This is a genomic window from Gemmata algarum, assembly GCF_034097035.1.
GTDB lineage: Bacteria > Planctomycetota > Planctomycetia > Gemmatales > Gemmataceae > Gemmata > Gemmata algarum.
In genome coordinates this window covers 1-57,671 of sequence record NZ_JAXBLV010000088.1, presented here as the reverse complement: position 1 = coordinate 57,671, position 57,671 = coordinate 1, and the positions used below count along the sequence as shown (strand labels likewise).

Below are 57,671 nucleotides of genomic sequence, written 5' to 3'. Positions count from 1 at the left end.
GGGCCGGCGCGCTGCCCGACGGGCGCCCGGCGGTGGTGGTGGAGATCGCCGACACGGGCGTCGGCATCCCGGCCGAGCTCAAGGACCGCGTGTTCGAGCCGTTCTTCACCACGAAGGAAGAGGGGAAGGGCACCGGGCTGGGGCTCGCCATCTGCCGGCGCATCGTCCAGCAGCACCACGGCACGCTCGAGGTGGAGAGCGCCCTCGGGGCCGGCACCACCATCCGCATCACGCTCCCCACCCGCCCCGACACGAACGTGGACCGCCTGCGAGACGCACCCTCATGACCGGCGACCAACGGAACCCGCGGGGCAAGCTCCTGATCGTCGACGACGAGGTGGAGCTGATGCGCGCGCTGTGCGAGTCGCTCACCGACGCCGGGTTCGAGGCCCGCGGGCTGTCGGACCCCGCGCTCGCGGCCGACGCGCTCCGCGAGGGCGAGCCCGACGTGCTGCTCTCGGACCTGATGATGCCCGGCACCGACGGCATCCAGCTGCTCCGCCGGTGCCTGGAGACGGACCCGCACCTGGTCGGCATCATCATGACCGGCCAGGGCACCATCCAGACCGCGGTGGAGGCGATGAAGGCCGGGGCGTTCGACTACGTCCTGAAGCCGTTCCGGCTCCAGCAGGTGCTGCCGGTCCTGGACCGGGCGATGGAGGTGCGGCGGCTGCGGCGCGAGAACGCGAACCTGCGCCGGTACGTGCAGCGGCTCGCGTTCGAGTCCGACCGGTACCGGATCGTCGGGTCCGGCCCCGCGGTGCGGAAGGTCGTCCAGCTCATCGAGAAGGTCGCGCCCACCACCGCGACGGTCCTCGTGCGCGGGCCGAGCGGCACCGGTAAGGAGCTGGTGGCGCGGGCCGTTCACGGGAACAGCGCCCGGCGCGACAAGCCGCTGGTGACGGTCAACTGCGCCACCCTGCAAGAGACGCTGCTGGAGAGCGAGCTGTTCGGGCACGAGAAGGGCGCGTTCACCGGGGCCGACCGCGCCAAGCCCGGGCTGTTCGAAGTGGCCGAGGGCGGCACGCTGTTCGTGGACGAGGTCGCGGAGATGGCCCCCGCGCTCCAGGCGAAGCTGCTCCGGGTGCTCGAGGACGGGCACTACCGGCGGGTCGGGAGCACGCAGGAGCGGCGGGCCGACGTGCGCATCATCGCGGCCACCAACAAGCCGCTCGAGGCCGAGCAGAAGGCCGGGCGGTTCCGCGAGGACCTGTTCTTCCGGCTCAGCGTCATCACCGTCGACCTGCCCGCGCTCAAAGACCGGCGGGAGGATGTGCCGGAGCTGATCCAGCACTTCCTCCACACGCGGCAGGTGGGCCGGGGGCTGATGACGGTGGACCCGGCGGCGCGGTCCCTCCTGTGCCGGTACGACTGGCCGGGGAACATCCGCGAACTGGCCAACGTGCTGGAGCGGGCGCAGATCCTGGCCGAGGGGAGCGTCATCACGCCCGACGACCTGCCGGAGAACCTCGCACCGGGGGGCGAGGCCCCCGCCGCGGGCGAGGACCCGACCCCGACGACCGGCCCGGACGACCTGGACCGCGTCGAGCGGCAGCACGTCCGCGACGTGTTGCAGCGGCACGGGGGGAACAAGGTGCAGGCGGCCAAGGCGCTGGGCGTGAGCCGGCGCACCCTGTACCGGCTGATCGACAAGTACAAGCTCAGCGGGGAGTGACGCCGGGGCGCGCTGAAGACCAATCGTTTGTAGCATCTGGGCTTGTTGTCACAGCGGGCCGCGCCCGTTCCGTTCGGCATTCGTCGCTTCCCGACGGCAACGGTGCCCCGTCCGCCATCACACCCCGGCCCGGCGGGCGCACCTCCCGGGGCTATTCGCGCGCCGCGCACCGCGTTATCATGCCCGCATGGCGCCACGCGCGCCGCACCGAGGTCATGCCATGTCCCTCCTGTTCCGCGCCGCGCTTGCGGCGGTCGCTTTCGGCTCGTCGCTGGCGCTCGCGCCGGCCGCCGGGGCGGCACCGGTCCCCGGCGACGCCGGGAAAGCGGTCACGTTCCCGTTCCCGGCGAACGCGCCGGTGGCCGTGCAGGTCACCGGCGTCGGGGCCGCCCGCGAGCGGCTCTCGGCCATGCTCAAGGCCGCCCTCCCGGACGAAGCCAAGGAGCTCGACAAGCAGATCGACGAGGCGCTGAAACAGGTCCTCGCGGACCGCAAGCTGACCGCCGTGCCCAAGGACGGCCGCGTGTTCGTTGTGGTGAACGACATCGCGAGCCTGTTCGAGGGCGAGCCCGCGTTCGCGGTCCTGGTCCCGGTGAGCAGCTACAAGGAGTTCAAGGCCACGTTCCTCACCGCCGACGAGCGCAAGACGCTCGGCGAGGGGAAGGGCGTGGACGAGGTGAAGCTGAGCCTGATGGGGGCCGAGCACACGGTCCACATGGTGGACCTGAAGGAGTACGTCGCGGTCACGCCGGACAAGGGCACCGCGGACCTCTACGCGGGCAAGTTCGCCCGCGCCACCACCGCCGCGATGCCGGCCGAACTGGCCCGCTCGTTCGTGGGCAGCGACCTGGCCGTCTACCTCAACGCCGACGCCATCAACAACAAGTACGCGGAGCAGATCAAGGGCTTCAAGATGCTCATCGACTTCGGCCTCCAGCAGGCCGAGATGGGCGGGATGCTGCCCGGCATCAACAAGAAGCAGCTCGCGGCCGCGAAGGTGATGCTCGGCGGCGCGTTCCAGGCGCTGGAGGACTGCCGCGGGGTGGTGCTCGGGGCGGAGTTCCGGCCCGAGGGGCTGAACCTGCGGCTCCAGGCCCAGTTCGCCGACGACACCGCCAGCGCGGCGGTGCTGAAGGCCGAGCGCCCCGGGGCGCTCGCGGACATCGGCAAACTCCCGGCCGGCCTGGGCCAGTACGCGGGGACGAAGTTCGGCAAGAAGTTCCACGACATGATGAAAGGGCTGAACCCCGAGTTCGCCCCCGCGGACGACGACGAGAACGGCAACGCGGCGCTGGAAAAGCACCTCACGGCCCTCCACGCGGCGGGGCCGCAGGGCGAGGTGAGCGGGTCCGGCGGGGCCGGGGCGAACTTCACCGCCGCGAAGTACACCGACGCGAAGAAGGCCGTGGCGGCGCTGACCGGGTGCTACGAGGCGATGGCCGCCGGCGGGCGCCTCCACAGCGCGGTGCTCAAGGGCGCCCCGAAAATCACCAAGGACGCCCGGAAGCACGGGGCCTTCACCTTCACCGAGGTGCGGGTCGCGTTCGACTTCGAGGCCACCGTGAAGGACCTCCCGGAGGGGCTGAAGGAGAACACCATCGCCCAACTGAAGCGGGCGCTGACCGAGCAGATGACGCTGTGGATCGGCACCGACGGCCAGACCGTGATCCAGGTGACCGCGAAGGACTTCGACGCCGCGGCGGCGGCGGTCGACGCGTTCCTCGACCCGAAGAAGCCCGTGGGCGAGACGGACGGCTTCAAGCTGACCCGCAAGCAGCTCCCGGCCGACGCGAACGCCCTGGTGCTGGCCGAGACCGGGCAACTGGTCACCGTGCTGCTCGACTCGCTGAAGGCGATGCAGGACACGGTCCCCGGGTTCCCGCGGCTCGGGAAGGTGCAGCCGCTGAAGGGGGAGCCGACGTTCATCGGGATCGCGGTCACGCTGAAGGACGCGGCGACTCTGAACGTGTTCATCCCGGGCGAAGCGCTGGCGGCCGGGAAGAAGATCGTCACCCGGCTGCTGACGAACGTCGAGTAGTTCAACAAACGTCCCTCGCACGCGGTCCAGCGCGTGCGGGGGATCGTCGGTACCGCGTTCCATACCGGCGGCGATGAGCGGTTGAGGGTTAGTGCCCGCCGCCCTTCTCCTCGCCGCCCTTCGCTTCCCCGCCGTGCCCGGGTTCGGCCCCGTGTCCGCCGCCGTGCCCTTCCTTCGCGTGCTCCATGTCCTCGCGGCGCTCCAGCACCGCTTTGCGCAGCGGGCGCAGGGCCAGCACGTCCACGACCCGCGGGCCGTCCGCGTTGTACAGCTTCTGAATCGGCTTGCCGGTGGAGGGATCGACCGACGGGGCCAGGAACACGCGCCCGAGGTGCGCCCGGAACCCGCCGAAGTCGGTGCCATATGTGCCGACGCACGGTGCCCCGAGTGCCGAGCCCGGGCCGCGGGCGAGCAGGCTGTTGCCCTTCAGCGAGCCGCCCCCGACGTACCCGCCGTGGTCGAACCGGGTCACGCTCGGGACCGCGTGCGCCTTCACGCTCAGCGGGTAACCGGCGCGTGCCGCGGAGTGCTCCACGGGCGTGTGCAGTTTGGGGGTCCGCTCCGCGATCCGCTGGAGCAGCGGCCGGTCGTCGGCGCGGGCGGGAACGGTAGCGGCTATAACGATCACGCCCGCGAGGGCGGAGAGCTGGCGCATGGGACACCGGGGGTACGCACGAGCCCGCGCGGCGCGGTCGAACGCGCCGCGCCGGGCACGGTCCCCCATTTATCGGCTCGCCCCGCCTTTCGGGTTGCGTGCGAATTTCCGGTCCCGCCCAACTCACCGGGGTGGCGAACCGGTCAATCGGTGAACAGCCCGCCCTCCGGGTTCCGGTTGAACTTCTGGTACGGCAGCCGCACCCCGTTCACGAGGTACTGGTCGGCCCGCGCGCCCACCGGGGCGTTGAACCCGTTCTCCCCGGCCACCGTCACCACGTCGTCCTGGTCCACGCCGTCGCCGCTGACCCCGAACCCGCCCTTCAGCAGCCCCGCCGTGTACAGCGGCGAGCTGCCCGGGAAGAAGATGATGCCGTTCTGGTTCAGCAGGTTGAACGGGCTGTGGAAGTTGGTGCCCGGGTTGAACGCGTCGTGCCCGAGCACGCTCTGATACGCCGACGCGGGCAGCGCCTGCCCCACCAGCCGGCCGTTGAACCGGTTGGTGTTCACCGGGTCGTCGTTGAGCTGGGAGAACGGCCCCGGGGGCGCGGTGTCGATGGCCTCGGGGAACCGCGGCTCGGCCAGGTACCGGAACGTGCGGGCCGTCATCGCCACGCCCGGCGGGAGCCCCTGCACCTGGTCGATCGGCTGCAACTGGAGCGGGTTCGAGTAGTACGACACGTTGCGCGCCTTGGCCACGGCCACGTCGATCGAGAACACGGTCGCGTCCGGCTGCCGGTACAGGCCCACGACGTTGCCCTGGCGGTCCGACACCGCGTACACGAACTTCGCCGGCGAGCTGATCGGCAGCCGGATCGCGCCCCGGGTCTGGCTCGCCTGCTGGAGCCCGTTGGCCACGATCGCGACCACCTCGTCGGCCCGGATGCCGTCCCCGTCGTGCGGCAGGACGAGCCACCCGTCCGGCACCGCTTGGCCGCCGCGGAGCGTGGCCCCGTCCGGGGACACCTGCTGGTTCCGCCCGTCGTTCGGGTCCCCGCGGCCGACCACGGCGGCCGTGAGCTGGAGCTGCTGCGCGCCCTGGAACGCGCCGCCCGGGCCGAACACGTCGAGCTGGATGCCCACGAGGTCCAGGCGCCCGGTGGGCAGCCCGAAGCGGCTCGACAGCGTCACCCCGCCCAGCGCGCCGACCGGGAGCGTCGCGGTGCCGTCCACGCTCGCGGTGGTGCCGCCGACCGCCGCGAACGCGATCCACTCGGCCTCCAGCGTCCGGTCCGGCTTGCGCGAGTCGAACGTGCTGCTGAGCGACGAGTTCTCCTCGGTGGCGTACCCGGTCTTGCCCGGGAAGAACACGCCGATCCCGCCCACCACGTGCCCGTCCTTGTAGATCGGCACGCCGCCCGGCAGGGTCGCGATCCCGCGCGACTGCGCGCCGGGCTTCAGCCCCGACTGGAACCCGTAGGAGTCGGGCACGAACAGCTCCTGGCCGGGGAGCACGAAGCTGCGGTCGGCGTTGAACCGCAGCTCCCGCTGGATGTCGTCGGCGGTGCCCTTGATCCCGTCGGCGCCGACCGCGAACGTGCCGTCGCGGTTGGTGTGCTCGATCCCGAACAGGTCCACCTGCGGGGTGTTCGCGATGCCCGGCGGGAAGTGCCCCTTGCTCCCGACCGCCGCCACGAACCCGGGGCCGCGGACCGTCGAGTTCGGGTCGGTCACGTTGGGGTTCGAGTTCACCTCCCGCTCGGTGATCGTGGACTGGCTGATGAACCCGACCGTGCGCGAGGTGAGCGGCCCCTGGTCGTTGGCGAAGTACGCCGCGGTCAGCGCCTTGGAGTACGCCCCGTCGATCGCGAACACCAGGTTGTCCGCGCTGGAGGTGATGTTCGGGTCCACCCCGCTCTCGACGCGCACGCCGAGGATCCGCCCGTTCCGGTCGGTCACCACGATGATCGCGTCCGAGCTGGCGGACGCCGCCGCGGCCCGCTGGAGCAGCGCGTTCACCTCGTCGGTGGTCAGCTGGCTGACCGGCGCGGCCGGGGCCGCGGCGCCGCGCGGGAGCGCCGCCAGCAGAAAGGTGCCGCCCCCCGGGAGCACCGTGTCGGTCGGTTTCACCTTGAACAGCGCGTTGACCGCGCCGGTGCCGCTGAACGTGTTGGTCCCGTCGCCGCCGAACAGCGCGTTCCGGGTGCCGCCGGCGTTCAGCGTCGTGTTGCCGCCGCCGGCGCTCAACTTGTTCGCCCCCTCGCCGCCGTTGATCACGGCCGGCTGGGTCACGGTCGGATCGACCACCACCGCGTCGTTACCGGCCCCGGTGTTGATGACCAGGTTGGCGACCTGTGTCGCCGGGAACGCGCCGATCGTGGCGGTGCGGTCGAGCACCTTCAGCACGCCCCCTTCGGTGAACACCCGGATGCGATCGTCGCCGTCGGTGCCGGTGATGGTCAGGGAGATCAAAGGCGTGGCCCCGGCGCCCACGTCCGGGCCGACGCCCGTCGCGGACACGGTCGCCAGCAGCGCCCGCTCCTCGAGCGCCTCGCACCAGAGAGTGGTTCGCCGCAGCGCGGCGCGGTCGGTTGCGGTGTGCATGACGCGGCCCGGTGGTCGTATTTCGTCCCCAATCTGTATCGGCCGCCCGCGCAACCCGTCTTGACGGATTACTTTCGCCGGCACGCGCTCCATGCAGAATCAGAAGAATCCTCATGACCGGCAAACCGCCGGCCGATTGAAGGGATGAAGCACCGCGCTGTGCCGTAGTGCGTCCGCGAGCGCGACGTTGGGGGTTACGGACATGCGCCCGATCTGGAAGCTGAGCCGCTGCGTCGCGGGTGTGTTCCTTTGCGCCACGAGCCAGGTGCGAGCGGACTCCCCGACCGGTGCCGCAGCGCCGCCGGCCGTCAGCGCCGTCCCGGCGCTCCCGCCCCTGCCGGCACCGACCGGCGGGTCGTCCCTTCCGCCGCCGCCAGGCGCGCTTGCGGCTCAACCGACGGCCGCCGCGGCGAGCCAGCCGCCGAAGGCCGCCCCGAAGGACACTACCCGCCAGCCCATCGACCGGCTGCTGGAACCGACGGTGCCGGCGCAGCCGGGCGGGCCGCAGGACGCCGCGGTGCAGGCGTCCGCCTACGCGTACTTCCCCACGCTCGGGTTCGCCGGCCAGAGCGGGGTGCTGCCCCGGTCCGGCAGCAACAACGAGTACGACACCGTCGAGGACCGGTGGCGCACCGGGTTCCCGGAGTGGGACCGGTACGGGCTCAACCACCCGCGCGTCTTCGACTACCCGTACCAGCTCGGGCGCTGGTACGACCCGTACCGCCAGAACGTGCTCAAGGGCGACTACCCGGTGTTCGGGCAGCACACGTTCTTCGTGTTCACCGGCACGAACAGCAGCCTGTTCGAGGGCCGCATGATCCCGACGGCCACCACGCCGTTCGAGAGCACCGCGCGGCCGCTCCAGGAGGAGTTCTTCCAGCGCCCGGGGCAGTTCCTGTTCTCGAACCTGACCACGGCGTCGTTCGAGCTGTTCCACGGCGACGCGGCGTTCAAGCCGAAGGACTGGGCCGTCAAGCTCACCCCGGCGTTCAACTACAACGCGCTGTCGGTATCCGAGCTGGGCGTCGTCAGCCCCGACGTGCGCAAGGGGACGGTGCGGCTGCGGTCGTGGGCCACGCTCCAGGAGTGGTTCGGCGAGTACAAGCTCGCGGACCTGAGCGAGCAGTACGACTTCCTCTCGGTGCGGGCCGGGGCGCAGCCGTTCACCAGCGACTTCCGCGGGTTCGTCTACAGCGACGTGAACCGCGGCGTGCGGCTGTTCGGGAACCTGGACGGGAACCGCACGCAGTTCAACCTCGCGTACTTCCGGCAGCTGGAGAAGGACACCAACAGCGGGCTGAACACGTTCAGCGACCGCAACCAGGACGTGGTGATCGCGAACCTGTACCGGCAGGACTTCATCTTCCCGGGGTACACGGCGAGCCTGAGCTACCACTTCAACAACGACGGGCCGTCGCTCAAGTTCGACAAGAACGGGTTCCTGGCGCGCCCGGACCCGGCGGGCACGTTCACCCCGCACCGGGTCGAGGCGCACTACCTGGGCTGGGCCGGCGACGGCCACATCGACCGGTACAACATCTCGCACGCGTTCTACTGGGTGCTGGGGCGCGACAGCCGCAACCCGATCGCGGGGCAGCCGACGAGCATCAGCGCCCAACTGGCCGCGGTGGAGCTGTCCTACGACCGCGACTGGGCGCGGTTCCGCGTGAGCGGCCTGTACCAGTCGGGCGACGGCGACGCCCGCAACGGGCACGCCACGGGCTTCGACTCGATCCTGGACCAGCAGAACTTCGGGGGCGAGTTCAGCTTCTGGCGGCGGAACCGGGTGCCGCTGTTCGGGGTGGGGCTGACGAACGACCAGAGCAACCTGGCGAACCTGCGGTCCAGCCGCATCCAGGGGCAGAGCAACTTCGTGAACCCGGGGCTCTGGCTCATCAACGCCGGCGTCGACTTCGACCTGACCCCGCGGCTGCGGTCGATCAACAACGCTAACGCGCTGTTCTTCGACAAGACCAACCCGCTGGAGGTGTTCACGTTCCAGGGGAACATCGACCGGTTCATCGGCGTGGACCTGAGCACCGGGTTCGAGTACCGGCCGCGGCTGAACAACAACGGGATCATCCTGGCCGGGATCAGCACGCTGATCCCGGGGGGCGGGTTCCGGCAGCTCTACAACGACAAGGGCGGCAAGGTGCAGTCGCTGCTCAACGGGTTCGCGGAAATCATCTTCACGTTCTGATTCCGCGCGGCGGCGGACTGTGGCCTGCAAAAGAAACCGGGCCGCGAGGTTCTCCTCGCGGCCCGGTGCGTTCCCAAGGCGTTCACTTCTCAACCTGTGGCGCGGAGCGCTCACGGCACCGCCGACCGGGTCATGGCCCCGTCGAACGTTGAGCCGCGATACGCGAGGTTGTTCCAGGCAACGTTCGACGGGGCCATGACCCGGTCGGAAGCGGTGCTGGAACAGCGCTCCCCGCGCGGGGTGTGAAGGCAGAAGCTCGGCTGACGCAACATCAGCCTGTCGCAGAGCGACGAGCTGAACGCCAATGGAACTGGAATCAGGGTATGCTCGCCGGTCCCTGACCGCAATGCAAGAGCCGTTCACCGCACGCGGTGGGTTTTCCCGGCGAGCCCATTGCGTTCTGTCGGGAAAGTCCGGCGTAACGTGGCGTTTACGCACCCGAGCGGCGTTCGGGTCAAGCCCCGCGGGCCGGGCGGCCGATAACGGATGTGTGGAATTTCGCACCGCGACATTCGGTCGGCGCGGCCTTCATGCGGCCGTCACGCTCGCACTGCTCGCCGCCTGTGCGGGCTGTGGGAACACGCGGTTCCTGCGCCGCACCTGCCCGACCCCGCCGGACCCGCAGGGGGCGGCCGAGCGCCCCACGCCTTCCGCCGAATACCGGGTCGCGTGCCCCGATGTCGTGGCGGTCACGTTCACCGATCACCCCGATTGGGATGCGGTGGCGGTCGTCGATGTGGACGGGCGGCTCCCGCTCCCGCGCCCCGGCGGCGTGAACGCCGACGGCCGCACCCTCGACGAGATCCGCACCGACCTCGCCGCGCTCGCCGATTGCCCGGCCGAGCGCGTCACCGTTACCCTCGCGGCGGCCCGCAGCGCGCGGGTCGTGGTGTACGGCCCGATCCGCGGTCGGGCACGGGTGGTCCCGTACCAGGGGCCGGAACCGGTGCTCGACTTCCTGAAGCGGGTCGGCGGGCTGCCGCCCGGATCGAAGCTGAACCAGGTGTACGTGATCCGGCCGAACGTGGCCGCGGCGGCGCGCCCGCAGGTGTTCCGGGTGAACGTGGCCGCGGTGCTGGTCGATGGCGATCCGCGAACCAATGTGCTGTTGCAGGCCGACGATCAGATTTACGTCGGCGAAACGCGGCAGTCGGTGTTGTCGCGCGTGCTGCCGGACTGGCTCGGCACCGCGTACCGGCGGCTGGCGGGCCTTCTGCCGGACGACTGGTGGTCGTTCACCAAGTCGCGCCGGACCGCGGACCCGTCTCTTGGCGGCACCACCCACCCCGGCTCACTTTTCCTCGCCCCGGGCCGATCCGCGGATTGACCGCGCCGGGCGAATGCAACTCTGTGCTGATCTGTGCAAGCGTAATCGCGGTCGGTGGGTTCGCTCCGCAGCGTGACTCCACGTACCGCGGTGGCGTTGTGGAGCGTGTGGCATTGTGTGATACCAAATTCGGTTAATGCGTATCCCGGCCGTATTCTGTAGCCGCCCTCTGTAAGACCGGTGGTACACGGTGGGGCGCACGGCCTCACCGAGGCAGGCGACAGGGTGCCGTTACTCGTCAATCGGATTTCAGTCGTTTCCAGTTGGTGTGACGTGCCCCGCGCGGGTCTTTGAGTGTGGTCCGCTCACTCCGTGAGCGGTCGCTCCGGGTATCGGATTCGCGTGGCGCAACGACGGGGTCTGCAAGCCCGGGCTGCGAATCGGACGCGCGGGCCGACCGCTCACGGAGTGAGCGGACCACACTTAATGGCCGGGACCACGCTGCACGAACTGGAAACGACTGGATTCGGTGTGAGATGTCCGGCGGGGCGCGTCTATCGGGCGTGCCGCCGTCCCAGAAGGCGTTTCAGTAGCCCGAGGCGTGCGGCGTCAGATGGGAGAGCGGCCGTGTCGAGATGATATCGGCCGCCAACGCGAGCGAGCCGCGTTCGCCTTTGCGGGGCGAACGCGGCTCGCTCGTTGACCGGATTGGGGCGATCAGCTCCCGCCGGTCATTTTCGGCTCGAGGGCCTTCAGGATCTCTTTGGCCTTGGCCTTGGTGTCGGCCTTCGGCTTTTGGAGGTCCGCGAAGCCTTTTTGCAGGACATCGGCCCGGGCCGCGTCGGTTTCGCGCACCCGCGACACGATGTTGTCGAACGAGGTCACTTCGCTGCCGAGCGCCTGGCCCTTCGCGTAGTTGTTCAGGACCTGCTTGGCCTGCTCCAGCCCGGAGTTCTCTTTAACCTCGATCGTCTCTTCCTTCGTCCGCCCGGGCGGGCCACAGCCCGGGGCCGCGAGCGCCCCCACCAGGAGGGCGAACGCCGCTGTACGCCAGTACTTCGTCACGTGCGACTCCTTCCTTAGAAGTTGGGCACCGGCTGACCGTCCGAGCGGTTGCCGAGCAGTTGGAAGGTGGTCAGGGTGACGCTGTTCGAGATGAACCGCACCGAGCCGTCGCCGAGCACCCCGTTGACGCCGCCGGTGTGCATGCTGCGCGGCGGAACGAGGCCGAAGCCCCAGTCGTGCGCGCCGCCCGGGCAGCAGTCGCCGCCGGCCGTCGGGTACGCCCAGTTCGGCGGCACCGCCGTGTTGAGCGTGGACTGACCGGCCGAGTACCACGCCCACATGGTGCCGTTGTTGGACCGCATCCCGCTCGGCGAGGTTTTGGCGGCCTGACCGATCGCGTCCACTTCCGCCTGGGTCGGGAAGTTCTTGTTCACGACCGAGTTGAACAGGCCGTTGTTCGTGTAGAAGAAGTCGTACGGGTACTTGCCGGCGCTGCCGCTGGCGTTCGAGCCGGACAGCAGTTCGGACGCGAGCAGCGTGTTCGACAGCCCGTCGGTCACGTCGCCCATCTTGGTATCGTTCTGGTACGAGACGATGCCGTTGAACCGGGTGCCGCCCCAAACGGTTTCGACCGAGCTGCCGGTGGACCAGCCGTAGTTGCTGCCCGGGCCGTCCCAGCCGCTCGGGTTGCTGCCGCGGGCCGGCGCGGCCGGCGACGACGGGCACAGGAACACCGACAGCTTGGTGTTCATCCCGGTGTTGTAGGTCCAGCTCCAGTTGGTGCGGTTCGCGTCGAACAGCTTGAACAGCGGGTCCTGTTCGACGAACGGGAGGAGCTCGACGTTGGCGCTGGTGGCCTCCCAGGCGTTACCGCCGACCTGGCGGTAGTTGCGCGGGAACTTCTGTCCCACGTCGTGGTAGCTGTGCATCGCCAGCCCGAGCTGCTTCAGGTTGTTCGAGCACTTCATGCGCGAGGCGGCCTCACGCACCTTCTGAACGGCAGGCAGGAGGAGCCCGATCAGGATCGCAATAATCGCGATCACGACCAACAATTCAATGAGCGTGAAACCCCGCACGCGGCGGGACTTCGGGGGAGAGAGGGAGAGCATCACCGACCTCAAAACACAGATGATAAGGTGCTCACCCCGTGATGGGGTGGAGAGCAAAAAATGTGTGGCGGGAGCTGGCGTGTCTGTGCGAGCGGGCCGACTCACGTCACGCATTCTTCTTGGACTCTACCCGCCCTGTGCGCCCGTTGCAAGTAGCAATTCGGTTCGCGCACAATTATTTGGTCCGGTTTGCCGCGCCGAACGCGGACTCTATCGCTTCGGCGCCGGTCAGTGGGGCGCGGCACGCGAAGTTCTCGCACACGTAAACCGTGACCGCGCCGCCCCGCGCCTCCTTGCCCTCGAACAGCGCCGCAAGTTCCGCCGGCGGCGGCCCGGACGCCGGGTCGTGGAGCGCGACCACGCGGCGCGGCCCGAACGCCGCCCGGACCGCTTCGGTTGCGCGCCGCGTTTCCTTGTCGTGTGTCGGGCCGACGATCGCCACCTGCTGAACCGGGCCGAGGTGGAAGTCGAGCGCGATGAGCATCTGCCCGCTCGCGGCCGGGTGCTCCGCCATCGTCTCGCGGTACCCGCGGAGGGTGCGCTCGGCCGGTTCGGCGAGGTCCCGCCGGCCGGTCAGCGCGGCCAAACGCAGCAGGACCGTTACGGCCACCGCGTTGCCGCTCGGGGTCGAGCCGTCGTGCAGGTCCTTGGTGCGGGCGATCAGCTCCTCGTGGTCGTCCGCGGTGAAGAAGAAGCCGGGGCCGTTCGGGTCCGCGAAGTGCTTGAGCATCGACTCGGCCAGTTCGAGAGCGGCGCGGAGCCACTTCACCTCGAACGTCGCCTCGTACAGCGTCACGAGCGCGTCCGCGAGGATCGCGTAATCCTCCAGGTACCCGCGCAGCTTCGGTGGCTGCCCCACCCCGGCGGTGCGGTACAACCGCCCGCCCGCGGTGCGCATGGTTCGGAGGATGTGGTCGGCCGCGACTGCTGCGCGTGTGGCGTCCTCGCCGCCGGTCGCCATCCCGAACTGCGCGAACGCGGCGATCATGAGGCCGTTCCACGCGGTCAGGATCTTCTCGTCGCGCCCGGGCCACACGCGCTTCGCGCGCGCCGCGTAGAGCGTGTCTTTGACCGCCCGGAGCCGCCCCCGGAACGCCTCCTCGCTCGTGCCGTGCGCCTTGGCCTCGTCGGCGTCGGAAAGGGTGCGGAACAGGATGTTGTGCCCCTCGAAGTTGCCGCCCCGGGTGGCCCCCCACACCTTGCACGCGAACTCCGCGTCCTCGTCGCCCAGCACCGCGCGCAGCTCGTCCAGCGACCAGACGTAGAACTTGCCCTCTTCGCCCTCGCTGTCGGCGTCCTGGGTGGAGAAGAAGGCGCCGCCCTCCGCCCACATTTCCCGCACAACGTAGTCGAGCGTTTCGCGGCCGATCTGCCGGAAGAACGGGTCTCCCGTCCGCTGGTACGCCTCCGCCAGCGCCGAGGCGAGCAGGGCGTTGTCGTAGAGCATCTTCTCGAAGTGCGGGACCAGCCACTTCGCGTCCACGCTGTAGCGCGCGAACCCGCCGCCGAGCTGGTCGTAAATGCCGCCGCGGGCCATCGTGGTGAGCGTGTGCTTCACCATGTCGAGGGCCACCGGGTCGTTGAACCGGTCTGAGAGGCGCAGCAGGAGCTTCAGCTCGAGCGCGTGCGGGAACTTGGGCTGCGACCCGAACCCGCCGAACCGCGGGTCGTAGCTGCGGCGCAGCGCGGCCAGCGCGCCGGCCAGCAGTTCCGGCGCCACGGGGCCGTCGGCGTCGCCGAGGGCGCCCATGCGCTGGAGGTCGCCGACGACGCTGGCTCCGATCTCGTGAACGCGGTCGCGCTGGGTCTGCCAGGCGTTGTGGATGCCGAGGAGCAGCTTCTTGAAGCCGGGCCGGCCCTGGGCGGCGTACCGGTCGTCGGGCGGGTAGTAGGTGCCCGCGAAGAACGGCTTCAGGTCCGGGGCCAGGAACACGGACAGGGGCCACCCGCCGCCCTCGCGGGTCATCACCTGGAGGGCGGTCATGTAGATGGTGTCCAGGTCCGGGCGCTCCTCGCGGTCCACCTTGACGCACACGAAGTGCTCGTTCAGGAGCGCGGCGGTGGCCTCGTCCTCGAAGCTCTCGTGTTCCATGACGTGGCACCAGTGGCACGCGCTGTACCCGACGCTCAGGAAGATGGGGCGGTCGAGCTCCTTCGCGCGGGCGAGCGCCTCCGGCCCCCACGGGTACCAGTCCACCGGGTTGTTGGCGTGCTGCCGCAGGTACAGGCTGGTCTCGGTCGCGAGGCGGTTCTGCTGGCGCGCGGCGGTCATGGCGGGTTCCGTGATGCGATGGGCAATAGGATTCTACGGACGCCCGTTCCCGATCCCCTCCGCGGCGAGTTTCCCATGTTGCTCGGTCTCGCGTGCCTCGCGCTCACCGCTCCCGTTCCCGTTTCCCCGGCCCGCGCCGACCCGGCCGTGGTGCCGCTCGCGCGGGCGCACGCGCACAACGACTACGAGCACACGCGCCCGCTGCAGGACGCGCTGGGCCACGGGTTCTGTAGCGTCGAGGCGGACATCTGGCTTGTGAAGGGCGAGCTGCTCGTCGGGCACACGCCGTTCTCGCTGAAGCCCGCGCGCACGCTCGAGAAGCTCTACCTCGCCCCGCTCCGGGAGCGGATCAAGGCGCAGGGCGGCGCGGTGTACCGGAACGGCCCGCCGTTCTACCTGATGATCGACATCAAGACGGACGCCAAGGAGACCTACCTCGCGCTGGCGAAGGTGCTGGAAGCGTACTCGGACATCCTCACGGCCACGAAGGACGGGACGGCCGAACCGAAGGCGGTGACGGTGGTGGTCAGCGGCAACCGGGACGTGAAGACGATCGCCGCGGCGAAGGTGCGGCACGCGGCGATCGACGGGCGCCCGGCCGACCTCGCCGGCGACGCACCGGCGCACCTGGTGCCGTGGGTCAGCGAGTCGTGGAAGACGCTGTTCAAGTGGGACGGCACCGGCGCGATGCCGGACGCCGAGCGCGCGAAGCTCCGCGAGCTGGTCGCGAAGGCGCACAAGCAGGGGCGCAAGGTGCGGTTTTGGGCCGCGCCGGAAACGTCCGAGGCGTGGAAGGAGCTGCTCGCCGCCGGGGCCGATTTCATCAACACCGACAAGCTCGCCGAACTGGCGACGTTCCTGCGCGAGGCCGAAACGAAGAAGTAGCCCCGTGCCGGCGCGGCGATGGTATCGGGACAGAGGCACAGGCAGTTTTTGACAGGGTCGACAGGATTAAACACGATCAAGCAGAGGTGCATTGGCCCTGTATCATTGCGATTGGCTGTGAATAATCGTTGATCGCATAATAAATTGATGCGTGTTTAGCTGGATCGATAGGACTAAAGAAGGCTGTTTTTATCCTGTTTAATCCTGTCGATCCTGTCAAAAACTGCCTGTGCCTTGCGCTGGGTTTACGGTTCGGTCACGGGCATCCGTTTTTGGTCTGTGCCACAAAGCAGACACAACCAGCCGGATCGTGAATGAGCGGGACGCAGCGCCCGGCCCAAGCGCGCGACCGGCGCTCAGTGCTTGTCGCGCTTGGGCCGGGCCTTGATGTCGAACAGCCCGAAGATCTCGTCCTCGCTCAGCCCCAGCGCGGTCGGCTTGTCGGCCTGGGCGATGAGGTCGTTGAACACCTTGCGCTTGGCCTCCAGGATGTCCGCGATGCGGCCCTCGATGGTGCCGCCGCTGAGGAACCGGGTGACGGTGACCGGGTGCTTCTGCCCCAGCCGGTGCGCCCGGTTGATGGCCTGGTCCTCGATCGCCGGGTTCCACCAGCGGTCGAACAGGAACACGTAGTTCGTGAACTGGAGGTTCAGCCCCACGCTCCCGGTCCCGTAGCTCATCAGGAGTACGTGGGCGCTCGGGTCGGCCTTGAACCGGTCGAGGATGGGGGTGCGCTGGGGCTGCGGGATCTTGCCGTGGTACTGGAGCGGCCCGTACTTCGCGAGCGCCTTCGCGAGCACCTCCAGCGGCTCCACCCACTGCGAGAAGATGATCGCCTTCCGCCCGCTCTCCGCGACCTCCTCCATGTCGGAGAGGAGCTGCACGAGCTTCGCGCTCTCGCCGGTCAGCGGGTCGAAGTTGCAGATCTGCTTCAGCCGCATCACGAGCTGGAACACGTGCTGCACGGTGATCGTGTCGCCGAGCGCGTTCAGCTGGATGACGCCGTCGTTCTCGGCCCGCGCGTAGGCGGCCCGCTGCGCCGCGGTGAGCTCCACCTCCAGGTCGCGGATCACCTTCGGCGGCATGTCGGTGAGCACGTCGTCCTTGGTGCGCCGCAGGATCGAGTCCGAGGTGTACTGCGGGATGCGCCGGGTCGGCGTCTCGGGCGGGATGAGGCCGGGGTCGACGAAGCTGAAGATGTTCACCAGGTCGTCGGGGTGGTTCTCGATGGGGGTGCCGGTGAGCGCCCAGCTCCGCGCGCGGCTGAGCCCGCGCACCACCTGCGCGGTCTTCGAGTCCTTGTTCTTGATCCGCTGCGCCTCGTCCAGCACCACCACGTCGAAGTGGACGCGCGGGTCGGTCGCGAGGTCGCAGTCGCGGGTGAGCGTCTCGTAGTTGACGAGCTTGAGCGGGCAGTTCGACACGAGCCACGTGCTGCGGCGCTGCTCCGGGTCGCCCTCGAACGCCTCGAACGGCACGTCGGGCGCCCACATCTTGAGCTCGCGCGCCCAGTTGTGCATGAGCGGCTTCGGGCACACCACGAGGCCGCGCTTGATCTCGCCCGAGTGGAACAGCAGCCGCAGCGACAGGATGGCCTGGGCGGTTTTGCCCAGCCCCATCTCGTCGGCGATGAGCGCGTGGTGCCGCGGCATCAGGAACGCGATGCCCTCGAGCTGGTACGGGTACGGCTCGAACGGCACCTCGAGCTGCCGGCCGTCGAAGAGGCTGTCGAGCGGCGGCTGGAGCAGGTACAGCAGCCGGTCCTTGAAGAGGACGGTGTCCGCGGTGGGCTTCGGGCGGATGCGCGGCTTCGCCGGCTCCTGCTGGTCGGGCAGGGCGGGCTGCGGGATCGACTGCCGGCCCTCCTTCGGCGCCGCGGCGGGGCGCGGGGCGGAATCGAACCCCGCCGGCGGGGCCGGGAACTTCCACCCCTCGGTGGTGACGCTCAGCTCGAGGCGCCCCAGCGCGCGCACCCACGGCGCGTCCGTCAGGAGCTTCGCCTCGCGGACGTTCGGTTCGAGCGGGTGGTCGAGTTTCGGCAGGCCGAACGTCTCGATGACGAGGCCGATGTCCGGCCCGCCGCCTTCCAAGGCGGGCGGCGCGGGGCACAACCCGCCCGCCACCTCCCGCACTTCGGGGTGCGAGAGGTCGGGCGTCGCGTCGAGCGCGAAGAACTCGTTCGGGTCCCCGCCCGAAAGTGAGGAGAGCGGAACCGGAAGTGTGATGGGTTCGGTTCCCCACTCCCGTTGGGGTGAGGGGGGCCGGGTGAGCGGTTCCACCGCCGCGAACAACTCCTGCCCCAGAGCCAGCGCCGTCGGGACCACTTCTTCGCCTTCCAAGCCGTCAGGCCGCAGCACGGTTCGTCACCCCCATCTTGCGGGCCTCGGCCACCGCCTCACGGACCCGCGCGAACGGCTCGGACAGGTCCACCGCCGAGTCCACCCGGGCCAGCAACTCCTCGACCGCCTCGCGGTCGCCCGCGAAGCGGGCCGGCAGGATCAGCCCCCCCGGCGTGCGGGCGTGCGGCATCGTCACGGCGTTCGGCGGCGGCGTACCCGCCGGGCCAACCGCCACCACCGGCACCTCGATGCGCGAGCGCAGCGCGAGCACCGAGAGGCAGTCCGTCACGACGAGGTCCGGCTTGGTGCCCGTCTTCTCCACCAGCGTCTTCCCGATCACGTCGGCATGCAGGTACTCCGTCAAGGTTGGGCCGTAAAGGGCAGTTTGGACGCGGTTCGGCTGCACGGCGGTGGTGAGGCGGAACTCGAGCGGTCGGCCCCAGCCGTTGGTCACCAGATACCCGCCGAGCCAGCCGGTCTGGTCCTGGAGCACGGCGAGGAACCCGAGGGCCAGCGGTCCCGACGGTTTCGACGAAGCGGCCTGCGTTGTCACGATGAATGATCCCCGAACCCCGAATGTAGGGTCTATCGTGTTGCACATCCCCCATCGGCGCAAGACGAGTTGGTAATTCAGGCAGCTTTGACTGGAGTTCGCAGTCCGGGCTGCTCCGGCAGGATCATGCGGTACGGATTACGCAGCTTCTCGCGGGCCGGGAGCAAAAGTTCCCTTTTGCCTTCAGTTCCGCGTGGAGGGTGAGATCTGTCACTTCGTGGATGAGCATTTGCCGCAAACTCGGCCTTCCGAAATCACGGTAAAGGTGTAGAACAACAGAATAGGGAGCTGTTTTCGGCAGGATGAACCGGGTTCACCGCACCGCACGAGTCACTTTGTTTGGTTCGGTTCCGCCCGCCATCCGGTCGAATAACTTCTTGTCCCCCCGTATGCCCGCGCACACCCCGTAAGGTTCTGAGATGTCCGACGAAACCGCGCCGAAGCTCTCCCCCGTCGAAGGCCACAAGTCGGAAGGGCGGTACCTTCGCGGTACGCTGGCGGAAGAGATCGCCGACGCCTCGATCGATCACCTGAGCGACGCCAACAAGAGCCTGATCAAGTTCCACGGGAGCTACGAGCAGGAGGACCGCGACGCGCGCAAGGCGCGGGCGAAGGCCGGGGTGGGCAAGGCGTACATGTTCATGATCCGGCTGAAGATGCCGGGCGGGAAGCTGACCGCCGACCAGTGGCTGGCGCTCGACGACATCGCGGACCAGTACGCGAACGGGGCGCTGCGGCTCACCACGCGCCAGAGCATCCAGTTCCACGGCGTGCTGAAGGGCAACCTGAAGGCGACGATGGCCGGCATCAACGCGAGCCTCGTCACCACGCTCGGCGGGTGCGGGGACGTGAACCGCAACGTGCTGTCGTGCCCGGCCCCGCTGCCCGACCCCACCCGCGCGCAGATGCAGCGGGACTGCGACGCGGTGGCCGAGCACCTGGCGCCGAAGGCCGGCAAGCAGTCGTATCACGAGATCTGGCTGAACGGCGAGCCGGCCACGTTCACCGACAACCCGGAGATCGACGAGCCGCTCTACGGCAAGACGTACCTGCCGCGGAAGTTCAAGGTGGCGTTCAGCCTGCCGCACGACAACTGTACGGACCTCCTGGCACAGTGCCTCGGGTTCCTCGCGATCAGCGAGGGCGGCCAGCCGGTGGGTTACAACCTGTTCGCCGGCGGCGGGCAGGGGCAGACGAACAGCAACCCCGACACGTACCCGCTCCTGGCGCAGCCCGTCGGCTTCATCGGGCTCGACGAAGTGCTGATGGCGGCGGAGGGCGTATGCAAGCTGTTCCGCGACCACGGCAACCGCAGCAACCGCAAGCGGGCGCGGCTCAAGTACGTGATGAAGGATTGGGGGCTGGAGAAGTTCCGCGAGGTCTTCTACCGCGACTATTTCAAGGGGCCGCGCCGCGACCCGCGACCGGTGGAGATCACCGGGCTGGACCTGCACCACGGCTGGCAGGGGATGGGGGGCGGGAAATATTTCCTGGGGCTGTCGGTCGAGAACGGCCGGGTGCGGGACGACGGCGCGATGCGGCTCCGGAGCGGGCTCCGCGCCATCGTTGCGAAGTACAAGCCGGACATCCGGGTGACCGCGCAGCAGGACATCATGCTGTGCGGGCTGACGATGGATGACCGCGCGGGCGTCGATTCGATGCTGAGCGAGTACGGCATCCCGCGGCCGGAAACGCTGTCGCAGGTGCAGCGGTGGAGCATGGCGTGCCCGGCGATCCCGACGTGCCCGCTGGCGATCACCGAGAGCGAGCGGGCGCTGCCCGGCGTGGTCGATCAACTTGAGGTGGCGCTGAAGGACGCCGGGCTGGCCGGGGAGCCGATCAGCGTGCGGATGACGGGCTGCCCGAACGGGTGCGCGCGGCCGTACCAGAGCGAGGTCGGCATCGTGGGCCGCGGCGGCACGAAGTACACGCTGTACATCGGCGGCGACAGCTACGGCCGCCGGCTGAACACCGAGATCCAGGACGGCGTGCCCATCGAGCAGATCGTGCCGAAGCTGTCGAAGGTGTTCGCGGCGTTCGCGGCGGAGCGATCGAATGGCGAGCTGTTCGGCGACTACTGCACCCGCGTCGGGCTGCCGAAGCTGAAGGAGCTGATCGGCGCGCCGGCGTAACTGGTTTCTTCCCTGGGACCGCGGCCGTCCCGGCCGCTGCTTCGCGTGTGGTGTCGCTTCAACGGGAAGTGTGGAGCAACAGCGTGGGGATACGAGCGGCCGGGACGGCCGCGGTCCCAGGGGAAGGCGCCGCAACGGTGTGCGCCGAACGGAGGGTTCGCCCGTGGCCGAAGCGAAACCGTGGGACGCGGTGTTCAGCCAGATTCGTGTCATCCACAAACTGGATGATCTTTGCCCCGTCGTCACGGAAGCCGAACTGGCTGCCGCTGAGGCCGCTCTTGGCGTACCGCTGCCGGCGTCGTACCGCGCGTTCGCGATGCGTTTTGGGGCGTTCGGCGGTTTCGACTGGATGCTGCGCCTTCTTCCAATCACACCGGGACGAAACGCGTGGGGCTGCGCGACGATTCTCCGGGCCACAAACGCGGTGCGGAGGCACACGAACTCCCGCGCCAACCGTTATCCGCCCGCTCAGCGAGAACGGCTCCGCCGGTTCATTTTCTTTGGCGACAACATGAACAAACCCAACTTCGTGTGGAAGCCTGAAGAGGACGATTCCGACGGCTCGGAAGGGGCGTTCGCCTGGGACCCCGCCGAGCCGACGACGACAGATCCGCTGGAGTATCCTGTCTACTGGTGTTCACTCGACAGCCGTCAAGTGGAACGGCGAAGCAACTCGTTCACCGAGTTCGTGACCTGGGTTAAAGTCTACACGCGCTCGATCGCTGGCAACGAGGTTTCAGAAGACTACACCGACTGGATTCCGTGCCGCGCGAGAAAGAAGAGATCGCCCCCGAAGCGGGACGTGAAGCGTTGGCTCGCGTTCAACAACCACACCGCGCGAGACATCGCGCGCTCCATTCGCGATACGGATCGGGTGGACGCGCTCCCGATCCTTGCCGACGCGCTGCAAGACGCGGGCTGTGCCCACGCCGATTTGCTGAACGCGTGCCGCACCGGGAGCCGCATCGACGGCCAGTGGGCGCTTGAGGTCCTGTTGACTGATCGGCCGTCACCGCCACTCGGCACGCGGTGGAGCGCGAGCTTTCCGGGCAAAGGCGGGGCGGGTGGGTGAGCCGGCAACCGATATCCGTTCGGAGCCGGGTCGCGCCGGTGAGTGAGGGCTGGCGCACGAACGTTCCCCGAGGGCCTTTACCGGCGGACCACGCGCAGGTTGGGCATGTCGTCGGCGAACTTCTCGGCCGCGTCCGCGGTCACCTTGGTGCCGCCGACGTACAGGCTCCGCAGCCCTTCCAGGCCCTTCAGTTCCGCCAGCCCTTTGTCGGTGAGACCGGTCTTCGCGAGGTACAGCCCCCGGAGCCGTTCAAAGGTCTTCACGGTGGCCATGCCCTTGTCGGTCACCTGCGGGTTTTCCGAGAGGTCGAGCTGTTCGAGCCGGGTGAGCGCCTTCAGGGGCGCGAGTTCGGGGTCGCTGAGCCCGGCACTGGGCAACCGCAGGTCGCGAAGCTCCTTGCACTTCGCGATCGCGTTCACCCGCGCGAGCGTCAGGTCGGATTTGCCGAGCGCCAGCCGCCGCAACTCGGGCAGGTCCTTGAGCACGACCAGGCCCTTTTCGGTGCAGCGGGTGGCGTCCAACACCTCCACGGCCCCGACCTGCGGGCGCTTCTTCAGCGCCGCGAGCGCGGCGTCGGTGCCGGCCTCGAACTTGGCCACGACGCGGGCGGTTGGGGCGAGCTTCGGGTCGATCTCGCCCTTGCCACCGGCCTTCGCAATGGCGTCGATCGCGGCTTTTTCTTCGGCCGTGGCGTCGGCCGGTTGGGCGCCGGCGAGTGAGAACAGGGCCAGCGGCAGGGCGGCGGCGAGCGAAAATCGCACGGCGGAACTCCGTGGAGCGGGGCGGCGGGATTCGTATTTTATACTGCACCTGAGCCCCGGAATCTTCAACCGAGAGTCGACGGGTCGGGGCGCGGGGCCTCATTTTTCTTTCGCGCGCCGGCGGGTAATATGCCAGGGCCGGCTTCCCCGGGTCGGTCGCGGTGTGGCGCCCCGTTACGTTTGTCAACCGAAGTGGCGGTCGCACTGGAACGCCGCGGAGCCGACGATGCCGGACACCCAGCCGCAACCCGCGTCGCCGCCGCAACCGGACCTGACCGGCCGCACGCTCGGCGACTTCCACGTGCTCCGCAAGATCGGGGCCGGGGGCATGGGGCAGGTGTACCTCGCCCGCCAAACCTCCCTCAAGCGCGAGGTGGCGCTCAAGCTCCTCAAGAACGAGCTGAACGCGAACCCCACGGCGCTCGCCCGGTTCCAGGCCGAGGCCCAGGCGGTCGCCAAGCTGAACCACCCCAACATCGTCCACATCCACCAGATCGGCGAGGCCGACGGGCTCCGGTACATGGTGCTGGAGTTCGTCGAGGGGCGGAACCTGCGCGACTACATGGCCCGCAAGGGGCCGCCGGACCTGCCCGTCACGCTCAGCATCGTGCGGCAGGTGGCGCTGGCGCTCCAGAAGGCCCACGACCAGGGGATCGTCCACCGGGACATCAAGCCCGAGAACATCCTGGTGACGCGCAAGGTGGAGGTGAAGGTTACGGACTTCGGGCTCAGCCGGTTCTTCACCGGCGAGGAGCAGCCCACCCACCTGACGCAGAGCGGGGTGACGCTCGGGACGCCGCTGTACATGTCCCCCGAGCAGGTGCAGGGGCAGCCGGTGGACCACCGCAGCGACATCTACTCGTTCGGCGTGACGTGCTTTCACCTGCTGGCGGGCGAGCCGCCGTTCCGGGGCGCGTCCGCGTTCGAGGTGGCGCTGAAGCACGTCCAGGAGCCGGCGCCGCGGCTCTCCGACCTGCGCCCGGACCTGCCGGCCGACCTGTGCGGCATGGTTCACAAGATGATGGCGAAGAGGCCGGCCGACCGGTACCAGTCGGCGCGCGACGTGGTTCGCGATCTCGTCAAAGTGCGCGACGGGCTCTCGACCGGGGCGGCGGCGCTCGCGCTCACGCAGTACGAGAGCGGGCCGGTCGCGGCGGGTTCGAGCGCGGGGCTCTCGTCGAGCCGGCCGGCCGCGGCGGTTCCGGCCGGGGCGCGCGGCCGGTGGTGGGTCGGGCTCGCGGGCGCGCTGGCCGCGTTCGGCGGGGGGCTGGTGGCGCTCCTGGTTCCGCCGCGCGCCGGGCCGGCGGCCCCCGCGCCGCCCCCGGCCGGGCCGGGGCTGCCCGACGTGCGGCCCGTCGAGAAGCTCGTCACCACGCGCGAGCGCGAGCTGCTGGCCGCGCTCAACAGCGACCGCACGGACGTCGACGACCTGCTCCGGGCGTCCGTCGAGCTGGGGCTGCTGTACGCGAAGGAGCGGCGGTTCGCGGAGGCCAACGACCGGTTCGAGCGGCTGAAGGCCCGGGCCAAAGAGTGGCGCGAGCCCGCGGCGCGGACCGCCAGCATCGCCGGGCGGCTCGGGCTGGCGGTGGTGCTGGCCCTGAAGAACGAAGCCGAGCCGTCGAACCGGCTCTTTTTGGAGGTGCTGGCCGAGCCGGTGCCGAAGTTCGGCCCGCCCGGCGGCCCGAAGGCGGACGGCCCCCGGTTCGACCGGGCGGGAGTCACCGTGAGCGGGGTGCTGATCCGGTTCCCGGACCTGGGCCACGCGGTCGCCGACGCCGTGAACCGTAACGCGACGAACCTGGGCAAAACGAAGCTCGAACCGGCCGTGCTGGAGCAGCTCCGCTCCCCGCGCATCGGGAAGCGGGGGTGACCCCGCTTCCCCATCCCGCTCGCGCGTCGGTATCATGTTTTCATGGGCGACTACTTCTTCTCGTCGCGACCCGCGTACCCGTGGTCGACGTACCCGCTCGGGCTGCCGGCGCTCGCGGCCGTCGCGGTGCTCCTCGTCGTCTTCACCGTCTGGACCTATCTCGGGCACCCGCGGGCCAGCCGCCGGCGCGTGTTCCTCATCCTCGTGTTGCGCGTCCTCGCGCTGCTGGTCGCGCTGGTCACCGCGGTGCGGCCGAGCGTCGGCGTGAACGAGAACCCGAAGCAGCCGTCCACGCTGATCCTCGGCATCGACGTGTCCGAGAGCCTGACCGTGAAGGACGAGCTCGGCGGCCAGTCGCGCGCCGACGCGGTCCGCAAGGCCCTGGAGAAGTGCCAGCCCCTGTTCGACGAGTTGCTCGCCGAGCAGGGGATCAGCGTGGCCCTGTACAAGTTCGGTGCGGCGGACTTTAACGAGGCCACCGGCCGGTACGACCCCGCGACCGCGTTCGACGCGAAGCGGTCCGACTACGGCGCGTTCCTGAATCGCACTTACGACCGGTGGCAGGCCGAGCGGGTCCGCGGGCTGGTCGTCGTCGGCGACGGGGCCAACAACGGCGAGGCGTACGCGCCCGATGCGGAGGCCGGGCGCTGGGGCCGCCGCGGGGTGCCGGTCCACACGGCCGTGGTGGGCAAGGACACGTCGTCCGACGCGAAGGACGTGGCGGTGACCGGGGTGGAGTGCAACCCGTCGCCGGCGTTCATCAAGGCGGAGTTCACCGCCACCGCCAAGGTGAACGCGTACAACTTCGTCGGCTCGCGGGTCACCGCGCGGCTGTTCATCAACGACCGCCCGGTGGAGAGCAAGGAGTTCACGCTCGACCGCGAGAAGGGCAACGAGCTGAAACTGACCACCAAGGCGCCCGAGACGAAGGGCGAGTACAAGATCAAGGTCGAAGTCGGCACGCCGCGGGGCGACAAGCTCGAGGCGCTCCCGGGCGAACTGTCGGCGCTGAACAACCACTCCGAAACGTACCTGACCGTTCAGAAGGAGGGCGTCCGCGTCCTCATCGTGGACCAGCTCCGGTGGGAAGAGACGTTCATCCGCGACGCGCTCCGGAACGAGAAGCGGTTCGACGTGTACGAGGTGATCCGGCAGACCGACGCCACCGTCACGGACGGCGAGCGGAAGCTGCTGAGCCTCGACGCGCAGGCCTACGACGTGGTCATCATCGGGAACGTGAACGCCGGGCACCTCAGGAGGGCCGCCCCGAACTTCCTCGACGAGCTGACCCGGCTCAGCGCCACGAAGGGGCTGGGCGTGATGTTCCTGGGCGGCGAGTACGCGTTCGACGGCATCCCGACCGACCTGCTCCCGGCGACCGGCGGGCGGGTGGTGGACGCGCTGAGCCCCACGGGCGACCCGCTGGTGTCCTTCCCCGCGGTGCCGAACCCGAACGGGCTGAGCAAGATGTTCAAGTTCGCCCCGGCCCCCGGCACGCCCGCGCCGAAAGTCTTTCCGGCGAAGGACGCCTGGAACCGGATGAACAACTTCCGCACCGGGGAGCTGCTCAACGGGCACAACCGGATCACCCTGCGGCCCGGCGGGCTCGACACCGTGTTCGCGTGGACCGCCCGGTTCGACAAGGAAGCGTTCGACCGCGACCGGAGGGTCCTCATCACGCCCAACGACCCGAACGCGCTCGGCGCCGGCACCGAGTTCGACCCCGCGGTCCACGAGCCGCTCCTGGTGGGCTCGCAGCGCGGCGACGCGAGCAAGGGCCGGTGGCTCGCGTTCGGGGCGTTCGACACCTACCTCTGGCGCGGCCTCGGGCTGCCGAAAGAGCGGCTCGGCATCGAGCTGCACGAGCGGTTCTGGCGGCAGTGCGTGCTGTGGCTCGCCCACCAGGACGAAGAGGAGAGCCAGGCGTACGCGCGGCCCCAGTTCCGGCAGATGAAGGTGACCGGCGAGCAGACGGTTCGCGTGGGGCTGAAGAAGGCGGACGGCACCGACGACCCGAACGCGCCGGTGGCGGTGCGCGTCCTGCCGCTCGCGCCGGGGCAGTTGGAGCCGAAGCCCGAGGACGAAAAGCGGGCCGCGCCGCTGACGGTGCTGGCCGACCGGGACGGCCGCAAGGTGCTGTTCCGCCCGCCCGTGCCGGGCGAGTACTTCGTGTCCGTGACCAGCCCGGTCACGACCCCCGACGGCAAGGTCGAGAAGAACCCGGACGGGACCGACAAGTTGCACCGCGGCACCGCGAAGTTCATCGCGGTCCCCGATGTCTCGGACGAGATGCTGCGCGTCAGTGCGGACCCGGAGTTCATGCGGCGGCTGGCGGAGCCGAACGGCGGGCGGGCGCTGCGGGTCGAGGAGCTGCCCGGGTTCCTCAAGGAACTGAAAGTCGAAGCGCCGCCGGACCTGGGCAAGAAGCCGCGGTACTACCCGGACTGGAACCGGAACCGGTCGCGCGGGTTCCTGCCGTTCTGGCTGGTGGTGTTCGTGGCGCTGCTGGGCGCCGAATGGGGCCTGCGCCGGCTCTGGGGAATGGTGTGAGAAGCAGAAGAGGATTGGCCACAAAAAAGCACAAAGGGCACAAAAGAGAACCGAAGACCAAGACTGAAGGAAGTGTTTTTAAACTCGCTCTTCAGTCTTGGTCTTCGGTTCTCTTTTGTGCCCTTTGTGCTTTTTTGTGGCCAACCCTCTTCTGACTTCGCGGCCCAGCACCGGGCCGCGGCATTAAGCGGGCGGCGGCTGGGTTACTTGCTGTTTGAGGAGGTCGCGGATCTCGGTCAGCAGCTTTTCGGTGGGGGGGGGCTCGACGACCGGCGCCCCCTCGTCGTCCTTGAGCACGTACTTGTGCAGCGCGTTCATGCCCTTCACGACGAGGAACATACAGAACCCGACGATGACGAACGTGATGACCGTCTGCGCGAACGAGCCCCAGGCGAGTTTGGCGTCTTTGTAAAGTGTGACCGACTGCGCCGACACGTCGAACCCGCCGGTGAGCAGCCCGACTATCGGCATGAAGATGTCGCGCACCAGCGAATCGACGATCTTGCCGAACGCGGTGCCGATCACGACGCCGACCGCCAGATCGACCACGTTGCCGCGCAGGATGAACTTCTTGAACTCCTCGAAGAACGACCGCATGGAACTCGCCCGGGGTTAGGGAAGGGAGCCGTTGCCGCGTCGAGAAGCGAAAACCGTTCCGAAGGAGACATCCTGCGGCGCAACGTGGTGTCGGTTACCCGGGCGCCGAACCGAACTACTTCTTCGGGTCGATCGTTTGCAGCGGGAAGTTCGGGTTCGGCGTGTGCTCGTCTTTCATCCGCTTTTCGAGCCGGGCGAGGACCGCGGGATTCTTGGCCGCCACGTCTTCCTTTTCCGACGGGTCTTTGACGAGGTTGTACAACTCCGTTTTCGCTACCCCCTTTCCGAGCGCCTGGCGGACCGCCTTCCATTCGCCCTCGATGACCGCCTGCTGGCCGCCGTACCCCGAGAACTCCCAATACAGGAAGTCGTGCGTTGGCTGCTTCTCACCCCTCAGCAGCGGCAGGAAGCTGATGCCGTCGATCGCTTCCGGGGCCTTTGTGCCGGCGAACGCACACAGCGTCGGCAGGACATCGGGGAAGTAGAGCGGCGTGTCGGACTCGGTCCCCGCTTTAATTGTGCCGGGGTGGTACGCGATGAACGGCACGCGGATGCCGCCTTCGTACACGCTCCCCTTCAGCCCGCGCAGCTTGTCCGCCGAGTTGAAGAAGTCCGAGTCCGCCCCGCCGACGTTGTGTGTCGGCCCGTTGTCGCTGGTGAACAGCACCAGCGTGTTCTTCTCCAGGCCCAGCGCGTTCAGTTTCTCCACGATCCGGCCGACGCTGCGGTCCATGCGGGTGACCATCGCGGCGTAGCCGGCGTGCGGGGCCGGGTGGGGCTGGTACCCCTTCTTGCCGTCGTAGGCCGGGTCGTCGCCCAGCTTCCCCTTGTACTCGTCGAGCGAGTCCCCCGGCACCTGCACCGCGACGTGCGGCACCGTGAACGGCAGGTACAGGAAGAACGGTTTCGCCTTGTTCGCTTCAATGAACCCCAGCGCTTCTTCTTCGAAAAGGTCCTGTGTGTACTGCTTTCCGGTTTTGCCGTCGTTCTCCTTCAGCTCGACGCGCTTGTCGTTGCGGTAGATGTAGGTCGGGTAGTGGCTGTGGGCGTGGCGCTGGCAGTTGTACCCGAAGAACAGGTCGAAGCCGTGCTTCAGGGGACTACCGGCGGTGTCGAACATGCCGAGCCCCCACTTGCCCATCGCGCCGGTCGCGTACCCGCGCGCTTTGAGGACATCGGCGATCGTCACGTCCTCGGCGCGGATCGGGAACTGTCCTTCCGGCTTCGCCTCGAAGTTGTTGCGGACGGTGGCGTGGCCCGAGTGCCTGCCGGTCATGAGCACGCACCGCGACGGCGCGCACACCGGGCTCCCCGAGTAGAACCGCGTGAGCTTCGCGCCCCCTTGCGCCAGCTTGTCGATGTGGGGCGTCTTGATCTTGGTCTGGCCGTAACAACCCAGTTCAAAGCACCCGAGGTCGTCGGCGACGATGAGCACGATGTTCGGCTTGGCAGCGTCAGCGGCTCGCCCCGACGGGGCTAAAAGTGCGACGGCGAGGAGCGCGGCAGCGGTACGGAACACGAACGGCACCTCTGGTTAGGGGTGCCGTCAGTGTCGGGTTCGCGCGAACCGTGTCAACCGAAAAGGCCGGCGGAGCGCGGCCCTACTGGTCCTCACCGAGCCGGCTCGCGATCCAGGCGACGAGCACGACCGCACCGACCAACCCCGCGACAATGAGCCACCCGTCGGAGTCGTCATCGGACTCTGTAGGGTCGGTCCGCGCCGCGGTGGTCGGCGCGGCCGTTTCGGTCGCGAGCGCGTGCCGCGCGGGGGCGAGGAGCGCGACCAGCAGCAGTAATGCGCGAACAGACGCGCGAAAGAACGCAACCATCGGATGCCTCCCCTGGCGTTAAACGGGGATCGTGCCGCGAACCGACACCCGAATTCATTCTGTTGTTCGCCCGCGCCGGGCCAGAATTGAAGCGAATCGGTGCGGATTACCGGTTGTGTTCCCAACGAAGTTGTCGTTGGACCGGTGTTTCCCTGGGACCGCGGACGTCCCGTCCGCTGCTCCGGGTTGTGATGGCGCTCAACGTGTGCCCGTGCCGCCGCTCGAGACGCGAACCGGCGGACGGGATGTTCGCGGTCGCAGGGAGGGGCCGCGCGGCATCAGGGGCCGCACGTGAACTGGTTGAGGACGAAGTGCGTTAACCGGTTACGACTTCCACCGCGTCACCGACCGCCACCTCGCCCCCAGTCACGACGGTTGCGAGCACACCGAGCCGGCCTTTGACGCGGCCGCGCGGCTGGCCCTGGATCATCTCGAACCGCGCGCACCCGGTGCGCAGAATGCCGACCTCGACCACCGCACCGCCGAGCCTGAGTTGCGTACCTTCCGCGAGCGCCGCCGGGTCGAGGCCGGTGAGCACGATCTGCTCGCCCATTTCCCCCGGGGCGACCCTGAAGCCCTCTTCGCCCAGCTCGGCGAGCGTTTCGGCGAGCATGATGTTGAGCTGGCGCTTCGTGGAACCGCCTTTCTGGTCGCCGACGATGCCTTTGAACGGGGCGAGTTGCACGCGCTCGGCCGGAACGCGCTCGTAGCGGTCTTGAGGACGGCCGGTCTTTTTCGGACGGTAAACGATGCTGGTGACGTGCGCCATACCTCCATCACCTCTCAAGTCAGACGGGCGTGGACGCGCCCGGAAGATCGCAGGCCGTAACATTTTGGCCTACCAGGCCAGTCACAGCGAGAGCGCTTCGGTTTGAGACAATTGTCACGGTGCGAAGAATTTTTCGACAGGATTAACAAGATATGACAGGATCGAAGAGGAAGGTCAGATCAAATAGATGGCTGTTTTTGAAATCCTGTCTATCCTGTTGATCCTGTCAAACAGTTTTCATCGCACGAATCGGAGGGCCAGTTCGCTACGCGGACTTCGGGCGAAGCGTGACCGCGGTGCCGTAGGCGAGCACTTCGGTCACGTTCGGGGCGAACTCGGTCGCGTCGTAGGCCATGCCGATGATCGCGTCGGCGCCGATCTCACGCGCCTGTTGAGCCATCCGCTTGAACGCGTCCGAGCGAGCCCGTTCGCACACCTCTTCGTAGGCGGTGATGTTCCCACCGAAGAAGCTGCTGAACGCGCCGCGGATGCCCTGAGTGATGGTCGCGGCGCGGACCACGATGCCGCGCACCACGCCCAGGTGCTCGGCCACCTCGAACCCGTCCACGCCCATCGCGGTCGTCACGATCAAACGCGGTTCGTTGCTCGCCATAATCAACCCTACCAGGAGTGAGGAGCGTCATCTACTTCTGGTTCGCCGGCCACGGGTTCCTCTTTACGGGCTGCCGACCGGGCTCCCCGTGGTCACGACCCGCTCGGCCGCCGGGACCGCGCTCGACGGGACCGTCACCGCCGGGGCGACGCGCCAGCGGAGCCGCGGCTCCTTCGCGGCCTTCACCTCGTCGGGCCGGCTCACGATGTGCGTGTGCGGCGCGGTCTTGAGCGTCTCCGGGTCCTCGTCCTTGATCTTCAGAAGCGCGTCGGCGAAGGCGTCGAGCGTCTCCTTGCTCTCGGTCTCGGTGGGCTCCATCATGAGCGCCTCGGCCACCACCATCGGGAAGTACACGGTGGGCGCGTGGTACCCGAAGTCGAGGAGCCGCTTGCACAGGTCGATAGCCCGGATCTTCTTCTCGCGAAGCAGGTTCCGGCCGCTGGCGACGAACTCGTGCATGCACGGGCCGGCGTGCGGGATCTCGAAGCCCTCGCTGATCCGCTTGCGCAGGTAGTTCGCGTTGAGCACCGCCTGCTGGCTGGCCTGCTTCAACCCGTCCGGCCCGAGCGTGCGGATGTAGCAGTACCCGCGGAACAGGATGCCGACGTTGCCGAAGAAGCTCCGCACGCGGCCGATGCTCTTGGCCATGTCGAAGTTCAGCTTGAACTTGTCGCCGTCCTTCACCACCACCGGCGCGGGCAGGTACGGGGCAAGGAAGTCGCGCACCGCGATCGGCCCGGACCCGGGGCCGCCGCCGCCGTGCGGGCCGGTGAACGTCTTGTGGACGTTGTAGTGCTGCATGTCCGCGCCGAAGTCGCCCGGGCGGGTCATGCCCATGATGGCGTTCATGTTGGCGCCGTCGAGGTACACCAGCGCGCCCTTGCTGTGCAGCAGGTCGGTGATCGTTTTGATCTGCGTCTCGAACAGCCCGAGCGTGTTCGGGTTGGTGATCATGAACACGGCGGTGTCGTCGCCGAGCTTCGCCTTGAGGTCGTTGAGGTCGACGAGCCCGTTGGCCCCGCTCTTGACGGTGACGGTGTCGAACCCGGCGAGCGCGGCGCTGGCGGGGTTGGTGCCGTGGGCGGAGTCGGGGACGAGCACCTTCTTGCGGTGCGTCTCGCCCCTATCCCGGAAGTACGCGGCGGCGACGAACAGCGCCGCGAGTTCGCCGTGCGCCCCGGCGGCGGGCTGCAGCGACACCGCCGGCAGCCCGCTGATCTCCGCCAGGAACTGCTGCATCTCGAAGAGGATCTCGAGCATCCCCTGCGTGGTGTCGTCGTCCTGGAGCGGGTGCAGGTTCGCGTACTGGGGCAGGGCGGCGAGCCGCTCGTGCCGCTTCGGGTTGTACTTCATGGTACACGACCCGAGCGGGTAGAAGTTGGTGTCGATGCTCATGTTGCGAGCCGACAGGTTCGTGTAGTGGCGGATCAGGTCGATCTCGCCCACTTCGGGCAGCGGCGGCGGGCTGCTGGCGAGGTGATCTTGCGGGATCAGCTCCGCGAGCGGCTTCGACGCCGGCACGTCGCACGCGGGCAGCCGGTGGCACCGGCGCCCGGGCTTCGAGAGCTCGAAAATCACTTCGGTCGATTGCGTGTTGTTCATTGCTTTCAGCTATCCTTGTGGATTTTCTGGTATGATTTAAGACTGAGGATTGAGAGGAACTCCCCGATGGATGCGGCGACGCGGGCAACTCCGGCTCTTGGGTTTGCGTACATCTTCTCCTCATCCATCAGATACACCGAGCCGCGATCCCGCCCTCGGCACGAGACCACGATTGCGTCGTCGTAGCCGTTGTTCCCCGCCAAGAACACAAACCGCTCGTTTAAGTTGAACTCGTCGCGCAAATGCCACGTGCGGTCGATCAACTCGCAATTGACCCAGCCGTCAATGCTGTCTGGATCGATGTAGCAGACGAGATCGTCGAGTGCGCGCTCGGCGCGGTCGCCCGACGCGGGCAGTACGAGGTAGCCGCCGAGCCTCCCGAGCACACTCCCGAGACTGTAATTCAGGAGCAGGGCGCGCAGTTGCTCTGGGAGGGCGGCGCCTAACGATTCGGCAGCCCCGTCCAGTTCGTCCGGTGTTACCGGGGGTTCGGCTGACGGTTTGGCGAAGCGGTCGTAGCACACGCCGAGCGGCGGCCGGCTGACGCGCGCCACCCACAGCGAGTCGAGGGGCTTCGCGAGCTTCTTCGCGGCTCGCAGGGCTTTTGGTGACGGCTCGCGGGCAAACGCTTGCTCGGCGCGGAGGTACGGGCCGCGGGGGTCGGCGCGGTCGTCGAGCCAGTCGGCGTACACCAGCCGCGGGGTGTCGTCCCCGGGGCCGTCCACGATCGCACGGATGAACGCCTCGTCCTCGCTCACGGCAGCAACCCCTTCGCGCGGAGGACGCTCTCGGCCCACGCCTGCGGCTCGGGCGCCAGCGGCGGATCGCACGGTTCGCGGTAGTCCGCCAGAGCCGCGTACTTGCCGCTGTCGTAACAGCGGTCGAGGAGCGGTTGGAGGTCCACTGTAACGGGCGCAACGCCGCGGTCGAGTGGGATCGCGAACGCGGGGAGCCGGTCACTCAGTTTGAAACCCACCGCGAAGTGCGACGGCACGGCTCCACCGACCACGACACTGACGTGGTAGTCGAACGCCCCGAGCCGCTTCTGAAGTTCGCGAAGCGGCGTCGCAGTCACATGCGGGCCGCGACGGAGCAGGTCGATCTCGACTAGGTGTACGCCGGAGAGAGCGTACTCGTGCTGCTTGTCCTGGTACGTCTTCCGCCCTTGTTCACCGGCTTTCTTGTTCGTCAGGCTGATCACCTCGACCGCAGTGACGAGCCGCCGGCCTTTTGCGGACACGATTTCCAGATACGGTTCCTCGAACGGCTCCGGGGAAAGGCGCTGGCCGATCGCAACCAATCCCTCCAGGGCGACCGCGGTTCCACCGTTGCCGTTCGGACCGTGGTCGCGGCCGAACAGGGCCACGTCCGGCTCGCGGCGTAATTCGTCGTCCACCCACACACGGTTTTTGCTCGTCGCCACGTACCCCGGCGGCAGGACCGCGTTAACGGCTTCCTTCAGGAGAAATACCAAGCTGTCGTGGAGGTCCGGGAACACCTCCTCGCCTTCCAGCCACGGGTCCATTCCCGGAAACGGCGACGGCATTGGCCTATCTCCTCACGCCTTTACTCGCATACTCAGAACGGCCCCGTCCCACGCCCCACTCACTCGATGACGACTCCTACGATCGCCCGGATGAATGCCTCGCCCTCGTTCACGGCAGCAGCCCCTTCGCGCGGAGGAGGTCTTCCGCCCACGCCTGCTGCTCGCGTGTCAACGACGGCTCCGGTTGCTGCTTGGCGTACTTCACGCGGCGCACGAACCCGCCCTCGTCATAGCACCGATCGAACACCGCTTGCAAATCGATGGTGACCGGTTCCACTCCGGGGTCGAGCGGAATCGGTACGTGCGGCAGCCGGTCTGCCAGCTTAATCGGCGCGACGAAGTAGTGCCGCGGCGAGCCGGCTACCATCACGCTGATGTGGTAATCGCAGTTGGGGGCCACCGCCCGCAACCGGGCGAGCGGAACCGCCGTCGTGTGTGGGCCGCCCCGCAGCAGGTCGATCTCCACCAAATTCACCTGCGACCGCCGGAACTCGTCCTGCTTCTGCTGGTACGAAGCGCGCCCGTTTTCGCCGGCTCGCTTGTTCGCCGGGCTCACCACTTCGACCGCGGTCACAAGCCGTTCGTCATCGACGGTACGGATCTCCAGGTAGAACTCCTCGACCGGGTCTATCACAACCTCGGTCGCGGCTTCGAGCAGTCCGGCCCGCGTGAGTGTCGCAACAGCTACGGCCGAAGCGTCCGGCGCCCGGCCCGGTCCGAACACGCCCACATCGGGAACCCGGTGCAGTTCGGGATCGACGTACACCCGGCTGTCATTAGCTGCGACGTAGCCGGGCGGGAGTGCGGCATTGACCGCTGCTTGGATGTAAATGATCAGAGCGTTATGGAGCGTTGGGAACACCGGAGGGCGTTCCAGCCACGGATCCATGCCCGGGAACGGCGACGGCATTACGGCTCCTCCTCACGGCTTCAGGCCAGCGCGATCGGAACGGCACCTCATCGCACAGACGGGTACTCGATCTACCGCGGGTCGCCACGCCCGCGAAGCGTCGCGCCTGTTCCGCCGAGCATGTGGAACAGGATGCCCACGATCGCGTCGGGCTGCGTCGTGAGGTAGTACTCCTTCTGGTCGATGCGCAGTTCGCTGCCAGTTAATTGCAGAAACCGCCACACGTTGCCGCTCGTCACACATCCGAACACCGATTCGGCGGGGCGGCCGCTCCGCTCGTTGAACAACTGTGCGGCCACCATTTCGGCCCCGCACTGCCCCAGCCCGCCCTTGATGTTCTCGTTCTTCGCTTCCACCACCACCGCCACCGGCGACGTTATGAACTCCTGCTGCGGCGACCCGCACAGGATGTAGTCGCACACGCCGTTCAGCCCCTTGGCCCGGTCCACGACGAAGTCCCAACCGGAGAACAGGCTGACGCGGCGGCCGAGCTGCTCGCGCGTGTCCGCGAGCACCGGGGCGATCAGCAGCTCCGAACGCGCCTTCTCGGTGCCGTTGGCGATGGCGAGCGGGAAGTACAGCGGCAACAGCCCCTGAACCGTGGGGCTCAGGGGTACGCCCGGCACCCCGGCGAACAGGTCCGGGGCGTCGGTCACCGTCACGCCGAGCTTGGCCGCAACGTCGGCCAGGTCGAACTCGCTGTACGCCATGACGCCCTCACACCGCGGCCTTCAGCGCCTCCGCGAGCCCGTCGATTTCGGCCCTCGTCCGCTTCTCGGTCACGGCCACGGAGACGCAGTCGGCCAACCCAGGATACCACCGGCCCAGCGGCAACCCAGCGTGGTAGCCGGCGGCGCGGAGCTTTGCCAGGAGGGCGACCGGGTCGCCCGGCACCTTCAGCGTGAACTCTTTCACGAACGGCGTCTGGAAGCGGAGCGACACGCCCGGGACCTTCGTCAGTTGCTCCGCGGCGTAGTGCGCCTTCCGCACGCACAGCTCGGCGGTCTCTTTCAGTCCCTGCGGTCCGACTGCGCTCAGGTACACCGCCGCCCGCAGCGCCAGGAGCCCCTGGTTGCTGCAAATGTTGCTCGTCGCCTTCTCACGCGCGATGTGCTGCTCGCGCGGCTGTAGCGTCAGCACCCAGGAGCGCTTCCCGTTGCGGTCGGTGGTCTCGCCGACGATGCGCCCGGGGATCTTCCGCCGGTACGCCATCTCGTCGTGGCACGCGAGGATGCCCAGGTACGGCCCGCCGTACTGGAGCGGCACGCCCAGCCCCTGTCCTTCGGCCACCGCGATGTCGGCGCCGTACTCCGCCGGCTTCTTCAGCAAGCCCTGCGAAACCGGATCGAAGCTCGCGACGAACAGCGCGCCCGTCTTGTGCGCGGCGGCGCCGATCGCCTTCATGTCTTCGATGTGCCCGAAGAAGTTCGGCGACTGAGCGATCACGCACGCGGTCTTGTCGCTCACCGCGGCCAGCACGTCGGCGGGGTTCAGCACCCCGTCCGGGCACGGGAGCGTGCGAACGGTGCAGTTGAGCGTGGCGGCGTAGGTCGCCAGCGTCTGCCGGTACTCGGGGTGGACGCTGTCCGCGATCAGGATCTCGGTGCGCTTGGTGATCCCGAGCGCCATCAGCGCCGCTTCCACGACGCTCGACCCGCCCTCGTAAAGGCTCGCGTTGGCGAGCCCGAGGCCGGTGAGTTCGCACATCAGCGACTGGTACTCGAAGACCGCCTGGAGGGTGCCCTGGCTGGCTTCGGCCTGGTACGGCGTGTACGCGGTGTAGAACTCACTCCGCCCCGCGACCACATCGACGACGGACGGGATGAAGTGGTCGTACGCGCCGCCGCCGAGGAAGCACACCAGATCGCCCGCGGCCTTGTTCTTCGCCAGGACCCGCGACAGGTGGGCCTGGAGTTCCATCTCCGACATCGCGGCCGGGACGTTCAGCTCGCGCGGGAAGCGCAGCTCCGGCGGGATGTTGGCGAACAGCTCCTCGACCGACGAAACCCCGATCGCGGCCAGCATCGCCTTCTGATCGTCCGGGGTGTTCAGCACGTAAGACACGAAGTTCTCCTGCGACCGGTAGTCATAACGGGAGTCACACGTCGCCCGGTCGCAAAGCCGCCCCGTCTGAACTGACTTTGCGACCTCACGACCTGCGGCCCGAACGGTTAGTGGCCTTCGGTCGCGAGCTGCTGGTCGTACTGCTCGGCGCTCAGCAGGTGGTCGAGCGTCGCGCCCGGGGACAGCTTGATCTTCAGCATCCACCCGGCGCCGAAGGCGTCGTCGTACACCGGCTTCGGGTCGCCCGTCAGCGGGTCGTTCCGCTCCACCACGGTCCCCGCGACCGGCGAGTACAGGTCCGAGGTGGACTTGTACGACTCGATCACGCCGAACTTCCCGCCCGGGGCCAGCGCCGTGCCCACCGCGGGCAGCTCCAGGTAGGTCGGCTCGGTCAGTTGCTCAACCGCGAACGCGGTGATGCCCACAACCACCGTGTCGCCGTCCAGTTTGGCCCACTCGTGCGTGGTCGCGTACTTCAGGTTCGACGGGTTCGCCATGATGAGCTAGCTCCTTGAATGACGCGGGCGCGGCGCGCCCTCACTTCTTCCGTTTGTAGAACGGCAGCTGAACGACGGTCGCGGGCAATTTGGCGCCGCGCAGGTCCACTTCGAGTTTGGTGCCCACCGCGGCGGCTGCCGGTTCGACGTAGCCCATCGCGAGCGACTTGTCCAGCCACGGGCACAGGCTGCCGCTGGTGACGCCGCCGACCGGTCGCCCCCCGGCGAGCACCGGGCAACCCTCGCGGGCGGCGCGCTTGCCCTCAATTTCCAACCCCACCCGCACCGGTTCGGTCGCGGTTGCGGCGGCCTTCTGGATCGCGTCGCGGCCGAGGAAGTCGCCCTTGTCGAGTTTAACCGCCCACGCCAGCCCGGCCTGGATCGGGTTCACGCCCTCGTTCAGCTCGTGGCCGTACAGCGGCATGGCGGCTTCGAGCCGGAGCGTGTCCCGCGCCCCCAGCCCGCACGGCACGGCGCCCTTCGCAACGAACTCGTTCCACAGCGGCTCGCCGAGGGCGTTCGGCACGATCACCTCGAACCCGTCCTCGCCGGTGTACCCGGTGCGGCTCACCACGCACGGGCTGCCGAGGTAGTGGGTGGGCGTTGCGAAGTAGTACTTCAGCGCGCTCACGTCGTCCGCGAACACCCCCGCGACCAGCTCCACCGCCTTCGGTCCTTGCACCGCGATCATCGTCGTGGCGAGGGTGCGGTCGTCCACCTCGACCGCCAGCCCGGTGCGCTGCTGCGCGAACCACGCGAGGATCTTCTCGCGGTTGCTGGCGTTGACGACCGCCGCGAAGCTGCCCGGCAGGCGGTACACGAGGATGTCGTCGAGGATGCCGCCGTCCTCCTTGCACACCAGCCCGTAACGGACCTGCCCCGCCTTCATGGTGGCAACGGAGTTGGTGAACACCCGCTCCAGAAACGCGAGCACGTCGGGGCCGTCAAAGTTCACCCGGGCCATGTGCGAGATGTCGAACAGCCCCGCCCCGGACCGCACCGCTTTGTGCTCGGGCGCGATCCCGGCGTACTGCACCGGCATCTCCCAGCCGCCGAACGGCACCATCCGCGCTTTGTGATCGACGTGCCACTGGTACAGCGGCGTGCGCAGGTTCGACATGGTGAGCCCGATAAAAAACGACGCGGGGCGGCCCCGACGTGGAACCGCCCCGCTCTGAGTATCGTAGCCCGATCCGAACCGATTTCTAGATACCCCTGTCAAGCTCAATGTGGACTTTTTGCCTGTGGATTCCCACGTAGTGACGTAAGCAACACACCGGTGCCGAGCAGCGCGCTGAGCGCCGAGCCGAGGAGGATGCCGATTTTCGCCTCCGCGAGCAGCGGCGCGTGCCCCGCGAACGCCAGCCCCGCGACGAACAGCGACATCGTGAACCCGATGCCCGCGAGGAACCCGCCGCCGAGCAGCACCGGCCATGTCACCCCCTGCGGCAGGCGCGCGACGCCGAGCCGGACCGCGATGAAGCTGAACAACACCACGCCGATCGGCTTGCCCAGCAGTAACCCCAGCGCGACCGCCACCGCGACCGGCTCCGTGACCGCGCTCGGCTCGATGTGAACCCCGGCGTTGGCCAGCGCGAACAGCGGCATGATGGCGAACCCGACCCACGGGTGCAGCTTGTGCTCGAGCCGCTCCAGCGGCGACACGCTCTCCTGCGCCGCGAACGCCATCACCGCGAGTTCGTGCGCGTCCGGGTCGTCGTTCTCGTCCTCGACGCGGCCAAGCACGTCCCGCAGTGAGAGCCGCAACGCATCCCGGCCGATCCACACCTCCGACGGCGTGAGCAGCCCGAGCAGCACGCCCGCGACCGTCGGATGCACCCCGGACTTGTACACCGCGAGCCAGATGCCGGCCCCGATGATCGTGTACACCGGAACCGAACGCACGCCGGTCGCGTTCATGATCCGCACCGCCGCGAACCCGCCTGCCGCGAGCAGGAGCATGAGCCAGTCCAGCCCGGTGCTGTAGAACGCCGCGATCACGACCACCGCGCCGATGTCGTCGGCGATGGCGAGCGACAGCAGCATGATCTTCAGCCCGAGCGGCACGCGCTTCCCGAGCACCGCCATCACGCCGACCACGAACGCGATGTCGGTAGCCATCGGCACGCCCCAGCCGCGGAACTCCGGCTGGCCGAGCGCGTTCGCCTGGAGCACCATGTAAATGCCGGCGGGCACCAGCATCCCGCCCAGCGCCGCGGCCACCGGCAGCGCCGCCTTCCGCGCGTCCCGCAACTCGCCCGCGACCAGCTCGCGCTTGATCTCCAGACCGACGACGAAGAAGAACACCGTCATCAGCACGTCGTTCACGAAGAAGTGGCCCAGTTCCCCGCCGAGGTTGAACGTGCCGACTTCGAGTTGGACGTGTGTGTGCCAGAGGCGGTGGTACGCGTCCGCGGCGGTGCTGTTCGCGAGCGCCAGGGCGATCACGGTACAGAGCAGCAGGACGATCCCGCTGGCGGACTCGATCCGGAGGAACCGGGCGAGCGGGCGGGCCACCCGGGCGATCGGCGGCACCGGCAGGTGCGGGTTCGTGCGTGCGGAATGAGCCATCAACAAATTCCCCGGGCAGAAAGACCGAACGCGGCCACAAAAAAGCACAACGGGCACAAGAGGAAGCAAAAGACCAAAGCAGACGAGTGAATCCCAAACGCTTCTGTTGTCTTCGCCTTCTTCCTTTTGTGCCCGTTGTGCTTTTGTGTGGCCACTTTTTCTGTCCTGGCCTGCTTTCACTCATGCCCTGTTAACGCCCCAACCACTTGGGCGCCGGCTGAAATGTTGACCCGTTGAGACCGGCGGGCGGCTCATAATGGTGGCACTCTGCCGCCGGAGTAAGCTCATGTCCGCAAGCGTTGTGATCCGATCGCTGGCACGCACGGCCCGTCCGGGCCTCGACGAGCGCGCCCTCATGACCGCCGTCCTGAACGGCGACGATGCCGCCTTTGCCGAGTTGGTTCGCCGGTACGGCCCGATGGTGCTGAGCGTCTGCCGCCGGGTGCTCGGATCTGGCGCTGACGTCGACGACGCCTTCCAGCTCACGTTCCTCGCCCTGGTCGAGCACGCCCGCAGCCTCCGCGCACCCGCCGCGCTGCCCGGCTGGTTGCACCGCACCGCGTTTCGCGCCGCGGTCAAACTCAAAGCCCGGCGCCCTCCAGTCGTGGTGGCCACGGAACCGGTTGTTGACCCGGAGCCGCTCACCGACCTGTCGTGGAACGAGGTGCTGGCGATGCTCGACGAAGAGCTGAACGCGCTGCCCGAACGCCTCCGCGCGCCGCTCGTGCTGTGCTTCCTGTCTGGGCGGACGCGTGACGACGCGGCGGCGGCACTCGGGGTATCGCTCAGCACGCTCAAGCGGCGTGTGGCCGATGGGCTGGACCGGTTGAACCGGCGGCTCGTCCGCCGCGGTGTGGTTGGTGCGGGTTTGGTCGCGGCTGCACTTGGCGGGGACGCCGGGTGGGGGCTGAGCGCCGCGGTGCCAGCGGCCCTTGCCCAGCGCGGGGCCGCTGTGTTCGGAGCACGGCGGATGGGGGCGGTTGTTACTTTTCCTTTCGTGTCGTGGAAATCGGTGATACCGGTCGTGGTGCTGATGGGTGGGCTGGTCGCAGCCGGGGCCTCGCTGATCGGCTCCGAGACCTTAACGGTGGCGCCCCCGCTGAAAGAGGGAAACGCCGAGCCGCCCGCCCAAGTGAGAACGCGGGCGGACGCGTTCGGCGACCCGCTCCCCGCCGGCGCGCTCATGCGACTGGGAACGCTGCGAGGTGCGGCCACAGTTACGAGCTTCGGCATCGTCGCGGACGGGGCCGTGCTGACCGTGGGCGAGGAAGGCGATTTGCGGCTCTGGCAGCCCGAATCGGACACACCGGAACCCGCCGTGCGACTACCGGTCCGGGTATCGGACGAATGGTACGGGCGCTTCCGGTCGTACATTTCTTCCGACGCCAAGCGCGTCGCCTGTTGCGCCCCTGAATCCGTGATCGTGTACGAGCGCCGTGGAGAAAACGTTCCGGCCGAGATCGGGAAGTTCAAGTTCCCCCGGGTCGAATCAGGTGCCTTTGCTTCCGACGGTAAGAAACTTGTTGTCGTCACGACAGAAAGCAAAAAGGACGAATACGCGGTCCATGTGTGTGACGTCCAGACGGGGCAGTCGCGCGCCCTCGTGACCGATCTTCGCCACATCCGAGAAGTTCGCTTCTCGGCGGACAGCCGGCGCGTGGCGGTTAACACGGTCCACGAGCTATTGGTGTTCGATTTTGGCACCGGCAAGCAACTGGCCCGGTGGTCGGTCGACGGGCTCAAGCTGAGTCACGTCGCCCTGAACACCACGGGCGATGTCGTCGCAGCACGCGTTTACAAGGTGGCTACGGAAGAATACCTCGATGTCCGGTTCTTTGAAGCGGTCACCGGAAAGGCGCAGAAGGGAGCAACTGGTACGGACGGCGGTGACTGGGTAACGTTCGCACCGGACGGGAAGACGGTTCTGATCGGCGACGCCCGCGGCGTCCGCTGGTGGGACCCGATCGCGGGGCGGCTGCTCCGCCAGTTCGACGGAGCCACCGGTGAGCTTTCGTACGGTGCGACGCCGGTCGCGCGGTTCACTCCGGACGGGAAGGTGCTCGTCGCGACGACCGGCCGGGTCTTGTTCCGGTGGGACGCGGCGACCGGGAAACCGCTGTTCCCCGAGGTTCACGCCGGCTCACACTTCGGAAAGGTCCGCGCGCTGGGCGTATCGGCTGACGGGACGCGCTACGCGACCAGCGCCGGCTCACGAATCCGGGTCTGGGATGCCGCGACCGGGAAACCCGTCGCGACCGTGCCCAGCGACAACCAGTGGCCGCACAACCTGGAGTTCTCCCGCAACGGCAAAACGCTGTTCGCGCCGGTCGGTGGTGAAATCGTGCAGTGGGACGCGGCCACGGGAACGGAACTCCGGCGGTTCGCTGTGGACCCGAAGGAGCCGCGCCAGATGATGGTGATCGGGCTGCGGTTGTCGGACGACGACACGACGCTGACCGGCGTCACACTCGGGCGGGTGAAGGGCACGCGCACTTCGGTGTTCACGACCTGGGATGCGCAGAGCGGTCGGCGGCAGTTCACGAAGAAGTTGGACCCGTTCGACTGGAACGCCCGCCGCTATTGCATCAATTTCTCACCCAACGCCCTCTACGCGTCGCTCCACGGCGACGTCTTCCTCACCGCGGACGGGCCGACGAAGGGGTTGCTCCCGCCGCGCACGCTCGGGCCGGGCTTCGACGCCGGCGCGTTCTCGGCGGACGGCGGCCGGATCGCCTTTACGTACATCGACGAGAGCGGCCCGCGGCGCGTCATGCGCGGGGTCGTTTACGGCGTGGCCACCGGGGCCAAGTTGTGCGACCTGCCGGCCGGGTCCAGCGGGCGCGTGGCGCTGAACTCGGACGGCAGCGTTCTCGCGGCGGCCGGTCTCACCGATCTCACGTTTTGGGACACAAGCACCGGAAAGCTGCTCGCGCGGCACCGGTCGCCGCCCGCCGAGAAGGGCGACACCATTTACTCGTTCGCGGAGGTCATGCGTTTCACGGCCGACGGCACCAAGCTCATCACCGGTCACGCGGACACGACCGCGCTGGTGTGGTCTGTCCCGAAGGTTCCGAAGTGACCTCTGAGGTGCCGCGTCCCGCGTCAGCCCACGCGGGCCGGCCCATTCGCGGTCCGGAATTGAACCGTCCGCGAACGAACGTGGCACGCTCGGCGAGTACCCGCGTTACTTCTTTCCGATCGCGTAGAGGTGCGTTTTGGTTCGCAGGAACAGCTCGTCCCCGGCGATCGCGGGCGACGCCATGAACCCGCCGTCGAGTCGGTTTTCCGCCAGTAGCTCGTATGAGGCGGCGGCCTTCACCACGAACGTTTTGCCGATCTGGTTGCAGAAGTACACGTTGCCGTTCGCGTACACCGGGGACGCCGAGAACTCGCCGTCCAGCCGCTCGGTCCAGTGCAGCTTCCCGCTTGTGGCGTCGAGGCAGGTCGCGACGCCGTTGTCCGCGGCCATGAACAGCAGGTTGCCCACCACGATCGGCGACGGCCGCACCGACACCCCCTTCGCGGCCTGCCACACGACCGCGTCTTTCGGCACCTCGCCCTTGAGCATGTCGGGCTTGAGCGCGAACAGCTTGCCGCTGCTCCCGCTGGTGGCGTACAGGAGCCCGTTCGCCAGCACCGGGCGGAGCGAGCCGTTCATCCCGCCGTGCGCGAACCGCCACTGCTCCGCGCCGCTGTTCGGGTCGTAGGCGATCGTGCATTCCGCGGACGGGCACACCAGCGAGTCCTGGTTGCCAACCTTCAGCAGCGCGGGCGTGGCGTATGCCTTCTTGTGGTCGCCGTCGGCCGGGCCGGGGCCGTACTTGATCTTCCGGTCGGCCTTCCATTTGGTTTCCCCGGTCTTCTTGTCGAGCGCGACCACGTACTGAAGGTCGGCACCGTCGAAGATCAGGTACACGAGATCACCGTACACCGCGACCGACGAGCCGGGGCCGCGGAAGTGGTCGCATTTGAAGTCGAGCCGCTCCCAGAGCGTCTTTCCGGTGTGGGTGTCGATGCAGAACGTGCCGAGGCTGCCGAAGTGGGCGTACAGCCGGCCCTCTTCGAGGAACGGCGTGCCGGACGCGTAGGTGTTGAACGGGTGGCAGTACTGCGGGTTCAGAACGCGGCCTAGCTTCAGGTCGTGGAGCACCTTGCCGGTCTTGCGGTCCAGCCCGATCGCGAACAGGCTCACCTCTTTCACCGGGTTGGCCGGCGGCCCGCCCTTCTTCTTCGGCGGCGCGGGATCGAGCACCTCGTCGGAGGTGGTCACCCACACCTGATCGCCGAGCACCACCGGCGACGACCACCCTTTACCGTGGATCTCGGTCTTCCAGGCGAGGTTCTCCTTCTCGCTCCACTTGGTGGGCGGGTTCTTGCTCGGGGAGTGTCCGTCGGCGGTCGGCCCGCGGAACCCCGGCCACGAGTCCGCGGCGAACGAAAGCGAGGCGAAAGCGAGCGCGAGGGTCGCGAGGGAGAGGCGGGTGCGCATGCGACAGGTTCCGGTTAGGCGGGACAGCCGGGTTAAGCGTACCGGGAAGAACTGGCGGTTACAACGGACAAGCCGGCCGTAGCGAGCTAAACTGCTTTGCGAACCCCTCGGCGCCCGCCCGCGAAGGCGGCGCGGCCGCGCGCACCGTGCGGGTTCGCTCGAACTACCCCCGCCCTCGCGGGCGGGGTTCGCATGGGGCCTCTCTACATGCCCGCGTCGAATCCCGAACTCGATCGGATGAACGACCTCGCCGAGCTGCCGTCGTGGCGGCGGTGGGGGCCGTACCTGTCGGACCGGCAGTGGAGCACCGTCCGCGAGGACTACTCCGGCACCGGCGACCCGTGGGCGTACTTCCCGTTCTGGCACGCGCACCGCCGCGCGTACCGGTGGGGCGAGGATGGCCTCGCGGGACTCAGCGACGACCAGCAGTACCTGTGCCTCGGTCTGGCCCTGTGGAACGGTCAGGACCCCATCCTCAAGGAGCGGCTGTTCGGGCTCCCCAACGAGGACGGGAACCACGGCGAGGACGTGAAAGAGCTGTACTACCACCTCGACGCCACGCCGACGCACAGCTACCTGAAGTTCCTCTACAAGTACCCGCAGCGCGCGTTCCCGTATGAGCCCCTCCAGCAGGAGAACAAGCGCCGCAGCCGGTACGAGCCCGAGTACGAGCTGCTCGACACCGGCGCGTTCGACGACAACCGCTACTTCGACGTGTTCGTGGAGTACGCGAAGGTCGGGCCGCGCGACATCCTGATGCGCGTCACCGCGCACAACCGCGGCCCGGACGCGGCCGAACTGCACGTCCTCCCGCAACTGTGGTTCCGCAACACGTGGGCCTGGAAGCCGGACCAGCCGCGCCCGGCAATCATGCACTCGTCGCACGGCGGTCTAAAACTGTTCCACCCCGAGTGGGACGCGTACCGGTTCTGGGCCGGCGGGGCGACCCGCTCGAACGACACGTTCCACGAGGGCGTGCCGTCGCTCACGCGCCTCGGGTACCTCTTCACCGACAACGAGACCAACTCGCCGGCGCTGTTCAACTCCCCCGCGGAGGGCTACTTCAAGGACGCCTTCCACGAGTACGTGATCCGCCAGAACAAGGGAGCGGTGAGCCCGGAGGGCACGGGGACGAAGGCGGCGGCGCATTACCAGTTCAGCGTCCCCGCGGGCGAGTCGGTCACCGTGCGGTGCCGGCTCCGGCACGCGTCGGACGGCCCGGACGACCCGTTCGTCAACTTCGACCAGATCTTCGCCGACCGCATCGCCGAGGCCGACACCTACTTCGCGGCGTTCCAGAAGGACATCCCGGACGAGGACGCCCGCCGGGTGCAGCGCCAGGCGGTCGCGGGGCTGATCTGGACCAAGCAGTTCTACCAGTACGACACGTACCGCTGGCTCAAGGGCGACGCCGCGACGATCACCCCGCCGGAGCAGCGGTGGTACGCGCGGAACAGCGACTGGCAGCACTTCAAGGCGTCCGACATCCTGTCGATGCCGGACAAGTGGGAGTACCCGTGGTTCGCCGGGTGGGACTCGGCGTTCCACGCGGTCGCGTTCGCGCCGTTCGACCCGGAGTTCGCCAAGGACCAACTGCTGCTGCTGTGCCGCGAGTGGTACATGCACCCGAACGGCCAGTTGCCGGCCTACGAGTGGAACTTCTCGGACGCGAACCCGCCGGTCCACGCCTGGGCCGCGTGGCGGGTGTTCCAGATCGACCGCAAGTACCGCCACATGGCCCGCACCGGGGGCCACGTCCAGCACGGGGACCACGAAGAGGACGCATGCGACGCGGACTGGGACTTCCTGGAGCGGGTGTTCCACAAGCTGATGATCAACTTCACCTGGTGGGTGAACCGCAAGGACGCGCAGGGCCGGAACGTGTTCCAGGGCGGGTTCCTGGGGCTCGACAACATCGGCGTGTTCGACCGCAGCCACCCGCTGCCGACCGGCGGCTTCATCAACCAGGCCGACGGCACCGCGTGGATGGCGATGTACGCACTCAACCTGATGCGCATCGCTCTGGAGCTGGCGACGCGCAACCCGGTGTACGAGGACATCGCGATCAAGTTCTTCGAGCACTTCCTCGGGATCGCGAAGGCCATGACCGACATGGCCGGGAAGGGCGTCGGGCTGTGGGACGAGGAGGACGGGTTCTACTACGACGAGCTGACCCTGCCGGACGGCCGCGTGGAGCGCCTGAAGGTGCGCTCGATGGTGGGCCTGATCCCGCTGTACGCGGTGGAGGTGCTGGAGCCCGAACTGCTGGCGAGGATGCCGAACTTCGCGAACCGGATGCGGTGGGTGCTGGACAACCGCGCGGACCTCGCGGGCCTGGTGTCGCGGTGGTTCGAGCCCGGGCGCGGCGAGCGGCGTTTGCTCTCGCTGCTGCGCGGGCACCGGATGAAGAAGCTGCTGGCGCGGGTGCTGGACGAGAACGAGTTCCTCAGCCCGTTCGGCGTGCGCGGGCTGTCCCGGTACCACCACGACCAGCCGTACACGTTCCGCATGAGCGGGCACAGCGTGACGGTCGGTTACGTCCCGGGCGATTCGGACACAGGGATGTTCGGCGGCAACTCGAACTGGCGCGGGCCGGTCTGGTTCCCGGTGAACTTCCTCATCATCGAGAGCCTTCAGAAGTTCCATCACTACTACGGCACCGACTTCAAGATCGAGTTCCCGGTGGGCAGCGGGAAGGAGATCACCGTTCAGGAAGCGGGGGTCGAGATCACCCGGCGCCTGACGCGGCTGTTCCTCCGGGACGTGAACGGGCACCGGCCGTGCTTCGGGAAGTACGACAAGCTCCAGGACGACCCGCACTTCCGGGACTACCTGCTGTTCCACGAGTTCTTCCACGGCGACCACGGCGCCGGGCTGGGCGCGAACCACCAGACCGGCTGGACCGCACTGGTGGCGAAGTTGCTGGTGCCGCGCCGCGGGGAGAAACTGTACGACGAGTTGCTGGCCGCGGAGCCGGCCCCGATCCAGGGGCAACCGGCGGGTGTGTCGGTGGGAACGTCCGCACGCACCGGACAGCACTAACTGGATCGAGTCGCCTGGCGAGCGGAGGGCGTGAGCCCTCCGAGGCGACACCACCGAACTGGCGCAAGCGAAGTGGCAAGTGCGCACCGCCGTGCGTAATGGTTCTCCAAGCGAACTGGCGAGCGGAGGGCGTGAGCCCTCCGAGGCGATACCACCGAACTGGCGCAAGCGAAGTGGCAAGTGCGCACCGCCGTGCGTAATGGTTCTCCAAGCGAACTGGCGAGCGGAGGGCGTGAGCCCTCCGAGGCGACACCACCGGACCGGCGCAAGCGAAGTGGCAAGTGCGCACTGCCGTGTGCGTGTGATTTCTGCTCGGGCGCTCGCGGTAACCGATTTCGCCCGGCTCCCCGGGTAATGTCGGCTCGGAGGGCTCACGCCCTCCGCTCGCCAAGCTCACTCGGGGTAAGGTCGCACCGTCGTGCGCGCGCAGTGTCTACTCGGAGTGCTAGGCTCGCCCGGCGACTTATCGCTTGGCGGTTTGTTCTTCCACCACGAACTCGTGCCGGCCGCCGCGCACCGTGACGCGGAAGATCGTTTCCTCAATGTGCTCCGCCCGGCGGCCCTTGAACCCGGTTTCGAGCCGCGCGAGCTGCTCCTCAAGCTCTTTCGGGAAGAACGCGAAGAACGTTTTCGGCGTCACGTCCAGCCCCAGCGCGCCTACCACCCCCACGACCGCGTCCCGGCGGGTATCGCCGAACTGAATCTTGCGCGCGAGCCGCCGGAAGTCGTCGTCGGTCGCGGTCCGCTTCTGCGAAGGCTTGTTCAGGTCCGGGAACAGGATGCTCTCCTTATCGTTCGGCGGGAGCGGGACCAGGATCTCGGCCCCCATCGCGCGGAGCTGTTCGAGGTAGTCGCGCCCGTTGGCCACCTGGAACCGGAGCACCCACCGCAGCCCGCGTGCGCGGGTCGAGTCGGCACCCGTTCCCCCCGGTCCGGCGCCCGGATCGCCGCTGTCTCCGCGACCCGCACCAGGGCCGCTCCCTTTTTGCGAGCCGTTGCCGAGCAACTTCTTCCGAAGCTCGTCGTCGAGCTGGCTGTACTTCCCCAGGTTCTGCGGCGAAATCGGGATGTTTTCGCTCGGGTCATCCAGAACGATCTTCTGAATCTTCTCTTTCGCTTCCGCGATCGCCTGCGGCGTCGGTAACACGTCTCGGAGCGCCTGCTCCGGAGTTACGTCCTTGATGATGTTCGGGTCCGGGTTCCCGCCCGATCCCATTGAGCCCAGCCCCGACTCATCCAGGCCACGCACGTCGACCATTTCCAGTTTCGGGTCCGGGGTCTGCGTACCCGACATGAGCGAGAGCAGCCCGAACACGAGCACCACGAAGACGATCACGTGCAGCAGAACCGCTGCAACCGCTGCGAGCGGGAACTCCAGGCGGCGGTTGTACCGCTCCCAGAACTCCTCCTCGGGCAGCGTCCCGATCGCGAACGGTACGGGCTCTTCTGGGGCCTGAGCGTCTTTCGGGTTCGGCGACTGCATGGCGAAGCTCCGTGGCGGGCGTCACATGTACTAACTTACCCGCGCCGCAGCCGTTTGCGAAGAAACGGCCCGCGGTTCGCGCGGGCGAGGCGCGATCCGCGGGCCGTTTCTTCGCAAACGCTCGCGCTTACTTCTTCACTTCGTACTCGGCGTCGATCACGTCGTCCGGGCCGTCCTTCGTGCCCGGGGGCGGGGTGCCGGCGCCCGGGGTGGCGCCGCCGGTCTTGGAGTACATGTGCGACGCCATCGCCTGCGACGACTGCTGGAGCTCGGCGGTCGCGGCCTTCACCGCCGCGAGGTCGTTGCGGCCGATCGCCTCCTTCAGCTTGGCGATGCCCGCGTTGATCGGGGCCTTGTCCGCGTCGGTCAGCTTGTCGCCGGCGTCTGCGAACATCTTCTCCAACTGGTGGATGAGCCCCTCGCCGGCGTTCTTGGCGTCGGCGAACTCGCGCTTCTGCTTGTCCCCCTCCGCGTGCGCCTCCGCGTCGCGCTTCATCTTCTCGACCTCGTCCTTGGTCATCCCGGACGAGCCCTCGATGCGGATCTGCTGCGACTTCCCGGTGCCCAGGTCCTTCGCGCTGACCGACAGCACCCCGTTGGCGTCCAGCTCGAACGTCACCTCGATCTGCGGCGTCTGCCGCGGCGCCGGCGGGATGCCGTCCAGGTGGAACTTGCCGATCAGCTTGTTGTCCTGGGCCATCGGGCGCTCGCCCTGGAACACCTGGATCTCGACCGACGGCTGGTTGTCCGCCGCGGTGGTGAACTTCTCGCTCGCCTTCGTCGGGATCGTCTTGTTCCGCGGGATCATCACCGTCATCACGCCGCCGAGCGTTTCCAGCCCGAGCGACAGCGGGGTCACGTCCTGGAGCAGGATGTCCGCGGCGGCCCCGAGGAGCAGTTGCGCGCCCTGGATCGCGGCGCCCACGGCCACCACCTCGTCCGGGTTCACCCCGCGGTGCCCCTCCTTGCCGAAGATCTCCTTCACCAGTTGCTGCACCCGCGGCATGCGGGTCATGCCGCCCACCATCACCACCTCGTCGATGTTCTGCGGCGTGTACTTGGCGTCCTTGAGGGCCGCCAGCACCGGCTTCTTGCACCGCTCGATCAGGTGCTCGGCCAGCCGCTCGAACTGCACGCGGCTGATGCTCGTCACCAAGTGCAGTGGGTTGCGGTTCTCGTCCGCCGTGATGAACGGCAGGTTGATGTCCACGTTCGTCTGGCTGCTCAGGTCCTTCTTGGCCTGCTCGGCGGCCACCTTCAGGCGCTGGAGCGCCATCTGGTCCTTGCGGAGGTCGATGCCGTTCTGCTTCTTGAACTCGTCGGCGATGTGGTCCATCAGCACCTGGTCGAAGTCGTCGCCGCCCAGGTGCGTGTCGCCGTTGGTGCTCTTCACCTGGAACACGCCGTCCTCGCCGACGTCCAGGACCGAGATGTCGAAGGTCCCGCCGCCGAGGTCGAACACGGCGATCTTCTGGTCCTTCTTCTTGTCCAGCGCGTAGGCCAGCGCCGCCGCGGTCGGCTCGTTGATGATCCGCATGCGTTGCTTGACGACCTTGCCGTCCTTGTCGCGCATCTCGTATTCGGTGTCGAACCCGGCAATGGCCGCGGCGTCGATGGTGGCCTGCCGCTGGGCGTCGTTGAAGTACGCCGGGACCGTGATGACCGCTTTACGAACGGTGTGCCCGAGGTACGCCTCCGCCGCTTCCTTCAGCTTGCGGAGCACCATCGCCGAGATTTCCGGCGGGGTGAAGTTCTTCCCGTCGATGTCCACCTTCACGAGGTCGTTGGCGCCGCCGACGATCTTGTACGGGACGAGCTTCTCTTCGCTCTCCACCTCGTTGTGCCGGCGGCCCATGAACCGCTTGATCGAGTAGATCGTGCGGCGCGGGTTCGTCACCGCCTGGCGCTTGGCCTGGTCGCCGACGAGCCGGTCGCCCTTGTCCGTGAACGCGACGACCGACGGCGTGGTGGCGTTGCCGTCCTGGTTCGGGATCACCTTGACCGTGGTGCCGTCCATGACGGCGACGACGGAGTTGGTGGTCCCGAGGTCGATGCCGATAATTTTCTCTTCCGCCATAGTGTGTTCCCTTTCAGGTAGTGGTACGCGCCGGAGCGCCGAGTGTGCTGCGTTTCTCGCGGACGGGGCCGGCCCGAACGCCGGTGCTGCTGGTTCCCGTTCGCTCGACTGCTACTTGGATTGAGAAAGTTCCTTCGCGATTCAAGGTTTTCGCCGCTAATATGCAAGCACCATGCCGTCGGGCCAATTGGCCGTATATCGGGGCCGCAAGATACAACCGGCTTTGAACTTGCGGCATTCGCTGGGCAGTTTGAGCTTGCTCCCGGTGCCGACCGGCTGACATTTCAGCAGCCTTGTTGCAACGTCGCGTCAGTGATGGGATTGCGACGCCGGCAAATGTCGCCCTGGGGTCACATCTGGCGCATCCGGTGCCACGCGAATCGGAACGGACTTTGCCGGGTTCGTTGACGGATCCGCACCGCGCCGGTAGATTCACCGCAATTCTAACGACCTCCCGCACGCGGGTCCGGACCATCATGGCACGCAGTAAAAGCGAACCCAGCTCGAATTCTGCGCCCGATAAGGGCGCCGCGAACCTCGCCGCGCTCCGCGCCCAGATCGACAAGTTCGACACCAGCATCCTCGAGCTGCTCAACAAGCGGGCGGCGGTCGCGGCGCAAATCGGGAAGGTGAAAGCGGATCAGGGCGAGGTGGTGTTTTCCGCCGCCCGCGAGGAGGAGGTCATCGCCAACGTCCTGGCGGCGCACAAGGGGCCGCTCGCGCCGGTCACCGTGAAGGCGATTTTCCGCGAGCTGATGAGCGGGTCGCGGGCGATCCAGCGGCAGCAGAAGATCGCGTACCTCGGGCCGGAGTACAGCTACAGCCACCTGGCGGCGATCCAGCGGTTCGGCGAAGCCTCCGTGTACAACCGCACCGCCAACATCGCGGCGGTGTTCGAGGAGGTGGTTCGCAAGCACGCCGATTTCGGGGTCGTGCCGCTCGAGAACTCGACCGACGGCCGCGTGGTCGACACGCTCGAAATGTTCATGCGGTTCCCGGACCAGGTCCAGATCTGTTCCGAAATCCGGCTGCGGGTGCGGCACCACCTGCTGGCGAACTGCGCCCAGTCGGAGGTGCGGCGGGTCTACTCGAAGGAGCAGGCCCTCAGCCAGTGCCGCAACTGGCTGGCGAAGAACCTGCCGCAGGCGTCGATCCACCCGGTGTCGAGCACCGCGGACGCCGCCCGCCTGGTCCAGACCGAGGACCACGTCGCCGCGGTGGCCAGCCGCGAGGCGGCGGTGCGGTACGGGCTCGGGGTGGTCGCGCAGAACATCGCCGACTCGCCGTTCAACGAGACCCGGTTCGCGGTGATCGGGGCCACGGACTCCGCCAAAACGGGCGCCGACAAGACCGCGCTCATGTTCCAGATCAACCACACCCCGGGCGCGCTGGCCGACGTGCTGACGGTGTTCAAGTCGAACAAGATCAACCTGACGTGGATCGAGTCGTTCCCGTTCCGCGAGGCGAAGGGCGAGTACGTGTTCTTCGTGGACTTCGACGGGCACCGCGACGAGCCCAAGGTGAAGCGCACGCTCGCCTCGCTGGAAGAGCTGTGCGACACGCTGACCGTGCTCGGCTCGTTCCCGCAGGCCCGCGCGGAAGACGAGTGACCGCCCGCCGCGTGCGCCGGGCGGTCCCGGCGCGGCGGCTCCCCTGTCACGGCCCGGCACATCCTGTAGCATGAACAGGGTCGGTGGAATCTCCTGACAGATCGTTGAGAACCGACCACCGACCACCGACGACTGACCACCACCCTCCCATGATCCTCGTCATCCGGCCGGACGCCACCCTGGAACAGATCGATCACGTGATCGAGCGGGTCCGCGAGCTCGGGTTCACCGCGCACGTGAGCCGCGGTGAGGCCCGCACCATCGTCGGCGTGATCGGGGACGAAACCAAGCCCGGGTCGGAGAACTTTTCGGCCATCACGGGTGTGGAGCAAGTGCTGCCGATCATGAAGCCGTTCAAACTGGCGAGCCGCGAGTTCCACAAGTCCGACAGCGCCGTCTACGTCGGCAAGGTGAAGATCGGCGGGGGCAGCCTCGCGATGATCGCCGGCCCGTGCGCGATCGAGGGGTACGAGGTCCTCGACGCCATCGCCAAGTACGTGAAGGCCGGCGGGGCCAACATCCTCCGCGGCGGCGCCTTCAAGCCGCGCACCAGCCCCTACGCGTTCCAGGGGATGGGCGAGGACGGGCTCAAGATCCTGCGCGACGTGGGCGACAAGTACGACATGCCGGTGGTCACCGAGGTGATGGACCCGCGGCAGGTCGAGCTCGTGTGCCGGTACACCGACATGTTGCAGATCGGCGCCCGCAACATGCAGAACTTCGACCTGCTCAAGGAGTGCGGGAAGGCGATGAAGCCCGTGCTCCTGAAGCGCGGGATGAGCGCCACGGTCAAAGACCTGCTGATGTCCGCCGAGTACGTGCTCTCCGAGGGCAACAAAGATGTCGTGCTGTGCGAGCGCGGCGTGCGGAGCTTCGAGGACAGCACGCGCAACATGCTCGACATGAGCGCGATCCCGAACGTGAAGGGCCAGAGCCACCTGCCGATCATCGTGGACCCGTCGCACGCGACCGGGCGCCCGGACCTGATCCCGGCGATGTGCCGGGCGAGCGTCGCCGCCGGGGCGGACGGGGTCCACGTCGAGGTGCACAACTGCCCGGAGAAGGCCCTCTCCGACGGCCCGCAGGCGCTGCTCCCGCACCAGTTCCTCGACCTGATGGGCGACCTGCGGAAGCTCGCCGGCGCGCTCGGCCGCGAGTTCTGGGCGCCGGCGGAGAAGTAAGCGGCGGGCGGGCCGACCGATCGAGTTGTGAGCGCGGGTCCGATGGAGGCGGTCGTATGCGAACGCGCCGGCGGCTCTTGGCCCTTCTCGTCGTGCTGTCCTTGCTCGCGGCGGTCGGTACTGTTGTGGCGACTTCGATCCGGCGGCCGGAACCAGTGGCCCCTCCGGAGCGCCCGTTCGTTCCGTTGGAGGCCATCGCCGCGTCGCATCTTGGGTGGGAGGTCGTCGCACCACCTCAACTGCCGGGACCGTATCGCTTGTCCCCCTGGGGTGGTTCACTTCTGGGCGCCGGCAACGGCGGTTCGATGACCAGCCGGGTGCGGAACGACTCCGGCGCAGTGACTGAGGAAGTCCTATTGAAGTGTGACCCGGCCTTCGACCAACTCGTCGTGTTCCTGGACACCGCCGCCGGCGACCGTACTCTTGTCGTGATGCGCCGCGCGAAGTGAGTGAGCCGGTCCGGCGCCGTCTCAAAATAATGCAGATGGGGATTTGATCGATCGTGCCGCGAGGTGCGATTACTGGCTCGTTCTTCGCTGTCAGGCCACCGCCGCCACAACGTTGCGGCCGGGGCGCCGGGAGATGCTATGCCGACTCGCAAGAAGTTCGTCGCCGGGAACTGGAAGATGAACACCACCCTCGCCGAGGCCAAGGCGCTCGGCGCGGCGGTGGCGAAGGGCGTGACCGACGACCGCGTTACGGTCGCGGTGTTCCCGCCGTACCCGTGGCTCACCGCCGTCGGCGAGGTTCTCAAGGGCTCGCCCGTCGCGCTCGGCGCCCAGGACGTGAGTTCCGAGAAGAAGGGCGCGTTCACGGGCGAGGTGAGCCCGGCGATGCTGCTCGAAACCGGGTGCAAGTACGCCCTCATCGGCCACAGCGAGCGGCGGCACATCATCGGCGAGAGCGAAACGTTCATCAACCACAAGGTCCACACGGCGCTCGAAGAGGGGCTGAGTGTCGTCCTCTGTATGGGGGAGACGCTGGCCGAACGTGAGCGCGGGCTTCAAGAGCGGGTGTTCCAGCGCCAGGTGTACGCCGCCTGCGCCGGGCTCACCGACGAGCAGTTCGGCCGGATCGTTATCGCCTACGAGCCCGTCTGGGCCATCGGCACCGGCAAGGTCGCTACACCCGAACAGGCGCAAGAGGCGCACGCCTTCGTGCGGTCGAAACTTCGGCAACTCTACGGCGATAAAATCGCCGATTCGACTCCCATCGTGTACGGCGGTTCGGTTACCCCCGACAACACCGTGGGTTTGATGAGCCAGCCCGATGTCGATGGTGCGCTCGTCGGCGGGGCCAGCCTCAAAGCCGACTCGTTCCTCGCCATCGTGAAGGCCGCCGGCTAACCCGTGATTCACAAAGCGGTTACGAGTTGTTGATTCCGCGACTGTGCGGAGACGGGTCGGAACCTGTCGCCGTGCAGCCGCCGTTCGTTCCGGTCGGGCCGATGCGTGGAACTCGGGCTTCCCGTACCGTGGCGAATTCGTACAGTAGCAGTTCAGCCGAATTTAAGGCCCGCAGAAGAGTGGAGGTCGGCCGTGTCTCTCATCGCCGCGTGGTGGCCGTCGCACGTGCTCAACGCCATCGTCCTGGGCATCGGGTTCCTGCTGATGCTGCTGGTGCTGATCCAGCGCGGCAAGGGCGGCGGGCTCGCGGGGGCGTTCGGTGGCGCCGGCGGGTCGAGCCCGTTCGGGTCGCGCGCCGCCGACCAGTTCGTCAAAATCACCCTCTGGCTCGCGGGCGTGTGGGTGCTGATTATCATGATCCACGTTAAAGTGGTGAAGTACGACGTGGAAGCCGACAAGAACAAGTCGCAAATCACGAGCACGAGCTGATGTGTGTTCTGGTTCGTCGGCCTCTTTGGGGCCGACGAACCGCGTTTCCGCGAACCCGCCCGCCCGCGGAAGGGTCACTCTTACCCTTTCCCCATCCTTTGCAGACGAGGCGCACCGGCGTGTTGCTGAGCATGACCGGGTTCGGCGCGGCCCGTATCGACGCCGACGGTTTCGGCGTTGCGGTCGAAGTTCGGGCGGTCAACAACCGGCACCTGAAACTGACCGTGCGCGGGTCCGATCCGTACCCGCTTCTGGAAAGTGAACTGGAGAAGGTCGTTCGCCGGCACGTCCGCCGCGGTACGCTTCACGTTCACATCCGGGTGGAGCGACAGGGCGCCGCCGCAGCGCCGGTGCTCAACACCGCCGTTCTGGGCGACTACCTCAAGCAACTCCGGGCAGCGTGCCTCGCCGCCGGCACGCCGGAACTGCTCGCCTCGCTCGCCGCCGGCGCGCTGAGCTTGCCCGGGGTCGCTCCGGAAACGCGCAACGGGGCCGCCCCGCCCGACGACGAGTGGCCGGTGGTGGAGAAGGCCCTTGAGGCCGCGCTGGTGAAGCTCACCGAAATGCGCCGGGAAGAGGGCAAAGCGCTCGCCACGGAACTGCTCGGCCACCGCCAGACCATTGCGGACCAACTGGACGCGATCAAGACGCTGCTGCCCGGCGTGGTGACCGAGTACCGGCACCGCATTCTGGAGCGCGTCAAAACGGCCGTGGCCGACGCCGGGCTGGTGCTGAACGCCGAGACCGTCGTGCGCGAGGTCGCGCTGTTCGCCGACCGCACCGACGTGTCGGAAGAGGTGATGCGGCTGAGCAGCCACCTCGATCAGTTCGCGGCCCTGCTCTGGAAGGGCGAGGAGGCCGGCCGCAAGCTGGAGTTCGTCATTCAGGAAATGGGCCGCGAGACCAACACCATCGGCTCCAAGGCCGGCGACGTGGTCATCAGCCGCCACGTGGTCGAGATGAAATCGACGTTGGAGAAATTGCGGGAACAGGTGCAGAACGTCGAGTAGAATGGGTAATTGGCGGTTTGATATTTGTGATCGCCGGTTGAAACGCGGCGAGGCCCCGGCGAGTTCCTTCGATCGACATCCGCAACCCGCACCAACCGGCAATGTTCCCACCTTCACCGGCGCCGCTGATCGTCGTTTCCGGGCCGAGCGGCGTCGGGAAAACGACCCTCGTGGACCGGCTGCTCGCGGGCGCGGGCCACAAGCTCCGGCGGGCGGTCACCGCGACCACCCGCGGCCAGCGCGCGGGCGAGCAGGGCGGGGTGGATTACCACTTTTGGACGCAGGACGAGTTCCGCCGGGCGATCGCCGAAGACCGAATGCTGGAGTGGGCCGAGGTGTTCGGCACGGACCTGTACGGCACCCCGCGTCTGGAAGTGGACCCGTACCGGGTGGGCGGGACCGGGGTGATCCTGGTGATCGACGTTCAGGGCGCCGGTCGCGTCCGCGCGCTGATGCCCGACGACCATCTGTCGGTGTTCATCGCCCCGCCGAGCATGGAAGAGCTGGAGGCCCGGCTCCGCGGGCGGAACGACACGAGTGAGGAGCGCATCCGGCGCCGGCTCGAAACGGCCCGGATGGAACTCGCCCAGGCGGACCAGTTTCATCACCGAATCGTGAACCGAGACCTCGACGCCGCGGTTCGCGAGTTGGACCACGTGATTCGCGAAAAATTCCACTGCTGAGGGTGCGACCATGCTCGACGAGCTGAAAGAAGAAGGCATCGTGAACAAGGTGGGCGGGCGGTTCAAGCTGTCCACGCTGATCCAGAAGCGCATGGTCGCGCTGAACAACAAGGCCACCCCGCTGGTGGACACCCGCGGCCTGCCGGACCGCATGGCGGTCGTGATCCAGGAGATCCTCCAGGACAAGATCTACCTGGACGCGTCCGGCGAGGTGCAGTCGAAGAACCAAACGGTGATGGCGAACCTGCCCGGCGCGTACCCGGGTATGCCCGGCGCCACCCCGCCGGCCCCCGGCTCGACGGCCAAGCAGTCGGACGAGTGATTTCGGCCTCGAACG

At 67.9% G+C, this 57,671-nt stretch carries 45 protein-coding genes (1 of these 45 running past the window's edge); 20 read left to right on the top strand and 25 right to left on the bottom strand.

Annotation, left to right across the window (positions count from 1 at the left end; genetic code table 11):
• From R5W23_RS08445 to R5W23_RS08435, 3 genes are all read left to right on the top strand, one after another.
• Positions 1-287 carry the final stretch of an ATP-binding protein gene (locus R5W23_RS08445; RefSeq protein WP_320685955.1) on the top strand. The gene continues 1,069 nt to the left of window position 1, outside the view, so the window shows 287 of its 1,356 coding nt (coding positions 1,070-1,356); the start codon falls outside the window, past its left edge; its stop codon occupies positions 285-287.
• Positions 284-1,675, top strand: a complete 1,392-nt coding sequence (locus tag R5W23_RS08440) for a sigma-54-dependent transcriptional regulator (protein WP_320685954.1) — start codon at positions 284-286, stop codon at positions 1,673-1,675. The genes R5W23_RS08445 and R5W23_RS08440 overlap by 4 nt, the downstream gene beginning before the upstream one ends.
• 220 nt (positions 1,676-1,895) lie before the next feature.
• A complete protein-coding gene (locus R5W23_RS08435) occupies positions 1,896-3,713 on the top strand; it encodes a hypothetical protein (RefSeq protein WP_320685953.1) in 1,818 nt (605 codons plus the stop codon).
• A gap of 88 nt (positions 3,714-3,801) precedes the next feature.
• Here the strand turns inward: R5W23_RS08435 and R5W23_RS08430 are convergent, their stop codons facing one another.
• Both R5W23_RS08430 and R5W23_RS08425 read right to left on the bottom strand, forming a co-directional pair.
• A complete protein-coding gene (locus R5W23_RS08430) occupies positions 3,802-4,368 on the bottom strand; it encodes a hypothetical protein (protein ID WP_320685952.1) in 567 nt (188 codons plus the stop codon).
• A gap of 143 nt (positions 4,369-4,511) precedes the next feature.
• The gene (locus tag R5W23_RS08425) at positions 4,512-6,911 is read right to left on the bottom strand and encodes a heme-binding protein (RefSeq protein WP_320685951.1); all 2,400 of its coding nucleotides are present in this window, start codon (positions 6,909-6,911) and stop codon (positions 4,512-4,514) included.
• Positions 6,912-7,113: 202 nt separating this feature from the next.
• Between R5W23_RS08425 and R5W23_RS08420 the strand changes: the two genes are divergently transcribed.
• Positions 7,114-9,111, top strand: a complete 1,998-nt coding sequence (locus tag R5W23_RS08420; RefSeq protein ID WP_320685950.1) for a hypothetical protein — start codon at positions 7,114-7,116, stop codon at positions 9,109-9,111.
• Between the two features lie 490 nt (positions 9,112-9,601).
• Positions 9,602-10,438, top strand: a complete 837-nt coding sequence (locus R5W23_RS08415) for a polysaccharide biosynthesis/export family protein (protein WP_320685949.1) — start codon at positions 9,602-9,604, stop codon at positions 10,436-10,438.
• A 657-nt stretch (positions 10,439-11,095) separates the two neighbouring features.
• Here the strand turns inward: R5W23_RS08415 and R5W23_RS08410 are convergent.
• The 3 genes from R5W23_RS08410 to R5W23_RS08400 all read right to left on the bottom strand — a co-directional run bounded on the left by R5W23_RS08410 (position 11,096) and on the right by R5W23_RS08400 (position 14,764).
• Entirely contained in the window at positions 11,096-11,443 is a 348-nt protein-coding gene (locus R5W23_RS08410) for a hypothetical protein (RefSeq protein WP_261186280.1), read from the bottom strand.
• A gap of 14 nt (positions 11,444-11,457) precedes the next feature.
• Positions 11,458-12,492 carry a DUF1559 domain-containing protein gene (locus R5W23_RS08405; RefSeq protein ID WP_320685948.1) on the bottom strand — a complete coding sequence of 345 codons (1,035 nt, stop codon included), beginning with the start codon at positions 12,490-12,492 and terminating at the stop codon, positions 11,458-11,460.
• 175 nt (positions 12,493-12,667) lie between these two features.
• The gene (locus R5W23_RS08400; protein WP_320685947.1) at positions 12,668-14,764 is read right to left on the bottom strand and encodes a thioredoxin domain-containing protein; all 2,097 of its coding nucleotides are present in this window, start codon (positions 14,762-14,764) and stop codon (positions 12,668-12,670) included.
• Between the two features lie 75 nt (positions 14,765-14,839).
• Here R5W23_RS08400 and R5W23_RS08395 point away from each other — a divergent pair, with 75 nt between their 5' ends.
• A complete protein-coding gene (locus tag R5W23_RS08395) occupies positions 14,840-15,649 on the top strand; it encodes a phosphatidylinositol-specific phospholipase C/glycerophosphodiester phosphodiesterase family protein (protein ID WP_320685946.1) in 810 nt (269 codons plus the stop codon).
• Positions 15,650-16,005: 356 nt separating this feature from the next.
• On the opposite strand, the gene R5W23_RS08390 is transcribed toward R5W23_RS08395, so the two are convergent.
• Together R5W23_RS08390 and R5W23_RS08385 are read right to left on the bottom strand one after the other, a co-directional pair.
• A complete protein-coding gene (locus R5W23_RS08390) occupies positions 16,006-18,006 on the bottom strand; it encodes a DEAD/DEAH box helicase (RefSeq protein WP_320685945.1) in 2,001 nt (666 codons plus the stop codon).
• Positions 17,993-18,541, bottom strand: coding sequence for a hypothetical protein (locus R5W23_RS08385; protein ID WP_261186285.1), 549 nt, complete (start codon positions 18,539-18,541; stop codon positions 17,993-17,995). Before R5W23_RS08385 ends, R5W23_RS08390 begins: the two co-directional genes overlap by 14 nt.
• Before the next feature lie 419 nt (positions 18,542-18,960).
• On the opposite strand from R5W23_RS08385, the gene R5W23_RS08380 reads away from it, so the two are divergent.
• Together R5W23_RS08380 and R5W23_RS08375 are read left to right on the top strand one after the other, a co-directional pair.
• On the top strand, positions 18,961-20,673 hold the full coding sequence (locus R5W23_RS08380) for an NADPH-dependent assimilatory sulfite reductase hemoprotein subunit (protein WP_320685944.1): 1,713 nt from the start codon (positions 18,961-18,963) through the stop codon (positions 20,671-20,673).
• A 163-nt stretch (positions 20,674-20,836) separates the two neighbouring features.
• Complete coding sequence (locus R5W23_RS08375; RefSeq protein WP_320685943.1) at positions 20,837-21,745, top strand: SMI1/KNR4 family protein; 909 nt, start codon at positions 20,837-20,839, stop codon at positions 21,743-21,745.
• A 77-nt stretch (positions 21,746-21,822) separates the two neighbouring features.
• Here the strand turns inward: R5W23_RS08375 and R5W23_RS08370 are convergent, their stop codons facing one another.
• The gene (locus R5W23_RS08370; protein WP_320685942.1) at positions 21,823-22,506 is read right to left on the bottom strand and encodes a leucine-rich repeat domain-containing protein; all 684 of its coding nucleotides are present in this window, start codon (positions 22,504-22,506) and stop codon (positions 21,823-21,825) included.
• A 226-nt stretch (positions 22,507-22,732) separates the two neighbouring features.
• Between R5W23_RS08370 and R5W23_RS08365 the strand changes: the two genes are divergently transcribed.
• Together R5W23_RS08365 and R5W23_RS08360 are read left to right on the top strand one after the other, a co-directional pair.
• Complete coding sequence (locus R5W23_RS08365) at positions 22,733-24,376, top strand: serine/threonine-protein kinase (RefSeq protein WP_320685941.1); 1,644 nt, start codon at positions 22,733-22,735, stop codon at positions 24,374-24,376.
• Positions 24,377-24,418: 42 nt separating this feature from the next.
• Positions 24,419-26,926 (top strand): hypothetical protein, encoded by a 2,508-nt coding sequence (locus R5W23_RS08360; RefSeq protein ID WP_320685940.1) that lies wholly within the window; start codon positions 24,419-24,421, stop codon positions 26,924-26,926.
• A 183-nt stretch (positions 26,927-27,109) separates the two neighbouring features.
• On the opposite strand, the gene mscL is transcribed toward R5W23_RS08360, so the two are convergent.
• From mscL to nhaA, 14 genes are all read right to left on the bottom strand, one after another.
• Positions 27,110-27,523, bottom strand: coding sequence for a large-conductance mechanosensitive channel protein MscL (mscL, locus tag R5W23_RS08355; protein WP_320685939.1), 414 nt, complete (start codon positions 27,521-27,523; stop codon positions 27,110-27,112).
• A 115-nt stretch (positions 27,524-27,638) separates the two neighbouring features.
• Positions 27,639-29,042, bottom strand: a complete 1,404-nt coding sequence (locus tag R5W23_RS08350) for an arylsulfatase (protein ID WP_320685938.1) — start codon at positions 29,040-29,042, stop codon at positions 27,639-27,641.
• A gap of 82 nt (positions 29,043-29,124) precedes the next feature.
• Positions 29,125-29,352: a hypothetical protein gene (locus R5W23_RS08345; RefSeq protein WP_320685937.1), complete on the bottom strand. Its 228-nt coding sequence runs from the start codon at positions 29,350-29,352 to the stop codon at positions 29,125-29,127.
• 316 nt (positions 29,353-29,668) lie between these two features.
• On the bottom strand, positions 29,669-30,121 hold the full coding sequence (locus R5W23_RS08340; RefSeq protein WP_261186294.1) for an MOSC domain-containing protein: 453 nt from the start codon (positions 30,119-30,121) through the stop codon (positions 29,669-29,671).
• A 265-nt stretch (positions 30,122-30,386) separates the two neighbouring features.
• Positions 30,387-30,734 (bottom strand): YbjQ family protein, encoded by a 348-nt coding sequence (locus R5W23_RS08335; protein ID WP_320685936.1) that lies wholly within the window; start codon positions 30,732-30,734, stop codon positions 30,387-30,389.
• Between the two features lie 63 nt (positions 30,735-30,797).
• Positions 30,798-32,336 (bottom strand): aminomethyl-transferring glycine dehydrogenase subunit GcvPB, encoded by a 1,539-nt coding sequence (gene gcvPB, locus R5W23_RS08330; protein WP_320685935.1) that lies wholly within the window; start codon positions 32,334-32,336, stop codon positions 30,798-30,800.
• 5 nt (positions 32,337-32,341) lie between these two features.
• Entirely contained in the window at positions 32,342-33,094 is a 753-nt protein-coding gene (locus R5W23_RS08325; RefSeq protein WP_320685934.1) for a TIGR02996 domain-containing protein, read from the bottom strand.
• Positions 33,091-33,882 (bottom strand): DUF4058 family protein, encoded by a 792-nt coding sequence (locus R5W23_RS08320; RefSeq protein WP_320685933.1) that lies wholly within the window; start codon positions 33,880-33,882, stop codon positions 33,091-33,093. Before R5W23_RS08320 ends, R5W23_RS08325 begins: the two co-directional genes overlap by 4 nt.
• A 109-nt stretch (positions 33,883-33,991) precedes the next feature.
• Positions 33,992-34,792, bottom strand: coding sequence for a DUF4058 family protein (locus R5W23_RS08315; protein WP_320685932.1), 801 nt, complete (start codon positions 34,790-34,792; stop codon positions 33,992-33,994).
• Positions 34,793-34,863: 71 nt separating this feature from the next.
• Positions 34,864-35,502 (bottom strand): hypothetical protein, encoded by a 639-nt coding sequence (locus R5W23_RS08310; RefSeq protein WP_320685931.1) that lies wholly within the window; start codon positions 35,500-35,502, stop codon positions 34,864-34,866.
• Positions 35,503-35,509: 7 nt separating this feature from the next.
• Entirely contained in the window at positions 35,510-36,856 is a 1,347-nt protein-coding gene (gcvPA, locus tag R5W23_RS08305; RefSeq protein ID WP_320685930.1) for an aminomethyl-transferring glycine dehydrogenase subunit GcvPA, read from the bottom strand.
• A 107-nt stretch (positions 36,857-36,963) separates the two neighbouring features.
• Entirely contained in the window at positions 36,964-37,353 is a 390-nt protein-coding gene (gene gcvH / locus R5W23_RS08300) for a glycine cleavage system protein GcvH (RefSeq protein WP_010042792.1), read from the bottom strand.
• A 40-nt stretch (positions 37,354-37,393) separates the two neighbouring features.
• Positions 37,394-38,473, bottom strand: coding sequence for a glycine cleavage system aminomethyltransferase GcvT (gcvT, locus tag R5W23_RS08295; RefSeq protein ID WP_320685929.1), 1,080 nt, complete (start codon positions 38,471-38,473; stop codon positions 37,394-37,396).
• 104 nt (positions 38,474-38,577) lie between these two features.
• Entirely contained in the window at positions 38,578-39,924 is a 1,347-nt protein-coding gene (gene nhaA / locus R5W23_RS08290; protein ID WP_320685928.1) for a Na+/H+ antiporter NhaA, read from the bottom strand.
• A 286-nt stretch (positions 39,925-40,210) separates the two neighbouring features.
• On the opposite strand from nhaA, the gene R5W23_RS08285 reads away from it, so the two are divergent.
• Positions 40,211-43,003, top strand: coding sequence for a sigma-70 family RNA polymerase sigma factor (locus tag R5W23_RS08285; RefSeq protein ID WP_320685927.1), 2,793 nt, complete (start codon positions 40,211-40,213; stop codon positions 43,001-43,003).
• Between the two features lie 105 nt (positions 43,004-43,108).
• On the opposite strand, the gene R5W23_RS08280 is transcribed toward R5W23_RS08285, so the two are convergent.
• Entirely contained in the window at positions 43,109-44,413 is a 1,305-nt protein-coding gene (locus R5W23_RS08280; RefSeq protein WP_320685926.1) for an outer membrane protein assembly factor BamB family protein, read from the bottom strand.
• Between the two features lie 207 nt (positions 44,414-44,620).
• On the opposite strand from R5W23_RS08280, the gene R5W23_RS08275 reads away from it, so the two are divergent.
• On the top strand, positions 44,621-47,455 hold the full coding sequence (locus R5W23_RS08275) for an MGH1-like glycoside hydrolase domain-containing protein (RefSeq protein ID WP_320685925.1): 2,835 nt from the start codon (positions 44,621-44,623) through the stop codon (positions 47,453-47,455).
• A 463-nt stretch (positions 47,456-47,918) separates the two neighbouring features.
• Here R5W23_RS08275 and R5W23_RS08270 read toward each other — a convergent pair whose 3' ends face one another.
• Together R5W23_RS08270 and dnaK are read right to left on the bottom strand one after the other, a co-directional pair.
• Positions 47,919-48,938, bottom strand: a complete 1,020-nt coding sequence (locus R5W23_RS08270) for a hypothetical protein (protein ID WP_320685924.1) — start codon at positions 48,936-48,938, stop codon at positions 47,919-47,921.
• A gap of 127 nt (positions 48,939-49,065) precedes the next feature.
• Positions 49,066-51,015 carry a molecular chaperone DnaK gene (gene dnaK, locus R5W23_RS08265; protein WP_320685923.1) on the bottom strand — a complete coding sequence of 650 codons (1,950 nt, stop codon included), beginning with the start codon at positions 51,013-51,015 and terminating at the stop codon, positions 49,066-49,068.
• Between the two features lie 476 nt (positions 51,016-51,491).
• Here dnaK and pheA point away from each other — a divergent pair, with 476 nt between their 5' ends.
• From pheA to R5W23_RS08225, 8 genes are all read left to right on the top strand, one after another.
• On the top strand, positions 51,492-52,625 hold the full coding sequence (pheA, locus tag R5W23_RS08260; protein WP_261186313.1) for a prephenate dehydratase: 1,134 nt from the start codon (positions 51,492-51,494) through the stop codon (positions 52,623-52,625).
• Positions 52,626-52,774: 149 nt separating this feature from the next.
• A complete protein-coding gene (aroF, locus tag R5W23_RS08255; RefSeq protein WP_010047574.1) occupies positions 52,775-53,806 on the top strand; it encodes a 3-deoxy-7-phosphoheptulonate synthase in 1,032 nt (343 codons plus the stop codon).
• Positions 53,807-53,862: 56 nt separating this feature from the next.
• Positions 53,863-54,255 carry a hypothetical protein gene (locus tag R5W23_RS08250; RefSeq protein WP_320685922.1) on the top strand — a complete coding sequence of 131 codons (393 nt, stop codon included), beginning with the start codon at positions 53,863-53,865 and terminating at the stop codon, positions 54,253-54,255.
• Positions 54,256-54,393: 138 nt separating this feature from the next.
• Complete coding sequence (gene tpiA, locus R5W23_RS08245) at positions 54,394-55,152, top strand: triose-phosphate isomerase (RefSeq protein WP_320685921.1); 759 nt, start codon at positions 54,394-54,396, stop codon at positions 55,150-55,152.
• Between the two features lie 192 nt (positions 55,153-55,344).
• Positions 55,345-55,641 carry a preprotein translocase subunit SecG gene (secG, locus tag R5W23_RS08240; RefSeq protein ID WP_320685920.1) on the top strand — a complete coding sequence of 99 codons (297 nt, stop codon included), beginning with the start codon at positions 55,345-55,347 and terminating at the stop codon, positions 55,639-55,641.
• Positions 55,642-55,760: 119 nt separating this feature from the next.
• Positions 55,761-56,651, top strand: a complete 891-nt coding sequence (locus tag R5W23_RS08235) for a YicC/YloC family endoribonuclease (protein ID WP_320685919.1) — start codon at positions 55,761-55,763, stop codon at positions 56,649-56,651.
• 101 nt (positions 56,652-56,752) lie between these two features.
• Positions 56,753-57,334 (top strand): guanylate kinase, encoded by a 582-nt coding sequence (gene gmk / locus R5W23_RS08230; RefSeq protein WP_320685918.1) that lies wholly within the window; start codon positions 56,753-56,755, stop codon positions 57,332-57,334.
• Between the two features lie 10 nt (positions 57,335-57,344).
• Complete coding sequence (locus R5W23_RS08225; protein ID WP_010047590.1) at positions 57,345-57,656, top strand: DNA-directed RNA polymerase subunit omega; 312 nt, start codon at positions 57,345-57,347, stop codon at positions 57,654-57,656.
• Positions 57,657-57,671: the final 15 nt, after the last annotated feature.

What these genes read in the sequence shown, in the direction of transcription:
- R5W23_RS08440 (WP_320685954.1), top strand. Translation starts at nt 284, where the DNA reads ATGACCGGCGACCAACGGAACCCGCGGGGCAAGCTCCTGATCGTCGAC.
- R5W23_RS08435 (WP_320685953.1), top strand. Translation starts at nt 1,896, where the DNA reads ATGTCCCTCCTGTTCCGCGCCGCGCTTGCGGCGGTCGCTTTCGGCTCG.
- R5W23_RS08430 (WP_320685952.1), bottom strand. Translation starts at nt 4,368, where the DNA reads ATGCGCCAGCTCTCCGCCCTCGCGGGCGTGATCGTTATAGCCGCTACC.
- R5W23_RS08425 (WP_320685951.1), bottom strand. Translation starts at nt 6,911, where the DNA reads ATGCACACCGCAACCGACCGCGCCGCGCTGCGGCGAACCACTCTCTGG.
- R5W23_RS08420 (WP_320685950.1), top strand. Translation starts at nt 7,114, where the DNA reads ATGCGCCCGATCTGGAAGCTGAGCCGCTGCGTCGCGGGTGTGTTCCTT.
- R5W23_RS08405 (WP_320685948.1), bottom strand. Translation starts at nt 12,492, where the DNA reads ATGCTCTCCCTCTCTCCCCCGAAGTCCCGCCGCGTGCGGGGTTTCACG.
- R5W23_RS08400 (WP_320685947.1), bottom strand. Translation starts at nt 14,764, where the DNA reads ATGACCGCCGCGCGCCAGCAGAACCGCCTCGCGACCGAGACCAGCCTG.
- R5W23_RS08395 (WP_320685946.1), top strand. Translation starts at nt 14,840, where the DNA reads ATGTTGCTCGGTCTCGCGTGCCTCGCGCTCACCGCTCCCGTTCCCGTT.
- R5W23_RS08380 (WP_320685944.1), top strand. Translation starts at nt 18,961, where the DNA reads ATGTCCGACGAAACCGCGCCGAAGCTCTCCCCCGTCGAAGGCCACAAG.
- R5W23_RS08365 (WP_320685941.1), top strand. Translation starts at nt 22,733, where the DNA reads ATGCCGGACACCCAGCCGCAACCCGCGTCGCCGCCGCAACCGGACCTG.
- R5W23_RS08360 (WP_320685940.1), top strand. Translation starts at nt 24,419, where the DNA reads ATGGGCGACTACTTCTTCTCGTCGCGACCCGCGTACCCGTGGTCGACG.
- mscL (WP_320685939.1), bottom strand. Translation starts at nt 27,523, where the DNA reads ATGCGGTCGTTCTTCGAGGAGTTCAAGAAGTTCATCCTGCGCGGCAAC.
- R5W23_RS08345 (WP_320685937.1), bottom strand. Translation starts at nt 29,352, where the DNA reads ATGGTTGCGTTCTTTCGCGCGTCTGTTCGCGCATTACTGCTGCTGGTC.
- R5W23_RS08340 (WP_261186294.1), bottom strand. Translation starts at nt 30,121, where the DNA reads ATGGCGCACGTCACCAGCATCGTTTACCGTCCGAAAAAGACCGGCCGT.
- R5W23_RS08335 (WP_320685936.1), bottom strand. Translation starts at nt 30,734, where the DNA reads ATGGCGAGCAACGAACCGCGTTTGATCGTGACGACCGCGATGGGCGTG.
- gcvPB (WP_320685935.1), bottom strand. Translation starts at nt 32,336, where the DNA reads ATGAACAACACGCAATCGACCGAAGTGATTTTCGAGCTCTCGAAGCCC.
- R5W23_RS08320 (WP_320685933.1), bottom strand. Translation starts at nt 33,882, where the DNA reads ATGCCGTCGCCGTTTCCGGGAATGGACCCGTGGCTGGAAGGCGAGGAG.
- R5W23_RS08315 (WP_320685932.1), bottom strand. Translation starts at nt 34,792, where the DNA reads ATGCCGTCGCCGTTCCCGGGCATGGATCCGTGGCTGGAACGCCCTCCG.
- R5W23_RS08310 (WP_320685931.1), bottom strand. Translation starts at nt 35,502, where the DNA reads ATGGCGTACAGCGAGTTCGACCTGGCCGACGTTGCGGCCAAGCTCGGC.
- gcvH (WP_010042792.1), bottom strand. Translation starts at nt 37,353, where the DNA reads ATGGCGAACCCGTCGAACCTGAAGTACGCGACCACGCACGAGTGGGCC.
- gcvT (WP_320685929.1), bottom strand. Translation starts at nt 38,473, where the DNA reads ATGTCGAACCTGCGCACGCCGCTGTACCAGTGGCACGTCGATCACAAA.
- nhaA (WP_320685928.1), bottom strand. Translation starts at nt 39,924, where the DNA reads ATGGCTCATTCCGCACGCACGAACCCGCACCTGCCGGTGCCGCCGATC.
- R5W23_RS08285 (WP_320685927.1), top strand. Translation starts at nt 40,211, where the DNA reads ATGTCCGCAAGCGTTGTGATCCGATCGCTGGCACGCACGGCCCGTCCG.
- R5W23_RS08280 (WP_320685926.1), bottom strand. Translation starts at nt 44,413, where the DNA reads ATGCGCACCCGCCTCTCCCTCGCGACCCTCGCGCTCGCTTTCGCCTCG.
- R5W23_RS08275 (WP_320685925.1), top strand. Translation starts at nt 44,621, where the DNA reads ATGCCCGCGTCGAATCCCGAACTCGATCGGATGAACGACCTCGCCGAG.
- R5W23_RS08270 (WP_320685924.1), bottom strand. Translation starts at nt 48,938, where the DNA reads ATGCAGTCGCCGAACCCGAAAGACGCTCAGGCCCCAGAAGAGCCCGTA.
- dnaK (WP_320685923.1), bottom strand. Translation starts at nt 51,015, where the DNA reads ATGGCGGAAGAGAAAATTATCGGCATCGACCTCGGGACCACCAACTCC.
- pheA (WP_261186313.1), top strand. Translation starts at nt 51,492, where the DNA reads ATGGCACGCAGTAAAAGCGAACCCAGCTCGAATTCTGCGCCCGATAAG.
- aroF (WP_010047574.1), top strand. Translation starts at nt 52,775, where the DNA reads ATGATCCTCGTCATCCGGCCGGACGCCACCCTGGAACAGATCGATCAC.
- R5W23_RS08250 (WP_320685922.1), top strand. Translation starts at nt 53,863, where the DNA reads ATGCGAACGCGCCGGCGGCTCTTGGCCCTTCTCGTCGTGCTGTCCTTG.
- tpiA (WP_320685921.1), top strand. Translation starts at nt 54,394, where the DNA reads ATGCCGACTCGCAAGAAGTTCGTCGCCGGGAACTGGAAGATGAACACC.
- gmk (WP_320685918.1), top strand. Translation starts at nt 56,753, where the DNA reads ATGTTCCCACCTTCACCGGCGCCGCTGATCGTCGTTTCCGGGCCGAGC.
- R5W23_RS08225 (WP_010047590.1), top strand. Translation starts at nt 57,345, where the DNA reads ATGCTCGACGAGCTGAAAGAAGAAGGCATCGTGAACAAGGTGGGCGGG.